At 69.2% G+C, this 45,267-nt stretch carries 42 protein-coding genes and 2 pseudogenes; 25 read left to right on the top strand and 19 right to left on the bottom strand.

Translation table 11 applies throughout. The features are described 5' to 3' along the window. Nucleotides 1–386 precede the first annotated feature (386 nt). Nucleotides 387–920: an AAA family ATPase gene (locus WAE60_RS22940; protein WP_029915529.1), complete on the top strand. Its 534-nt coding sequence runs from the start codon at nucleotides 387–389 to the stop codon at nucleotides 918–920. An 83-nt stretch (nucleotides 921–1,003) separates the two neighbouring features. Here the strand turns inward: WAE60_RS22940 and WAE60_RS22935 are convergent, their stop codons facing one another. Further along, nucleotides 1,004–3,220 (bottom strand): S9 family peptidase, encoded by a 2,217-nt coding sequence (locus WAE60_RS22935; protein ID WP_337689056.1) that lies wholly within the window; start codon nucleotides 3,218–3,220, stop codon nucleotides 1,004–1,006. Nucleotides 3,221–3,427: 207 nt separating this feature from the next. On the opposite strand from WAE60_RS22935, the gene WAE60_RS22930 reads away from it, so the two are divergent. After that, the gene (locus WAE60_RS22930; protein WP_337689055.1) at nucleotides 3,428–5,437 is read left to right on the top strand and encodes an SPFH domain-containing protein; all 2,010 of its coding nucleotides are present in this window, start codon (nucleotides 3,428–3,430) and stop codon (nucleotides 5,435–5,437) included. A 237-nt stretch (nucleotides 5,438–5,674) separates the two neighbouring features. Next, complete coding sequence (locus WAE60_RS22925; protein WP_337689052.1) at nucleotides 5,675–6,010, top strand: EF-hand domain-containing protein; 336 nt, start codon at nucleotides 5,675–5,677, stop codon at nucleotides 6,008–6,010. Between the two features lie 85 nt (nucleotides 6,011–6,095). On the opposite strand, the gene lepB is transcribed toward WAE60_RS22925, so the two are convergent. The 3 genes from lepB to WAE60_RS22910 all read right to left on the bottom strand — a co-directional run bounded on the left by lepB (nucleotide 6,096) and on the right by WAE60_RS22910 (nucleotide 11,002). Further along, nucleotides 6,096–6,863 (bottom strand): signal peptidase I, encoded by a 768-nt coding sequence (gene lepB / locus WAE60_RS22920; RefSeq protein ID WP_337689050.1) that lies wholly within the window; start codon nucleotides 6,861–6,863, stop codon nucleotides 6,096–6,098. Nucleotides 6,864–6,997: 134 nt separating this feature from the next. Next, nucleotides 6,998–9,376: a TonB-dependent receptor gene (locus WAE60_RS22915; RefSeq protein ID WP_337689048.1), complete on the bottom strand. Its 2,379-nt coding sequence runs from the start codon at nucleotides 9,374–9,376 to the stop codon at nucleotides 6,998–7,000. 141 nt (nucleotides 9,377–9,517) lie between these two features. Continuing rightward, the gene (locus WAE60_RS22910; protein WP_029915542.1) at nucleotides 9,518–11,002 is read right to left on the bottom strand and encodes an alpha/beta hydrolase; all 1,485 of its coding nucleotides are present in this window, start codon (nucleotides 11,000–11,002) and stop codon (nucleotides 9,518–9,520) included. Between the two features lie 183 nt (nucleotides 11,003–11,185). Here WAE60_RS22910 and ettA point away from each other — a divergent pair, with 183 nt between their 5' ends. Next, complete coding sequence (gene ettA / locus WAE60_RS22905; protein WP_029915544.1) at nucleotides 11,186–12,853, top strand: energy-dependent translational throttle protein EttA; 1,668 nt, start codon at nucleotides 11,186–11,188, stop codon at nucleotides 12,851–12,853. Nucleotides 12,854–12,920: 67 nt separating this feature from the next. Here the strand turns inward: ettA and WAE60_RS22900 are convergent, their stop codons facing one another. Further along, a complete protein-coding gene (locus WAE60_RS22900) occupies nucleotides 12,921–13,337 on the bottom strand; it encodes a hypothetical protein (protein WP_029915545.1) in 417 nt (138 codons plus the stop codon). 152 nt (nucleotides 13,338–13,489) lie between these two features. On the opposite strand from WAE60_RS22900, the gene WAE60_RS22895 reads away from it, so the two are divergent. The 3 genes from WAE60_RS22895 (at nucleotide 13,490) to WAE60_RS22885 (ending at nucleotide 15,818) form a co-directional block, all read left to right on the top strand. Further along, complete coding sequence (locus WAE60_RS22895; RefSeq protein WP_337689045.1) at nucleotides 13,490–14,041, top strand: type 1 glutamine amidotransferase domain-containing protein; 552 nt, start codon at nucleotides 13,490–13,492, stop codon at nucleotides 14,039–14,041. Between the two features lie 154 nt (nucleotides 14,042–14,195). Next, nucleotides 14,196–15,155 (top strand): 2-hydroxyacid dehydrogenase, encoded by a 960-nt coding sequence (locus WAE60_RS22890; protein ID WP_029915549.1) that lies wholly within the window; start codon nucleotides 14,196–14,198, stop codon nucleotides 15,153–15,155. 6 nt (nucleotides 15,156–15,161) lie between these two features. Further along, complete coding sequence (locus WAE60_RS22885) at nucleotides 15,162–15,818, top strand: hypothetical protein (RefSeq protein ID WP_029915551.1); 657 nt, start codon at nucleotides 15,162–15,164, stop codon at nucleotides 15,816–15,818. Here WAE60_RS22885 and WAE60_RS22880 read toward each other — a convergent pair. Then, nucleotides 15,815–16,021, bottom strand: a pseudogene (locus WAE60_RS22880) (carboxymuconolactone decarboxylase family protein); the annotation flags it as partial. The gene WAE60_RS22885 and the pseudogene WAE60_RS22880 sit on opposite strands and share 4 nt — an antisense overlap. Nucleotides 16,022–16,024: 3 nt before the next feature. Beyond that, nucleotides 16,025–16,357, bottom strand: a pseudogene (locus WAE60_RS22875) (carboxymuconolactone decarboxylase family protein); the annotation flags it as partial. A 31-nt stretch (nucleotides 16,358–16,388) separates the two neighbouring features. Between WAE60_RS22875 and WAE60_RS22870 the strand changes: the two are divergent. From WAE60_RS22870 to metH, 9 genes are all read left to right on the top strand, one after another. Continuing rightward, complete coding sequence (locus tag WAE60_RS22870) at nucleotides 16,389–16,754, top strand: transcriptional regulator (protein ID WP_337689042.1); 366 nt, start codon at nucleotides 16,389–16,391, stop codon at nucleotides 16,752–16,754. A 2-nt stretch (nucleotides 16,755–16,756) separates the two neighbouring features. Continuing rightward, entirely contained in the window at nucleotides 16,757–17,131 is a 375-nt protein-coding gene (locus WAE60_RS22865) for a VOC family protein (protein WP_337689040.1), read from the top strand. 97 nt (nucleotides 17,132–17,228) lie between these two features. After that, complete coding sequence (locus WAE60_RS22860) at nucleotides 17,229–18,218, top strand: metalloregulator ArsR/SmtB family transcription factor (RefSeq protein ID WP_029915560.1); 990 nt, start codon at nucleotides 17,229–17,231, stop codon at nucleotides 18,216–18,218. Next, nucleotides 18,215–19,159 carry a methylenetetrahydrofolate reductase [NAD(P)H] gene (gene metF / locus WAE60_RS22855; protein ID WP_029915562.1) on the top strand — a complete coding sequence of 315 codons (945 nt, stop codon included), beginning with the start codon at nucleotides 18,215–18,217 and terminating at the stop codon, nucleotides 19,157–19,159. The genes WAE60_RS22860 and metF overlap by 4 nt, the downstream gene beginning before the upstream one ends. Continuing rightward, nucleotides 19,156–20,031: a CAU/MBL1b family subclass B3 metallo-beta-lactamase gene (blaCAU, locus tag WAE60_RS22850; protein ID WP_337689035.1), complete on the top strand. Its 876-nt coding sequence runs from the start codon at nucleotides 19,156–19,158 to the stop codon at nucleotides 20,029–20,031. The genes metF and blaCAU overlap by 4 nt, the downstream gene beginning before the upstream one ends. 95 nt (nucleotides 20,032–20,126) lie before the next feature. Then, nucleotides 20,127–21,203: a homocysteine S-methyltransferase family protein gene (locus WAE60_RS22845; protein WP_029915566.1), complete on the top strand. Its 1,077-nt coding sequence runs from the start codon at nucleotides 20,127–20,129 to the stop codon at nucleotides 21,201–21,203. Nucleotides 21,204–21,206: 3 nt separating this feature from the next. Next, entirely contained in the window at nucleotides 21,207–22,211 is a 1,005-nt protein-coding gene (locus WAE60_RS22840; protein WP_337689032.1) for an ATP-grasp domain-containing protein, read from the top strand. A gap of 2 nt (nucleotides 22,212–22,213) precedes the next feature. Continuing rightward, nucleotides 22,214–22,615, top strand: a complete 402-nt coding sequence (locus tag WAE60_RS22835) for a DUF4259 domain-containing protein (RefSeq protein ID WP_337689030.1) — start codon at nucleotides 22,214–22,216, stop codon at nucleotides 22,613–22,615. After that, on the top strand, nucleotides 22,612–25,281 hold the full coding sequence (gene metH / locus WAE60_RS22830) for a methionine synthase (RefSeq protein WP_337689029.1): 2,670 nt from the start codon (nucleotides 22,612–22,614) through the stop codon (nucleotides 25,279–25,281). The genes WAE60_RS22835 and metH overlap by 4 nt, the downstream gene beginning before the upstream one ends. 109 nt (nucleotides 25,282–25,390) lie before the next feature. Here the strand turns inward: metH and WAE60_RS22825 are convergent, their stop codons facing one another. Then, nucleotides 25,391–26,302, bottom strand: coding sequence for a LysR family transcriptional regulator (locus tag WAE60_RS22825; RefSeq protein WP_337689028.1), 912 nt, complete (start codon nucleotides 26,300–26,302; stop codon nucleotides 25,391–25,393). Between the two features lie 121 nt (nucleotides 26,303–26,423). On the opposite strand from WAE60_RS22825, the gene WAE60_RS22820 reads away from it, so the two are divergent. Further along, nucleotides 26,424–27,032: an FMN-dependent NADH-azoreductase gene (locus WAE60_RS22820; RefSeq protein ID WP_337689026.1), complete on the top strand. Its 609-nt coding sequence runs from the start codon at nucleotides 26,424–26,426 to the stop codon at nucleotides 27,030–27,032. Nucleotides 27,033–27,056: 24 nt separating this feature from the next. On the opposite strand, the gene WAE60_RS22815 is transcribed toward WAE60_RS22820, so the two are convergent. Next, nucleotides 27,057–27,677, bottom strand: coding sequence for a TetR/AcrR family transcriptional regulator (locus WAE60_RS22815; protein ID WP_337689024.1), 621 nt, complete (start codon nucleotides 27,675–27,677; stop codon nucleotides 27,057–27,059). A gap of 111 nt (nucleotides 27,678–27,788) precedes the next feature. Here WAE60_RS22815 and WAE60_RS22810 point away from each other — a divergent pair, with 111 nt between their 5' ends. The 3 genes from WAE60_RS22810 (at nucleotide 27,789) to WAE60_RS22800 (ending at nucleotide 32,038) form a co-directional block, all read left to right on the top strand. After that, complete coding sequence (locus WAE60_RS22810; RefSeq protein WP_337689022.1) at nucleotides 27,789–28,529, top strand: SDR family oxidoreductase; 741 nt, start codon at nucleotides 27,789–27,791, stop codon at nucleotides 28,527–28,529. An 85-nt stretch (nucleotides 28,530–28,614) separates the two neighbouring features. Continuing rightward, nucleotides 28,615–30,447, top strand: coding sequence for a DUF885 family protein (locus WAE60_RS22805; protein ID WP_337689021.1), 1,833 nt, complete (start codon nucleotides 28,615–28,617; stop codon nucleotides 30,445–30,447). Nucleotides 30,448–30,589: 142 nt separating this feature from the next. Beyond that, nucleotides 30,590–32,038 (top strand): GH1 family beta-glucosidase, encoded by a 1,449-nt coding sequence (locus WAE60_RS22800; protein WP_337689019.1) that lies wholly within the window; start codon nucleotides 30,590–30,592, stop codon nucleotides 32,036–32,038. A 40-nt stretch (nucleotides 32,039–32,078) separates the two neighbouring features. Here the strand turns inward: WAE60_RS22800 and WAE60_RS22795 are convergent, their stop codons facing one another. Beyond that, nucleotides 32,079–32,984: a hypothetical protein gene (locus WAE60_RS22795; RefSeq protein ID WP_337689018.1), complete on the bottom strand. Its 906-nt coding sequence runs from the start codon at nucleotides 32,982–32,984 to the stop codon at nucleotides 32,079–32,081. A 371-nt stretch (nucleotides 32,985–33,355) separates the two neighbouring features. Here WAE60_RS22795 and WAE60_RS22790 point away from each other — a divergent pair, with 371 nt between their 5' ends. Both WAE60_RS22790 and WAE60_RS22785 read left to right on the top strand, forming a co-directional pair. Then, entirely contained in the window at nucleotides 33,356–34,051 is a 696-nt protein-coding gene (locus WAE60_RS22790; RefSeq protein WP_029915587.1) for a DnaJ family molecular chaperone, read from the top strand. Between the two features lie 141 nt (nucleotides 34,052–34,192). Beyond that, nucleotides 34,193–34,498: a hypothetical protein gene (locus WAE60_RS22785; RefSeq protein ID WP_337689015.1), complete on the top strand. Its 306-nt coding sequence runs from the start codon at nucleotides 34,193–34,195 to the stop codon at nucleotides 34,496–34,498. Nucleotides 34,499–34,505: 7 nt separating this feature from the next. On the opposite strand, the gene WAE60_RS22780 is transcribed toward WAE60_RS22785, so the two are convergent. Beyond that, the gene (locus tag WAE60_RS22780) at nucleotides 34,506–35,891 is read right to left on the bottom strand and encodes a serine hydrolase domain-containing protein (protein WP_337689013.1); all 1,386 of its coding nucleotides are present in this window, start codon (nucleotides 35,889–35,891) and stop codon (nucleotides 34,506–34,508) included. A 169-nt stretch (nucleotides 35,892–36,060) separates the two neighbouring features. On the opposite strand from WAE60_RS22780, the gene WAE60_RS22775 reads away from it, so the two are divergent. The 3 genes from WAE60_RS22775 (at nucleotide 36,061) to WAE60_RS22765 (ending at nucleotide 38,795) form a co-directional block, all read left to right on the top strand. After that, nucleotides 36,061–36,351: a putative quinol monooxygenase gene (locus WAE60_RS22775; RefSeq protein ID WP_029915593.1), complete on the top strand. Its 291-nt coding sequence runs from the start codon at nucleotides 36,061–36,063 to the stop codon at nucleotides 36,349–36,351. A gap of 5 nt (nucleotides 36,352–36,356) precedes the next feature. Beyond that, nucleotides 36,357–37,568, top strand: coding sequence for an acyl-CoA dehydrogenase family protein (locus tag WAE60_RS22770; protein WP_337689011.1), 1,212 nt, complete (start codon nucleotides 36,357–36,359; stop codon nucleotides 37,566–37,568). Nucleotides 37,569–37,703: 135 nt separating this feature from the next. After that, nucleotides 37,704–38,795, top strand: a complete 1,092-nt coding sequence (locus WAE60_RS22765; protein ID WP_337689009.1) for an NADH:flavin oxidoreductase — start codon at nucleotides 37,704–37,706, stop codon at nucleotides 38,793–38,795. A gap of 131 nt (nucleotides 38,796–38,926) precedes the next feature. Here WAE60_RS22765 and WAE60_RS22760 read toward each other — a convergent pair whose 3' ends face one another. From WAE60_RS22760 to WAE60_RS22725, 8 genes are all read right to left on the bottom strand, one after another. Further along, on the bottom strand, nucleotides 38,927–39,718 hold the full coding sequence (locus tag WAE60_RS22760; protein WP_337689007.1) for an SDR family oxidoreductase: 792 nt from the start codon (nucleotides 39,716–39,718) through the stop codon (nucleotides 38,927–38,929). A 105-nt stretch (nucleotides 39,719–39,823) separates the two neighbouring features. Beyond that, nucleotides 39,824–40,735, bottom strand: coding sequence for an SMP-30/gluconolactonase/LRE family protein (locus WAE60_RS22755; protein WP_337689005.1), 912 nt, complete (start codon nucleotides 40,733–40,735; stop codon nucleotides 39,824–39,826). A 181-nt stretch (nucleotides 40,736–40,916) separates the two neighbouring features. Next, entirely contained in the window at nucleotides 40,917–41,309 is a 393-nt protein-coding gene (locus WAE60_RS22750; RefSeq protein ID WP_337689003.1) for a hypothetical protein, read from the bottom strand. Further along, the gene (locus tag WAE60_RS22745; RefSeq protein WP_337689001.1) at nucleotides 41,309–41,824 is read right to left on the bottom strand and encodes a dihydrofolate reductase; all 516 of its coding nucleotides are present in this window, start codon (nucleotides 41,822–41,824) and stop codon (nucleotides 41,309–41,311) included. Before WAE60_RS22745 ends, WAE60_RS22750 begins: the two co-directional genes overlap by 1 nt. Before the next feature lie 47 nt (nucleotides 41,825–41,871). Further along, nucleotides 41,872–42,969, bottom strand: a complete 1,098-nt coding sequence (locus tag WAE60_RS22740) for a hypothetical protein (protein ID WP_337688999.1) — start codon at nucleotides 42,967–42,969, stop codon at nucleotides 41,872–41,874. Nucleotides 42,970–43,036: 67 nt separating this feature from the next. Continuing rightward, nucleotides 43,037–43,465 (bottom strand): PaaI family thioesterase, encoded by a 429-nt coding sequence (locus WAE60_RS22735; RefSeq protein ID WP_337688997.1) that lies wholly within the window; start codon nucleotides 43,463–43,465, stop codon nucleotides 43,037–43,039. Then, a complete protein-coding gene (locus tag WAE60_RS22730) occupies nucleotides 43,462–44,304 on the bottom strand; it encodes a thymidylate synthase (protein WP_337688994.1) in 843 nt (280 codons plus the stop codon). Before WAE60_RS22730 ends, WAE60_RS22735 begins: the two co-directional genes overlap by 4 nt. A gap of 204 nt (nucleotides 44,305–44,508) precedes the next feature. After that, the gene (locus tag WAE60_RS22725) at nucleotides 44,509–45,063 is read right to left on the bottom strand and encodes a DUF924 family protein (protein WP_337688992.1); all 555 of its coding nucleotides are present in this window, start codon (nucleotides 45,061–45,063) and stop codon (nucleotides 44,509–44,511) included. Between the last annotated feature and the right edge of the window lie 204 nt (nucleotides 45,064–45,267).

Genomic DNA, 45,267 nt, shown 5'->3' with positions numbered 1-45,267 from the left:
GGTGCGGCGAGGTGGGTACAGGATACGGCGGGTTTGGAAGGTGGGGACAGATCGGGGTCGAGAAAGTTCAGGACGTTGATTTCGCTCGGGTTCGTTCGCTATCCGCATAGGATAGGCGCTTCAGAATCCCTCTCTCTTTGAGAGAGGGAGGGGCCCGCCGCCGCAGGCGGTGGGAGGGTGAGTGGTTTCACCGCCGGCCGGCAAACCCGCAGCCGTCGAGCCCTTTCGAAACAATCCAGATGTCCACTGTCGGTACGGCCGTCGATCCAGATCCGTCTTCGTCACCGCTTCGTCCTGAGAGACTGTAACCACTCACCCTCCCACCGCTTCGCGGCGGGTCCCTCCCTCTCTCAAAGAGAGAGGGGGAATTGGAAGGAGGCTCGACCTTGAACCGTTTCGTCGTGATCTCCGGCTGTTCCGGCGGCGGCAAGTCGACCTTGCTGGAGGAACTCCGGCGGCGAGGCCATGTCATTGTGGAGGAACCCGGGCGGCGGATCGTGCTGGAGGAATTGGCCGGCGACGGGGCGGCCTTACCTTGGGTCGATCCGGCGGCTTTCGCGCGGCGGGCCGTCGCCATGGCCCTAGCGGATCGCGAGGTCGCGGCGGTGGCCGAAGGCTGGGTGTTCTTCGACCGGGGCCTGGTCGACGCCGCGGCGGCCCTGGAGCACGCGACGGGCGAAGCGGCTTTAGAGCCGCTGGGCCGGACCCATCGCTACCACCGCCAAGTGTTCTTGGCCCCACCCTGGCCGGAGATCTACGTCAACGACCCGGAGCGGCTCCACGGGTTCGAGGCGGCGTCGGCGGAGTATGGGCGGTTGCTGGAAGCCTATGAGCGGCTGGACTACGCGGTGACGATCCTGCCGAAGGCCGGCGTCGGCGCTCGAGCTGAGTTCGTGCTGGAGAGGCTCGGGACGGAGTAGGGGCGGGGACATGCCCTTGCGGCGTGTCCCCAACCGCCGTGCGAGCTCTGGGGACACGCCCAAGGGCGTGTCCCCCGCTTCGCCTACTGCCCCTTCAGCTGCCGATCGAAGAATTCCAGGTGCGTCTTCAGCACGTGGAGGCCCTTGGTCTTGCTGCCGGGCGCGCTGTGGCGCTCTCCCGGATAGAGCATCATCTCGAACGGGATGGCCTTGGTCTCCAGCGCCGCGATCAGGCGGGTGCTGTTCTCGAAGATGACGTTGTCGTCGGCCATGCCGTGCAGCAGCAGCAGGCTGCCGGGCTTGAGGTTCTTCAGGCGGTTGAGCACGTCGGAATTGGCGTAGCCGTCCTTGTTCTCGTCCGGCTTGCCCATGAACTGCTCGGTGTAGTGGGTGTCGTACAGACCCCATTCCGTGGGCGGAGCGCCGGCGGCGCCGGCCTTGAACGGGGTGTCCGGCGCGGTCATCAGCATCAGGGTCATGAAGCCGCCGTAAGACCAGCCCATGACGCCCAGCTTGTCGGCGTCGACATAGGGCAGGCCCGCCAGGAACTTGGCGCCGGCCAGCTGGTCCTCGACCTCGACCGTGCCCATGCGACGGTCCAGGGCCCGCTTGAACTTGGCCGAGCGGTTGGTGCTGCCGCGGTTGTCCAGCTTGAAGATGACGTAGCCGTCTTCCAGGTAAGGACGCTCCGACACCTTCTGCCAGCTGCGGCTGACGGTCTGGGCGTGCGGGCCGCCATAGACCGAGACGATGGCCGGATACTTCTTGGCCGGGTCGAAGCCGACCGGCTTGAGGATCTCGTAATGCAGCACCTCGCCGTCCGAAGCCTTCAGCGTGCCGTACTCGGGGACGGGCAGGGTGGCGGCGTAGGGCGCGTAGGGGTGGCTGGCGTCGAGCCTGTTCTCCTCGATCCAGCGCACGCGCTTGCCGGTGTTGTCATAGAGCGCGGTCTGCGGCGGGGTCTTGGGATCGCTGTAGCCGGCGGTGAAGGCGCCGCCGGTCTCGGCGACCTTGGCGGTCCACCAGCCGCCGGCCGGGGTCAGGGCCTTGGGCTTGCCGGGCTTGGCGTAGCTGACCTCGTAGATGCGGCGCTCCAGCGGGGTGTCGATCGAGGCCGAGAAGATCGCCGTCTTGCGGGCCTCGTCCACGCCCTCCAGGGCGTTCACCGGCCAGTCGCCCTGGGTGATCTGGGCGATCAGCTTGCCGCTGGCGGCGTAGTGGTAGAGGTGCTTGTAGCCCGACTTCTCGGACGACCACAGGAACGTGCCGTCCTTCAGCGGATGGAAGTCGTCGCCCAACTCGATCCAGTGGGCGTCGGTGTCGGTGACGATCGTCTTGCCCTGGCCGGTGGCCGGGTCATAGGCGATCAGCTCGACCGTCTTCTGGTCGCGGGTCTGGCGCTGGACGTACAGGGTCTTGCCGTCGGCCGACCAGTCGACGCGGGCGACATAGATGTCCTTGTTCGGGCCCAGGTCGATCTGGACGGTCTTGCCCGAAGCCAGGTCCTGGACGAACAGGTCGACCACGGCGTTGGGGCGGCCGGCGCGCGGATAGCGCTGCTCGACCACGGTGGCGCCGCCCGGGCCGATGTCGGCGCGCGGGATGATGTCGACCGTGCTCTCGTCGACGCGGGTGTAGGCGATGCTGGTCTCGCTGGGGTTCCACCAGTAGCCGGTGAAGCGGTCCATCTCCTCCTGGGCGACGAACTCGGCCGTGCCGAACGACAGGGCGTCCTTGCCCTCGGTGGTCAGGGCCTTCTCGGCCCCGCCCGCCACCGGCTTGATGTAGAGGTTCTGGTCGCGGACGTAGGAGACGAAGCCGCCCTTGGGCGAGACCTTGGCGTCGACCTCGTCGCCCGGGGTCTGGGTCAGGCGGGTGACCTTGCCGTCGGCGACGCTGTCCAGATAGAGGTCGCCGTCCAGCGGCACCAGGATGAAGCGGCCTTCCTCGTCCCAGCTGTATTCGACGATGCCGCGGGCCGAGACGCGGGCCCGTTCGCGGCGGGCCTTCTCGGCTTCCGACAGCTCCTTGCCGCCCGACGACAGGGCCGCGGAGTCGATCAGGCGATAGGGCTCGCCGCCCTTGACGTCGGCCGCCCACAGGTCCTGGACATTGGCCGCCTCGGCCTTGCCCTTCAGATAGGTCACCCGCTTGCCGTCCGGCGACAGGGCCACGCCCTTGGCCGTGGGGCCGTTCAGGGCCGGGTCGGCGAAGATCCGCTCGGGGGTCAGTTTTTCCGCCAGAACCGGCGACGAAAGGGCGAGGCAGGCCGCGATGGCCAGGAGCGAGGGTCTGATCATGGCGCGGGACGCTATGGGGAAGCGCCGCCGTTGTCAGCAGGGAATGTGGGGCCGGACCGGATGAACTTCCCGTAACGAAGTTCTCGCGTCCGTGATCCGATGTGATCGCCCCATGATTGCGCTGCGCTGCAGCATGCATACCTGAAGCGTGGCCGCTGTTTCATGGAGCGATGATCGCTTCCCAGGCGGCCATATGGGGCTACCTAAATGTCTAACGTCTTGGCGCTGGGACCGCTGGTCGGTTCGGCGCTTTTCGTCGTGCTCGCCGCGGCGGCGTTCGTCGCGCTGTCGGGCATGGTCCGCTACATCGGCAACAACCGCGTGGCGGTGGTTGAGAAGCTGTGGAGCCGGCGCGGTTCGATCGCCGGCGGCCTGATCGCGCTGAAGGAGGAGGCGGGTTTCCAGCCCGACGTCCTGCGCGGCGGCCTGCACTTCTTCTTCCCGTTCCAGTACCGGCTGCACGTCCAGACCCTGGTGACGATCCCGCAGGGGCGGATCGGCTACGTCTTCGCCCGCGACGGCGCGCCGCTGCAGGCCGACCAGGCCCTGGCGACGCACCCCGAGGGCGTCGACTTCCAGAACGCCCGCGCCTTCCTCGAGGCCGGCGGCCAGAAGGGCCCGCAGCGCAAGATCCTGCGCGAAGGCGCCTATGCGATAAACCTGGCCCAGTTCGTGGTGGTGACCAAGGACCGGACCTTCGCCCTCAGCCTGGACCGCGACGAGGCGGCCCTGCTGGCCCAGATGTCGGAGATCATCGAGGAGCGCGGCGGCTTCGAGCCGGTCGTGATCAAGGACGCCGACGACCAGATCGGGGTGATCACCGTGCATGACGGCCCAGGGCTGCCGTCGGGCGAGCTGATCGCGCCGCTGGTGGGCGGCGACCCGGACGATCCGGCGACCTTCCACAACAGCTTCCAGGAGGCCGGCAAGTTCCTGGCCGCCGGCGGCCGCAAGGGTCGCCAGCTGCAGGTGCTGGTCGAAGGCACCTATTACATCAACCGGCTGTTCGCGACCGTCGAGCGGATCAACAAGACCGTGGTCGAGGTCGGCCAGGTGGGCGTGGTGGTGTCCTATACGGGCGCGCTGGGCGCCGACACGTCGGGCGAGGGCTATCGCCACGGCGAGCTGGTGGCCAACGGCGAGCGCGGCGTGTGGCGCGATCCGCTGCTGCCGGGCAAGTACGCCTTCAACACCTATGCCGGCCGCGTGACCATGGTGCCGACCACCAACTTCATCCTGAAGTGGGAGACGATGGCCGTGGGCTCGCACAAGTTCGACGAGAACCTGGCCGAGGTGTCGCTGATCACCCGCGACGCGTTCGAGCCGACCCTGCCGGTCTCGGTCGTGGTGCACATCGACTACCGCAAGGCGCCGCTGGTCATCCAACGGTTCGGCGATATCAAGAAGCTGGTCGAGCAGACCCTGGACCCGATGGTCAGCGCCTACTTCAAGAACATCGGCCAGACCCGCACCCTGATTGAGCTCTTGCAGGACCGCAGCGCGATCCAGGGCCAGTCCAGCGAGGAGATGAAGGCCAAGTTCGGCCTCTATAACCTGGAGCTGCAGGAGGTTCTGATCGGCACGCCGCGTCCTTCGGCCAGCGGCGACGACCAGATCGAGAAGATCCTGACCCAGCTGCGCCAGCGGCAGATCGCCGACGAGCAGGTCGGCACCTACGAGCGGCAGAAGTTCGCCGCCCAGAAGGAGCGCGAGCTGCGCGAGGCCGAGGCCTTGGCCAAGCAGCAGACGGCGATCACCGAGAGCCAGCTGTCGATCCAGGTGCAGCAGAACGCCGGTAAGGCCAACCTGGCCCGCTCGGAGCAGGAGGCCCAGCAGCGCCGGACCCTGGCCAAGGCCGAGGCCGACGCCACCCGCCTGCTCGGCGAGGGCGAGGCCGGCAAGGTCGTGGCCCTGGCGCGGGCCGAGGCCGAGAAGGTGACCAAGGTCGGTCTCGCCACCGCCGAGGCCATCGCCAGCCAGGTCGAGGCCTCGGGCGGCGCCCGCTACCAGCTGGCCCGCCAGGTGGCCGAGCGCTTCGCCGAGGCCCTGGAGACCAGCGGCGTCGACGTGGTGCCCAAGGTCCAGATCACCGGCGCGGGCGGCGAGGGCGCTTCGGGCGGCGTCATGCAGGCCCTGCTGACTCTGCTGATGTCCGAGAAGCTGGGCCTGGCGGTCGAGGCCGCCCCGGTCCAGTACGAGGAGGAGGCGGCCGTGTAGGGCGGGGGAAGCGGCGAGCGACGGGTGCGTCAGCTCGCCGCGCCTTCCGTGTTGGGAATCGCTTGCAATCGCACGCTGTTAGCGGTACCAGCAGCCCCGTGAGGCGCCGAGCGCCTCTGCCCTTCCTGGGCGTTTCCTCCCTAACGACTTCAAAAGCCCGGTCCGTTTGGTCCGGGCTTTCTTTTTGGCCGCTTGGAAAGATGCTAGCTCTCGGGCCTAGGCCGAGAGGATGTTCCCATGAGCGCTGGCAAGCCGCCCAAGAAGAGCGAGATGCTCGAGGTCCGTCTGCCGTACGAGACCAAGGTCGCCTTCATGACGCGGTGCCGCGAGACGCGGCGCACGGCCAGCGAGGCGGTCCGCGTCTTCATCGATCAGGAACTGCAAGGCCGGACGGCCAGGCCCGGCCGGTCCAACCTGGTGTGGCGGGTCGTGGCCGCCGCCGTGGCGGGCCTGGCCGTCGGCGCGGTCGCCGCCCCCTCGCTGGCCCGACCGCTCGCCGCCCACGCGGCCTTCGAGCACCTGGACGCCAACCACGACGGCGTGCTGAGCCGCGAGGAGTTCAACGCGCGCTAGCCGGGGACATGCCCTTGGGCGTGTCCCCAAGTCCTGGCTCGGTGCATGCTGATGGGGACACGCCGCGAGGGCATGTCCCCAGCCGTTACCGGATCGGCTTCAGGAACCGGTCCCACTGCAGGTCCAGCCACGTCCAGGGTTTGAGGATCGACGCGCCCGGTCGCCACGACAGCAGCACGACCTTCGCCCGGCCCACCAGGTTCTCGGCCGGCAGCAGGCCCACGCCCAGCTCGCGCGGAAAGCGGCTGTCCAGCGAGTTGTCGCGGTTGTCGCCCATCACGAAATACTGGCCCGGCGGCACGGCATAAACGTCGGTGTCGTCGCCCGGTTGGCCAGGTCCGCCGTCATAGGTGACGTAGCGGCGGCCGTCGGGCGCGCGCTCCTCGGCGGCCAGCACCCGCCGGTCCGGCGCATCGTGGTCCCAGGTCAGGCCGATGGGGGCCTGGGCCAGGGCCTGGCCGTTGACGAAGACCTGGCCGTTTCGGACCTGGACCCGGTCGCCGGGCAGGCCGATCACGCGCTTGATCCAGGTCTGGGACGGATCGCGCGGCAGCCGGAACACCACCACGTCGCCGCGTCGAGCCGTGCGCTCCGCCAGGCGTCCCTCGAAGAGCGGCGGGTTCAGGGGCAGCGACGCGCGGCTCCAGCCGTAGGCCAGCTTGGAGACCACGATGTAGTCGCCGGTGACGAGGCCCGGCTCCATCGAGGACGAGGGGATGGTGAAGGGCTGGAAGAGCACGATCCGCAAGGCCAGGGCGATGGTCAGGGCCAGGCCGACGGTGCGGGCGATGTCGAGGATCTCGCGGCCGAGGCCGGCGGCGGATCGGGCGGGGGAGGGATGTGTCTCGGTCATGTCCGCAGAACGGCCCGCCCCGCCGCGAAAGACCAGCAAAGCCCTGTCGGGACAGCGGCGGAATCCTGTCCGGACACGAGAAAGGGGCCGGAAGACGTGCTTCCGACCCCCTCTCGATGCTTTGACGCCGAAGCCTAGAACTGCTTGCGGATCGTCACGTAGTACTGGCGCGGGGCGCCCGGCAGCAGGGTCATGGCCGTGCCGGCCGGGTCGGCCTTGGCCGCGCCGCCCGAACCCACCGTCGAGATGTAGTCCTCGTCGGTCAGGTTGGTGATGTTGGCCTGGACTTCGAGGCCGCGCAGCCAGGCGTTGGTTTCGCCGTTGAAGCGGTAGCCCACGGTGAGGTCGGCGACGGTGAAGCCGTCGACCTTCCCGCCGTTGTTCTCGAACGTGTACCAGCGCGAGCTGGTGTAGCTGACGCCGAGATTGGCGAAGAGACCGAGGCCGGCGTCGTAGCCCAGCGTGCCCTTGAGCAGGTGCTTGGGCGTGAACACCACGTCCTTGCCCTCGGTGTGCATGGCCACCGCGCCGTTCGCGCCCGGGACGTCGTCCTTGTACTGGGAGTCGTTGTAGGCGTAGGAGCCGTACAGCGACCAGGCGTCGGTCAGGCGGTATTGGCCGGCCAGCTCGATCCCCTTGGTCTCGACCGCGCCGACGTTCGACAGCACCGCGGGCAGGCCCAGGATCGGCGGGGCCGTGCTGGCGCTGTCCAGGCGGTTCTCGAAGTCGACGTGGTAGAGCGCGGCCACGCCCTGGAAGCGGTCGTTGTGGTAGCGCACGCCGCCTTCGAAGGTCTTGGACGTCTCGGGCTCGAGGTTGTCGCGGATGTAGTCGACCACGGCCTGGTTCTGCGAGGCAAACGGACCCGAGGTGGCGGCCGAGACGAAGGCGGCCATGTTCTCGGTGTAGCCGCCGAACAGCTCCACGCCGTTGTCCAGATCATAGACGACGCCGATCTGGGGCAGGAAGCTGTCCTTGCTCTCGATCTTGCCGTTCAGGCTGCCGACGATCGACTTGACCTCGTTCTCGACCTTCAGGGCCTTGAAGCCGAAGTTGACCTTCAGGGCGTCGGTCACCGACCAGACGTCCTGGATGTAGCCGGTCGTGGTCTTGGTGTTGAACTTGTATTCCCACGAGGTCAGGAACGGGTTGGACTGGAAGTCCAGCGGGTCGCGCGACGGGTGGTCCAGGGTCTCGGCGTAGAACCGGCGGGCCTGGTGGAAGTCGTTGTCCTCGGTCCAGAAGCCGGCGCTGATCGCATGGCTGCCCAGGTCGACATAGACGTTGCCGATCAGGCCCTTGCGGTCGATGTCGTACTCGGTGGTGCGGATCGACAGCGGGGCGGCGTTGGAGCCCACCGTGCCGTAGCCGGGGCTGACGGTGTAGGGCGTGTACCACAGGCCCTGGCCCTGGTTCTTGTGACCGTAGCCCGTCAGGTCGAAGCGGGCCTTGTCGCCCAGGTCGTGCTTGAGGGTGACGGCGTAGATGTCGTCGTCACGGATGCCGGCGCCGGCGTAGTAGGCGTCGTCGGGCGTGGCCACGCCGTACTGGGCGTAGGGGTTGGTCCCCGCGCCGGTCCAGTAGCCGCCGTTCAGGATCGGGGTCGGGCCGGCGTAGTAGGCCGGGTTGTTCAGCACGGTGGCGACGCCGATGGCCTTGGCCCAGTCGGGTTGGAAGTTGTCCCAGTCGCGGCCCAGGCGCTTGATCATGTCGAACGACATGTCCTGGTAGTCCTGCTCGCGGCGTTCGGAGTGGTTATAGAACGCGGTCAGCGAGCCGGCCTCGCCCAGGGGCAGCACGATCTTGGCGTCGTACTGGCGTTGCTTCTGCTCGCTGCCGCCCTTCCACTTGTCGGCCTTCTGGTCGACGGCCGAGACGTAGGCGCGCAGGCCGCCCAGGCTTTCGATGGCGCCGGTGTCGACGCGGCCGAACACCCGGTACATCGAGTCCGAGCCCAGGGTGGCGTTGGTCTGGACGTGGAACTCCTGCGACGGGTCGCGGGTGAAGAACTGCAGCGTGCCGCCCAGGTTCGAGGTCGAGGCGGTCGACAGCGAGCCGGCGCCCTGGGCCAGCTCGACCTTGCCCAGGTCCTCGCTGGTGACGGCGCGGCTGATGTGCAGGCCGTTGTAGTTGCCGTAGCTCATGTCGCCCAGCGGCACGCCGTCCAGGGTGAAGCCCAGGCGGCTCTGGTCGAAGCCGCGGATGGCGACGCGGGTCGACCACTCGTAGGCGCCGAAGGCGTCGGCCGACTGGAAGCTGACGCCCGGCAGCTTCTCGATGGCGCGCAGCGGGCTGGAGCCGGCGGCCAGGACTTCGATCTGGGTGGTGTTGATGGTCTGGACCTGGCGGCTCTGGCCTTGGCCCAGGACGATGACGGCGTCGACTTCGTTGGCGTCGGCCGGAGCGGCGTCGGCGGGAGCCGCGGCCGCGGCGGGTTCGGCGGCCAGGGCCAGGAGCGGCGTGGCCGACAGCAGGGCGCACAAGGCCCCGCCCAGCATCAGGTGTCGTTTCATCGATTGGATCCCCACGCCGGCGCTCAGGGGAGCGGCGCCGGCTTGGAGAGCTGCGGTAACAGTGCTCGGTGACGCCTCGGCGACGGCCGTGTGTCGACTGTTCGACAGTCCGGCGAACAAACGATGACGACGTTGAAAGCCTTACGGGCTCGGGGGCGGGGCTTCGGGCCGGGCGAAGGTCACCGGATCCAGGTCCGCCTGGCTGGGCAGATCTTCCAGGGAACCAGAGCGCAGGAACTCGTAGGCCTTGGCGGCCAGCTCGGGACGTGTCCGCAGCCACTGGAAGGTCCCGCCGTGCTGGGCCCGGTGAAGGATCATCATCCGGGCGTTGGGGAACCAGGGCAGCATGGCCAGGGTGTTCTCGATCGGCGTCGAGGGGTCCCAGTCGCCTTGCACGAACAGGATCGGCGTCGTGTCGCGCACCGGCCGCCGGAAGGCGTCGCCCGCGTCGGGCGTGGGCCATTCGCCCTTGGTCTGTATGTAGGACTCGAAGTCCCATCGGCCGATGACCGGCAAGGCCGGATCGGTCCGCAGCAGGGCCTTCCGCTCAGCCGTCATGTCCAGGCCGATGTTGATCAGGGGATTGATCAGCGAGCGCTCGCCGGCGGCGCGTTCGGCGATCGCGTCGCGGGCCCAGGCGTCATAGCGGCCGTGATAGGCATCCAGCACGAAGCGTGGGAAGCCGGCCGCGTGCTGGGCGGCGTCCAGCAGGGCGTACTGATAGTCCTCGACGCCCAGGACGACCGTTCCGTCCGGCGTGGCCACCGTCACCGGCGCGGTCTCGAGTCGCGCGCGCGTGGCCTCGATCGCCGCCAGCAGCCCGCCGGGCGGCATCCAAGGTTTCAGGCCGGGATCCCGATCTGCCTCCCAGGCGATGCGCTGGTAGACGGCGTAGACTTGGGACGGCATGTCATAGCCGTAGTCCAGGGGCTCGGCCGACGTGATCACCGCCCGCGCCACCAGGCCCGGATGACGCTTCATCACCGCGAAGCCCCACTGTGACCCGAAGCTGGCGGCGACCAGGCTGATCTTCGGATAGTCCAGGGCGTGGGCCAGGTCGGCCACGTCGTCGGCGATCTGGCCGATGCTGTAGCCGGACAGGTCCGCCCGGGGGTAGGCAGCCTGGGCGCGGCGGGCCATGTCGCGCACCATGGCCACGTCGTCGGCCGTCGCGCCCGGCCGATCCAGAGGCAGGGGCGGGGTCTTCAGGGTCATCAGGTCGCCCCGCAGGGTGTAGCCCCGCTGTTCGATGACGACCAAGTCGGCGACCTCGGCGTAGGCCTGCCAGACCTTGACCCTGCGCCGGGCGGCTTCGTCGTGGTCCAGCACGATGTCGAGCATGGTGGCGCCGGGCCCGCCTGCCAGCAGCACGATCGGCGGCGCGCCGGTGGGCCGGGTCGCCTTCACCCGGGCGAAGCCCACCCCGATCAGCCGGCTCCCGGGCTTGTCGCGGTTTTCGGGCACGTAGAGTGTGCCGATCTCGTAGGGCATGGACGAGCCGTCGATCGCCGTCGCTGCGCCGGTCGCGACCGCGAGCTCGCCCGCGTGGCGGCCGCCCTTGATCTCCTGCGCGGTCACGGGGGCCGCCAAGGCCAGCGACAGGAGCAGGGCGAGGCGCTTGATCATGGCGGCGAAATCCCCCAGGCGAGCCGCGGCTCGTCCCACTTGGTATCAACAGACCCGCCGTCGAGACAATTCGCCATCGGCGAGGCGGAGTCCGGGAGCGGCCGAGATTGCGTAAACCCGCCCCGAAGGCTATCTGAGCGCCCGACCCCCGATCCGAAAATACCGAAGAGGCCGACGCCCCCCATGGCTCAGCAATATATTTTCCAGATGCAAGGCCTGACCAAGGCCTATCCCGGCGGCAAGAAGGTCTTCGAGAACATCTGGCTGTCGTTCTACTCCGACGCCAAGATCGGCGTCGTGGGCGTCAACGGCTCGGGTAAGTCGACCCTGCTGAAGGTGATGGCCGGCCTCGACAAGGAATTCTCGGGCGAGGCCAAGGCCGCCGACGGCATCAAGCGCGGCTACCTCCCGCAGGAGCCGGTGCTGGACCCGACCCTGGATGTCTGGGGCAACGTCATCGCCGACTGCGAGGACAAGAAGGTCTTCGACAAATACAACGAGCTGGCGAACAAGCTGGGCGAGGAATACTCCGACGAACTCATGGAGGAGATGACCAAGCTTCAGGAGATCATTGACGCCCGCGACCTGTGGGATATCGACTCCAAGGTCGAGATGGCCATCGACGCCCTGCGCTGCCCGCCCAACGACGCCAACATCGAAAGCCTGTCGGGCGGTGAGAAGCGCCGCATCGCCCTGGCCCGCCTGCTGCTCAGCAAGCCGGACATGCTGCTGCTCGACGAACCGACCAACCACCTGGACGCCGAGTCGGTGGCCTGGCTGCAGCACCACCTGGAAGAGTTCCCGGGCTGCGTGATCCTGGTCACCCACGACCGCTACTTCCTGGACCAGGTCACCAAGTGGACCCTGGAGCTGGATCGCGGCAAGGGCATCCCCTACGAGGGCAACTACTCCGGCTGGCTGGAGCAGAAGCAGAAGCGCGTCGTCCAGGAGCAGTCGGAATCGGAAGCCCGCCAGCGCGCGCTCACCCGCGAACTGGAATGGGTCCGCAGCTCGCCCAAGGCCCGTCAGTCCAAGTCGAAGGCCCGCCTGGCGTCGTACGAGGAGATGGTCGCCGCGCAGGAGAACGCCCGCGCCGCCCAGACCCAGGCCCACATCCAGATCCCGCCCGGTCCGCGCCTCGGCAACGTCGTGCTCGAGGTCACCGGCCTGGAGAAGGAATACGGCGACAAGGTGCTGTTCAAGGACCTGTCGTTCAAGCTGCCGCCGAACGGCATCGTCGGCGTCATCGGCCCGAACGGCGCGGGTAAGTCCACGCTGTTCAAGCTGATCACCGGCCGCGAGCAGCCCGACCAGGGCACGGTCAAGGTCGGCGAGACCGTCAAGCTGTCCTATGTCGACCAGTCGCGCGACGCGCTGGACCCGAACAAGACCATCTGGGAAGAGATCAGCGGCGGCACCGACGTGATGATCGTCGGCAAGCGCGAAATCAACAGCCGCGCCTATGTCGGCAGCTTCAACTTCAAGGGCGGCGACCAGCAGAAGAAGGTCGGCCTGCTGTCGGGCGGTGAGCGCAACCGCGTCCACCTGGCCAAGACCCTGGCCACCGGCGGCAACCTGCTGCTGCTCGACGAACCGACCAACGACCTGGACATCGAGACCCTGCAGGCCCTGGAAGAGGCCCTGGAAGAGTTCGCCGGCTGCGCCGTGGTCATCAGCCACGATCGCTGGTTCCTGGACCGCCTGGCGACCCACATCCTGGCCTTCGAGGGCGACAGCCACGTCGAATGGTTCGAAGGCAACTTCGAGATGTACGAGGAAGACAAGAAGCGCCGCCTGGGCGCCGACAGCCTGATCCCCAAGCGCATCAAGTTCCAGAAGTTCGCCCGCTAGGCGCGGACGGATCGTCGGACTTCGGACGGGGCGGCCTGAAAGGGTCGCCCCGTCTTCGTTCCGGAGCCTACTTCGGTTCGGTCGGCGCGCCGGGCGTCGTGGTCGAGCCGGGCAGGTTCGAGCCGGGCGCGGGCGTGGCCGAGTCCGGCATGGTCGGCGGCGTGGACGGCATGCTGGTCGAGGAGTCCGACGGCATGCTGGTCGAAGCCGACGGGTTCACCGAGGTGTCGGTGGTCGTCGAGGTCGAGGCGGGCGGGGCCGTGGCGGCGGTGTCGGTGGACATGCCGGTCGAGGCCGAGCCGCTCCACCAGTCCTTGCTGGCCCGGACCTTGGGCGAGGCCTTCAGATAGGCGTCCAGCTGGGCGTAGGGGATCGGCTGCGACGGACCGATGGCCGCGGCCGCCTTGGCTTGCGGCGCGGCCACGGCGGCGCCCGAGACGAGCGCGGCCAGCGCGACGCCTGCGGCGAGCGTTCTGATCATCATGGGAGTTTTCTCCAGGCCTGGCGCGCCGAAAGGACGCGTCGGCAAATGAAACCCTTCGGCGCGGCGACGGTTCACAGCTTGGCCTTTCGCGGGGAACCCATCGCCGCGCGGCCGGGTTTCGCTGGCCAGTTCCTCGCCAGCCCGGAGGCCCCATGCCCGATCAGACCCTCGCCGGCCGCAAGGTCGCCGTCCTCGCCACCGACGGCTTCGAGCAGTCGGAACTGGAGACGCCCGTCGAGGCCCTGAAGGCCGCCGGGGCGAGCGTCGAGGTGGTCTCGCCCAAGGCCGGCCAGATCAAGGGCTGGAAGAGCCATGACTGGGGTTCCGCCGTGCCGGTGGACCGCGAACTGGCCTCTGCCGATGCGGCCGCCTACGACGCCCTCGTCCTGCCGGGCGGGGTGATGAACCCCGACGCCTTGCGGCTGGAGCCCAAGGCCATCGCCTTCATCCGCCACTTCGTCACCCAGAAGAAGCCGATCGCGGCGATCTGCCATGGCCCCTGGACCCTGATCAACGCGGGCGGGGTTGAGAGCAAGCACATGACCTCGTGGCCGTCGCTGGAGCTGGACCTGCGCAACGCCGGCGCGCACTGGACGGATCGCGAGGTCGTGGTCGACCAGGGTCTGGTCACCTCGCGCAAGCCGGACGACCTGCCGGCCTTCTGCGCCAAGATGATCGAGGAATTCGCCGAGGGGCGTCATTAGGATTCGCGTGATCACATCTCCGGGATCGGGGCGCCGATGGCGTTCGCGGGGAACTGGAGTAGCTTGATCCCGCGAACTGGATTCCGATCTTCAGGTACAGATCGCGAAGGCGTGGGCCGCGTTGGTCCAACGTCGTTCGGGATGGAGAACAGGCATGCCCCAAACGCCCGCCGAAAAGCCCCACATCGTCCTTTCCCACGAGATGCTGATGCCGCTGCAGCCGCTTCTCGAGGGGGCGTACCAGGTGCACAGGCTGTGGGACTATCCGGATCGGCTGGCGTTCCTCGACGGGCCGGGTCGCCAGGTGCGGGCCATCGTCCACGCCGGCGAGATGGTGCTGGCCAAGGACCTGCTGTCGGAGATGCCCCGGCTGGGCCTGATCGCCTGCGTCAGCGTCGGCTATGACGGCGTCGATGTGCCGTGGTGCAAGCAGCACGGCATCGCCGTGACCCATTCGACGGGCCTGAACGCCGCCGATGTCGCCGACCACGCGGTGGGGCTGGTGCTGGCCGCCTGGCGTGGCATCGTCGAGGGCGACCAGAAGCTGCGCAGCGGCCACTGGACCAGCATGGAGCGGATGAGCCCCCGCCACGGCCTGCGCGGCCGCAAGGCCGGCATCGTCGGCCTGGGCCATATCGGCGAGGCGGTGGCCCAGCGGCTGGAGGCCTTCGAGCTGAAGGTCTCGTGGTGGGCGCCGCGCCCCAAGGAGACCGAGCGCCCGCGCGCCAAGAGCCTGCTGGACCTGGCCCGCGACAGCGACATCCTGGTGGTGTGCGCCCGGCCGGACGCCACCAACCGGCACATGATCAACGAGGCCGTGCTCAACGCCCTGGGGCCGCAGGGGCTGCTGGTCAACGTGGCGCGCGGTTCGCTGGTCGACGAGGACGCCCTGATCGCCGCCCTCAAGGACGGCCGCCTGGGCATGGCGGGGCTGGACGTGTTCGACCACGAGCCGACCCCGGCCGCGCGCTGGGCCGGCGTGCCCCACACCGTGCTGACGCCGCACACGGCCGGCGCGACCCTGGACAGCATCCCGGCCATGGTCGGGCTGACGGTCGAGAACCTGCGTCGGTTCTTCAAGGGCGAGGCCCTGGCCTCGCCGGTGGACGGCTAGGCGCGGATGAAAGCCCTCGGCCTGGGCGGCGCGATCGCCCTGGTGTCGGCCGTCGCCGTGCTGGCGGCCGACGCGACCCATCCGTCGCCGGGCGAGTACCGGATCGACTCCGAGACGACCACTCTCTCGCACGCGGGGCCGATGGTCCTGAAATCCGTGCAGCGGGTCGACGGCGCGACGGGGAACGTCACGGTCGAGCAGTCCGCCCCCGACGGGACCACGACGCGGCAGGACTATCCGGGGCAGGGGCCCAACCGCTTCTGCTCGGGATCGGGTCCCCCGCCGCCGGGCGCGGCGGCCTGCGTCAACCGGGCGTACAGCGCCCTTCCGGGCGGCGGCTCGAGCCAGCAGGCGGTCTGCGCCGGCGGCCAGACCCTGTCGTCCAACTGGCGGCGGCTGGCGGACGGGCGCTGGGAGCACACGTTCGAGACCCGGATCGTCACGGCGCCGGCGGCCGGGACGGACCCGCGCACGACGGCGGCCATGGCCCCGGTCATCGCCCAGATCGAGGAGACCATCCGCTCGGGTCCGCCCGAAGAGGCCGAGGCCGCCAAGCAGCAGCTGGCGGCGCTCAAGGCCAGCCTGGGCGGTGCCGCCGCGTCCAACGGTCCGACCGTGACGGTTCGCGAGGTCTGGACCAAGGTCGCCGACCGCTGCGGCTAGGCCGGGAAGGGCGCCGCGAAGGCCTCCGGTTCCAGCCGCAGGCCGTTCGCCAGAAGGCTGACCGTCCGGTAGAAGCCGGCCAACATCATCAGCTCGATCAGCGCCTCCTCAGAGAAGGCCTCGACCAGCCGCGCCCACAGCGCGTCGTCGATATCGGCCTGGACGTGGACCGCGTCGCAGAAGGCGATCAGCAGCGCCTCGCGCGGGGTCCAGCAGGCGGCGACGCCCGGCGTCGTGGTGGCGGCCAGCTGTTCGGCGTCGAGTCCGGCGGCCTCCGCGAAGAGGGTCGCGTGCACGCCCCATTCATAGCCGCAGCGGTTCAGGGCGCAGGTCCGGTGGATGACGATCTCGCGCTCGCGCAGGGGCAGGCGGCCGGGATCCAGCAGGCCGCCGCCGGTGAAGCGGGCGAACAGCCGCTCGTCCCGCGCCAGGGTGCGGAACAGCGACAGCGGTTCGTCGCCGGGGGTCTTCAGCCGGTCGAGCGTCTGGGCGACGGCGGGCGGGTAGGGCGGCGTGGCCGGGGCGATCCTGGGCGACATGCGAAATCCTCCATGCTACAAAATTTGTATCATGACGGATCGCGATATTGCTACAAAAAATGAAGCGCCCCTGGAGGCGCCTCTGCCGGGGCGCGCCGTTCGCGGCTCGACGACCGGCAAGCCGATCATGGCGGCGCTGGACCTGCTGGGCCGGCGCGGGGCGCTGCGGATCGTCTGGGAGCTGCGCGAGGGGCGGGTCCTGACCTTCCGCGCCCTGCAGGCGGCGGCCGAGCTGCCGCCCGGCACGCTCAACACCCGTCTGGCGGAACTGCGCGCCGCTGATATCGTGTCGGCCGAGGACGGCTATCGTCTCAGCCCGCGCGGGGCGGCGCTGATCGAGGCCCTCTGGCCGCTGATGGCCTGGTCGCTGGCCTGGGCGGACGAACTGGGAGGCTGAGGATGGCGAAGGTCCTGGGACTGGGCGGGGTGTTCTTCAAGGCCGAGGATCCGGCCGCGCTGCGGGGCTGGTACGCCCGGGTGCTGGGCCTGGAGGTGTCGGATTGGGGCGCGATGTTCCAGCATCCCAAGGTGGGCGCGGTGACCTGGGCGCCGTTCGACGCCGCGACGCGCTACTTCGAGCCGTCTCAGGCCGGGTTCATGATCAACTTCATCGTCGACGACCTGGATGGGGTGCTGGCCCGCGCGGCGTCCGAGGGCGTGGAGCCGACCGGACGGCAGGACGACGAGGGCATGGGGAAGTTCGCCTGGCTGATCGATCCGGCCGGGGTCAAAATCGAGCTCTGGCAGCCGTCAAAGCCTTCCGCCGAGGCATAGTTTGCCGCGCCGGTCCGCTTGAGCCGCGTCGCGTCTCGCCGTCGCGGGATCGGATTTAGCTTGCCAAATCGGACATAAAGATATCTTTATATCCCCTATGAAGGTGTCGTCCGAACAGGTCGTGGATCTGCTGCGCGCGGCGGGGGAATCGACCCGCCTGCGCGTGCTGGCCCTGCTGGCGGCCGAGGAGTTGTCGGTGCTGGAGCTGTGCCGGATCCTCGACCAGAGCCAGCCCCGCGTCTCGCGTCACCTGAAGCTTTTGGCCGAGGCCGGGCTGGTCGAGCGGTTTCCCGACGGCGCCTGGGTCTTCTATCGCCTGGCCCTGAAGTCGCCCGGCCGCGCCGTGATCGACCAGGCCCTCGACCTGATCGATCCGCACGACCCCGTCGTCCAGGGCGACGCCGAACGTCTGGCCCTGGTGCGCGCCGAGCGCACGGCCGGCGCCCAGGCCTATTTCGCCCGCAACGCCGCGCGCTGGAACGAGATCCGTTCGCTCTACGTCGACGAGGCCGAGGTCGAGGCCGCCATCCTGCAGGCGGCGGGCGAGGGGCCCTTCGACGAGATGGTCGACCTGGGCGCGGGCGCGGGCCGCATGCTGACCCTGTTCGGCAACCGCGCGGGGATGGCCCTGGGCCTGGACCTGTCGCAGCAGATGCTGAACATCGCCCGCGACGAGGTGGCCAAGGCGGGCCTGGCGCGGTGCGAACTGCGCCACGGTGACATCTTCGCCACCGGCCTGCCGGGCGGCTGCGCCGACCTGGTGACCGTCCACCAGGTGCTGCACTATCTGGGCGACCCCGCCGCGGCCGTGGCCGAGGCCGCGCGCCTGGTGGCCGACGGCGGCCTGCTGCTGATCGCCGACTTCGCGCCGCACGACCACGAATCCCTGCGCGAGAGCCACCAGCATCGCCGCCTGGGCTTCGCCGACGCCGAGATCATACCCTGGATCGAGGCCACCGGCCTGGTCCTGGACGCCAACATCGCCCTGCCGCCGACCTCCGCAGAGGGGTTGACCGTCAAGATCTGGACGGCCCGCCGTCCGGTGACCCGAACCGCCGCCAAGAACGCTGAAAGAAGCGCCGCATGACCGTTCCTACTCCCCGCCGCGTCCTGGGTCCGGTCGCCCGCGCCGGCGAGCGCACCGACCGCCCGCGCGTCTCGTTCGAGTTCTTCCCGCCGAAGACGGAAGCGATGGAGGAGAACCTGTGGGCGGCGATCAAGCGCCTGGCCCCGCTGGACCCGGCCTTCGTCTCGGTGACCTACGGGGCCGGCGGCTCGACGCGCGAGCGCACGCACCGCACCGTCAAGCGCATCCTCGAAGAGACGACCCTGAAGCCCGCCGCCCACCTGACCTGCGTCGGCGCCAGCCGTGACGAGGTCGACGAGGTGATCCGCGAGTATTGGGAGACGGGCGTGCGCCACATCGTGTCGCTGCGTGGCGACCCGCCTCCGGGCGAGGGCGGCATCGGCGGCGTCTATGTGCCCCGCGAGGACGGCTACAAGAACGCCACCGAGCTGACCTCGGCGATCAAGGGCATCGCGCCGTTCGACGTGCTGGTCGGGGTCTATCCCGAGAAGCATCCCGAGAGCCCGTCGCTGGATCACGACGTCGAGGTCCTGAAGGCCAAGGTCGACGCCGGGGCCACCCTGGCGATCAGCCAGTTCTTCTTCGACACCGACGCCTTCCTGCGGTTCGTGGACAAGGTCCGCAAGGCCGGGATCACCATCCCGATCGTGCCGGGCATCATGCCGGTGACCAACTTCAAGGGCCTGGTGAAGATGTCGGCCGCCTGCCAGACGGCGGTGCCGGGCTGGCTGGCCAACCTGTTCGACGGCCTGGACGAGGACGCCGACACCCGCCGCCTGATCGCCTGCTCGGTGGCCGCCGAGATGTGCGCCAAGCTGCAGGAGCAGGGCTTCAGCGACTTCCACTTCTACACCCTGAACCGGGCCGACCTGGTCTATGCGATCTGCCGCGTGCTGGGCGTGCGCGAGACCGCGCCCACGGCGTCGGAGGCCGCGGCGTGAAACGGGCGGCCTCGATCCTCCTGGCGGCCCTGACCCTGGCGACCTGCGTCGCCGGGACGACGGCGCACGCCGACGATCCGGCCAACTGGACCAAGCCGATCCGCCCCTACCGGGTGGTCGGCAACATCTACTATGTCGGTTCCGAAGGCCTGTCGGCCTGGCTGATCTCGTCGTCCGAGGGCCACGTGCTGCTCGACAGCGGGCCGTCGGCCGCCGGGGCCAAGCTGATCGAGGCCAACATCCAGGCCCTGGGCTTCAAGCTCTCGGACGTGAAGATCCTGATCAACACCCACGCCCACTACGACCACGCGGGCGGCCTGGCCCAGTTGAAGGCCGACACCGGCGCCAAGGTCTGGGCCTCGCGCCCCGACGAGCCGGCGCTCGAGAAGGGCCAGCACTTCGGCGACAACGACAACGGCCTGACGCCGTTCCCGGCCGTGAATGTCGATAAGGCGTTCGGCGACGGCCAGAAGCTGAAGCTGGGCGAGATCACCCTGATCGCCCACCTGACGCCCGGCCACACGATCGGCTGCACCACCTGGACCACCCAGGTGGTCGACCGCGACCGGCCGCTGAACGTGACCTTCAACTGCTCGACCTCGGTGGCCGGCAACGTGCTGGTGGGCAACAAGACCTACAAGACCATCGTCGCCGACTACCGCGCCACCTTCGCGGCGCTGAAGGCCCTGCCCACCGACGTGATGCTGCCCAGCCACGAGGAGCAGGGGAACCTGCTGGCCAAGCGCAGGAAGATGCTGAGCGGCGACGTCAACGCCTTCGTCGATCCCACCGAACTGGCCCGCTACGCCACCACCTCGGAGGCGGCCTTCGACAAGGCGCTGGCCGAGCAGCAGGCCGCCCGCAAACCGTGACGCCGGCCCCGCGCCGGCAGATTTGAGTTCCGCTTCCTCGCGAAGCGCTAGAAAGACCCCCGAACGCCGGACTCCCCCTCCGGCAGGAGCCGACCATGACCGATCTCACCACCCGAGCTGGACGCATCGCCGCGCTGAAGGCCGCCGCCAAGGACCGCATCCTGATCCTCGACGGCTCGTGGGGCGTGATGTTCCAGAAGAAGAAGCTGTCCGAGGCCGACTATCGCGCCGAGCGCTTCGCCGACTACGACGGCCAGATGAAGGGCAACAACGACATCCTGTGCCTGACCCGGCCAGACCTGGTGGCCGAGCTGCACGACGCCTATTTCGCCGCCGGCGCCGACATCTCCGAAACCAACACCTTCTCGGGCACCACCATCGCCCAGGCCGACTACGGCCTGGACGCCGTCACCGTACGCGACATCAACTTCGAGGGCGCGCGCATCGGCCGTTCGGTGGCCGACCGCTGGAACGCCGAGAACCCGGCCACGCCGAAGTTCATCGCCGGCTCGATCGGCCCGCTGAACGTGATGCTGTCGATGTCGTCGGACGTGAACGACCCCGGCGCGCGCAAGGTGACCTTCGACCAGGTCTACCAGGCCTATCGCGAGCAGGTGGCGGCGCTCTACGAGGGCGGGGTGGACCTCTTCCTGATCGAGACCATCACCGACACGCTGAACTGCAAGGCCGCGATCAAGGCGATCCTGGACCTGCGCGACGAGGGCCACGAGGAGCTGCCGATCTGGATCAGCGGCACCATCACCGACCGCTCGGGCCGCACCCTGTCGGGCCAGACGGCCGAGGCGTTCTGGAACTCGATCAAGCACTGCAAGCCGTTCGCCGTGGGCTTCAACTGCGCCCTGGGCGCCGACCTGATGCGCCCGCACATCGCCGAGATGGCCCGCATCGCCGACACCCTGGTCGCCGCCTATCCGAACGCCGGCCTGCCCAACGCCATGGGCGAGTACGACGAGGAGCCGCACCAGACCGGCCACCAGCTGCACGAGTGGGCCAAGGACGGCATCGTCAACATCCTGGGCGGCTGCTGCGGCACCACCCCCGACCACATCCGCCACGTGGCGGACGAGGTGCGCGGCGTGAAGCCCCGGGCCATCCCCGAGCGTCCCAAGGCCATGCGCCTGGCGGGCCTGGAACCGTTCGAGCTGGCTTAAGAGATGCGCACCACTCTTCTCTTCGGCGGCATGAGCCGCGAGCGCCTGGTCTCGGTGGCCAGCGCCAAGGCTCTGGCCAAGGCGCTGCCCGAGGCCGACCTGTGGTTCTGGGCGCCCGACGACCAGGTCTACGTCGCCAGCGACGCGGTGCTGCAGGGCCATGAGCGGCCGTTCGAGATCGACCTGCCGACCGAAGGCGCGCCGATCGGCGGCATCGAGGCCGCGCTCGACAAGGCCAAGGCCGAGGATCGGGTGCTGTTCCTGGGCATGCACGGCGGCGCGGCCGAGAACGGCGACCTGGCGGCCCTGTGCGAGGCGCGGGGCGTGGCCTTCACCGGCTCGGACAGCCAGTCCAGCCGCCTGGCTTTCGACAAGATCGCCACCAAGGCCGCCGTGGCCAAGGCCGGCGTCGTCGCCCCCTCGACGGTCGAGCTGGCCGATGCGGAAGCCGCGCTGGCCCAGTACGGCAAGCTGGTCGCCAAGCCGGTGGCCGACGGCTCCAGCTACGGCCTGATCTTCGTCAGCCAGGCCGCCGACCTGGACGCGCTTCGGGCCGCCGCCGCGCGCGAGGCCTATGTGATCGAGCCCTTCGTGACCGGCTTCGAGGCCACCTGCGGGGTGTTGGAGCAGGACGGCGAGGTCTTCGCCCTGCCGCCGGTCGAGATCCGCCCGGCCGACGGCGCCTTCGACTATGTCGGCAAGTACCTGGCCAAGACGACGGAAGAGATCTGCCCGGCCACCTTCGCGCCGCAGATCAACGCCGCCATGCAGGACGCCGCCCTGAAGGCCCACAAGACCGTGGGCGCCGGCGGCTATTCGCGCAGCGACTTCATCGTCAGCCCCAACGGCCCGATCTTCCTGGAGATCAACACCCTGCCGGGCATGACGGCCGCCTCGCTGTATCCCAAGTCGCTGAAGGCCCAGGGGATCGCGTTCCGCGACTTCCTGGACGGCCAGATCGCCCTGGCGGTCGCGCGCGCCAAACGCGTCGGCGAAGGGGCGGCCTGACCATGAGCGCCTGGGCCCACGGACCTTTCGACAACGACGACGCGCTGGACTTCATCGAAGACCTGGCCGAGGCGCCCGGCTGGCGCACGATCACGCAGGCGCTCGACCACGTCTCCAAGACGGCGAGCTATCTGGAGGCCCCCGAGGGCCAGATCGCCGTGGCCGCCGCTGCCATCGTCGCGGCCGCGGTCGGCGAGGCGACGATCCTTCCCGACAATCACCGCGAGCTGAAGGCCGCCCTCGGCGCGCCGCCGGAAGGCTCGGTCGCCCTGGCGCGGTCGGCCCTGGCCCGCGTGGTGGCCCCGGCCTCCGAACTCGACGAACTCTGGCAGGAGGGTGACGGCCACGACGCGTGGCTCACCCAGATCGCCGCCCTGCAATCGACCTTGAGCAAAGCCCAATGAGACCTGTCTTCGTCAATATCGGTGAGCGCACCAACGTCACCGGCTCGGCCAAGTTCAAGAAGCTGGTCGTCGAGGGCGACTACGCCGCCGCCCTGTCCGTGGCCCGCCAGCAGGTGGAAGCCGGCGCCCAGGTCATCGACGTCAACATGGACGAGGGCCTGCTGGACTCCAAGCAGGCCATGATCACCTTCCTGAACCTGATGGCGGCCGAGCCCGACATCGCGCGGGTGCCGGTGATGATCGACAGCTCCAAGTGGGAGGTGATCGAGGCCGGTCTGAAGTGCGTGCAGGGCAAGGCCATCGTCAACTCGATCTCGATGAAGGAGGGCGAGGCCAAGTTCATCGAACAGGCCCAGCTGTGCCTGCGCTACGGCGCGGCCGTGGTGGTCATGGCCTTCGACGAGGTCGGTCAGGCCGACACCGCCGCCCGCAAGATCGAGATCTGCGAGAAGGCCTACAACATCCTGGTCGACAAGGTGGGCTTCCCGCCGGAAGACATCATCTTCGACCCCAACATCTTCGCCGTGGCGACCGGGATCGAGGAGCATGACAACTACGCCGTCGACTTCATCGAGGGCACGCGCGAGATCAAGAAGCGCTGCCCCTACGCCCGCATCTCGGGCGGGGTGTCGAACGTGTCGTTCAGCTTCCGCGGCAACGAGCCGGTGCGTCGCGCGATCCACTCGGTGTTCCTGTACCACGCCATCGAGGCGGGCATGGACATGGGCATCGTCAACGCCGGCGACCTGCCGGTCTACGACACCCTGGACCCGGAGCTGCGCGAGGCCGTCGAGGACGTGATCCTCAACCGGCCGCAGCGCACCAACGTCTCCAACACCGAGCGCCTGGTCGACATGGCCCCGCGCTACAAGGGCGACAAGAGCCAGGTCCAGACCGCCAACCTGGAATGGCGCAACGGCACGGTGAATGAGCGCATCACCCACGCCCTGGTCAACGGCATCACCGACTATATCGATCAGGACACGGAGGAAGCCCGCCTGTCGGTCGAGCGTCCGCTGCACGTGATCGAAGGCCACCTGATGGACGGCATGAACGTGGTCGGCGACCTGTTCGGCTCGGGCAAGATGTTCCTGCCCCAGGTGGTGAAGTCGGCCCGCGTTATGAAGCAGGCCGTGGCCTGGCTCGAGCCGTTCATGGAGGCCGAGAAGGCCGGCAAGCCGCGCGAGCAGGCCGGCAAGGTGCTGATGGCCACCGTCAAGGGCGATGTCCACGACATCGGCAAGAACATCGTCGGCGTCGTGCTGCAGTGTAACAACTACGAGGTCATCGACCTGGGCGTGATGGTCCCGGCCGACCGCATCCTCGACGAGGCCCGGAAGCACAAGGTCGACATGATCGGCCTGTCGGGCCTGATCACCCCGTCGCTGGACGAGATGGTGTTCGTGGCCGCCGAGATGGAGCGCCAGGGCTTCACCATGCCGCTGCTGATCGGCGGCGCCACCACCAGCCGCACCCACACGGCGGTCAAGATCGAGCCGGCCTATCGCGCCGGTCCGACCACCTACGTGCTGGACGCCAGTCGGGCGGTGGGCGTGGTCTCCAACCTGCTGTCGGCGAACGAGCGCGACCGGGTGATCGCCGAGACCCGGGCCGAGTACGTGAAGGTGCGTGAGCAGTACGCCCGCGGCCAGACGGTCAAGGCCCGCACCGCGATCGACGAGGCCCGCAGGCGCAAGTACGCCATCGACTGGGCCGGCTACGTCCCGCCCAAGCCGGCCTTCATCGGCGCGCGGACCTTCGAGCCGTCGCTGGAGGAGCTGGTCCCGTTCATCGACTGGTCGCCGTTCTTCGCTAGCTGGGAGCTGATCGGCCGCTTCCCGCAGATCCTGGAGGACGACGTCGTCGGTCAGGCCGCCACCGACCTCTATCGCGACGCCCGCGCCATGCTCGACAAGGTGGTGGCCGAGAAGTGGTTCGGGGCCAAGGGCGTGGTCGGCTTCTGGCCGGCCCAGGCCGACGGCGACGACATCGTTCTCTATACAGATGAAACCCGCTCGACCGAGCTGACCCGCCTGTTCACCCTGCGCCAGCAGATGGACAAGTCCGAGGGCAAGGCCAACCTGGCCCTGGCCGACTTCGTCGCGCCGGTGGGACAGGGCGCCGACTACATGGGCGGCTTCGCCGTCACCGCCGGCCACGGCGAGGACGAGATCGTCAAGAAATTCAAGGACGCCGGCGACGACTACAGCGCCATCATGGCCTCGGCCCTGGCCGACCGCCTGGCCGAAGCCTTCGCCGAGTGGCTGCACTACAAGGCCCGCGTCGAGCTGTGGGGCTACGCCGCCGACGAGCGCGAGGACGTCGATGTGATGATCGCCGAAAAGTACCAGGGCATCCGCCCGGCGCCCGGCTATCCGGCCCAGCCCGACCACACCGAGAAGGGCACGCTGTTCAAGCTGCTGGACGCCGAGGCGGCCACCGGCATGATCCTGACCGAGAGCTACGCCATGAGCCCCGGCGCGGCGGTGTCGGGCTTCTATTTCAGCCATCCGCAGAGCCACTATTTCGGCGTCGGCAAGGTCGATCTCGACCAGGTCGCGGACTATGCCCGCCGCAAGGGCTGGGACCTGGCCCTGGCCGAGAAGTGGCTGTCGCCGATCCTCAATTATGACCCGGCCGCTCGGGCGCGAGGCGAGGCGGCGTAACCCCCTCAGTCGCTCCGCGACAGCTCCCCCAGAGGGGGAGCATCTGCTCGGCGTAGATCCTTCCCCTTTGGGGGAGGTGGCCCGAAGGGCCGGAGGGGGGCTGGGCCGCCTACGGCGCCGGACACCGTTCCGCCGTGTCCTTCAGCCGCTCGATCAGCCAGCGTCCCGCCGGACCCGGCGGCGTGTCGGCGCGGTGGGCGGCGTACATCGGCATGATGTAGCCGCCGGCCGGGGCGTCGCGCATCTTCAGCTCGACCAGGTCGCCGGCGGCGATGTCGTCCTCGACCCGATCCCAGGGCATGCCGCCCCAGCCCAGGCCCGCGCGCAGGAAGGCGTGCTTGGCGCCCATGTCGGCCAGCCGCCAGGTGCGGGCCGAGAACACCCCGAACTCCCGGCCTTCTGTCAGCTTCGAACGGTCGGTCAGCACCAGCTGGATGTGACCCGCCACGTCCTCGGGGCTCAGCGGGCCGGGCAGGGCGGCCAGGGGATGGCCTGCGGCGGCCACCTGCACCATGCGCAGCGAGATCAGCCGCTCGCGCGTCAGCTCCGGCGGCGCGTCGGGCAGCGAGCCCAGCACCCCGAAGGCGCAGCGGCCGTCCAGCACGGGCGCCAGCACCGCGCCCAGGGCCTCGACATGGATGCGCAGGGTGGTGTCCGGGAAATGATGCTGGAAGTCGCCGATGGCGTGGGTCAGCACCACCATCGGGAACAGCACGTCGACCACGATCGAGACCTCGGGCTCCAGCCCGCCGGCCAGGCTGGCGGCGCGGGCCTTGAAGGCGTCCATGCGCCCGGCCACCTCGCGCGCCTCGACCAGCAGCGCCCGGCCGGCCTCGGTCAGGACGGGCAGGCGGGCGGCGCGGTCGAACAGCCGCACGCCGATCTGGCCCTCGAGGTTGGCCAGGGTCTGGCTGACCACCGACTGGGCCCGGCCCAGCCTGCGACCGGCCGCCGAGAAGCTGCCCTCGTCGGCGGCGGCCAGGAAGGTGCGCATCTGGTCGAGGGTGACGCCGTCCAACATCGATCGATCCTCATCCATCGGTTCTGGCGATGGATATCATCCAATCATATAGGCTGCTGCGCTGGGTTCGAAAGGCCTAAATCACCCGTCGCGCCATAGGGCGCTTCGGAGTTCCAAGGTCATGAAACTGCTTCACATCGATTCCAGCATCCTGGGCGCCGGCTCGGTGAGCCGCACGCTGTCGGCCGCGATCGTCGCCGCCCAGACCGCCCAGCATACCGGTCTCGACATCGTCTATCGCGACCTGGCCGCCCAGCCGCTGGACCACCTGACGGGCGCCCACCTGGCCGCCGGCCAGGGCGCGACGCCGGAGAGCGCCGCGATCGCCGCCGACATCGCCTCGGGCCAGGCCGCCATCGACGAGTTCCTGGCCGCCGACATCGTGGTGATCGGCGCGCCGATGTACAATTTCTCGATCTCCAGCCAGCTGAAGGCCTGGATCGACCGCGTCGCCGTGGCCGGCCGCACCTTCCGCTATACCGAGAACGGCCCCGAGGGCCTGGCCGGCGGCAAGACGGTGATCATCGCCTCGTCGCGCGGCGGCTATTACGGCGAGGGCACGCCCGCCGCCGTCATGGACCACCAGGAGACCTATCTGAAGGGCCTGTTCGGCTTCCTGGGCGTCACCGACATCCGCTTCATCCGCGCCGAGGGCGTTGCCCTGGGCGAGGAAGCCCGCGGCAAGTCGCTGGAGACCGCCCAGGGCGAGATCCTCAAGCTGGCGGCCTAACCGCCGACGCTTGCCGGACCGATGCTAGGCGTCGGTCCGGAGGCTTTCCATCAGTCCGTCCCAACCCGCCATCGTGGCCCGGACGATCCCCTCGAGGGTCGCCCGGGTCGCGCCGTCCCGGGCCTGGATCGACATGCCCTGCTGGACGGTGGCCAGATAGGTGGCGACGGCCCGGACATCGGTTCCGGCCGGCACGTCGCCCTCGACCTGGCCCCGCCGGAGCCGGGCTTCCAGCAGATCGATCGCGCCGGCCCGGCCGCGCACCAGCGCCTCGCGCAGGGCCCCGTTGGCGTCGCCGCCGGGCAGGGCCGACAGCACCACCATGCAGCCCGGCGGCTTGTCGGGCCGGGTGAAGGCGCGGGCCGAGGCCGCCAGCATGCCTTCGCACGCCTCCCGCGCCGTGGCGGCCGTCTCCAGCCCGCCCCAGATCCCTTCGTTTTCGGTGGCCCCGTACAGGGCCAAGGCTTCGGCGAACAGCGCCTCCTTGCAGCCGAAGGCCGCGTAGAGGCTGGGCGAGGCGATGCCCATGGCGGTCGTCAGCTCGCTCATGGACGCGCCCTCGTAGCCGCGCGCCCAGAACACTTCCATCGCCTTGGCCAGGGCTGCGTCGCGGTCGAAACCCCGCGGTCGTCCTCGTTCCGCCATTGTGAGATCGCAACTTTCGTGAATTCTGTATCGATCGATAAATAAGGCCCTTGATCTGGGGCGACAAGGTCATAGGTATTTCTGTATCGATCGACACAGAAAGGAATCGATATGAGCGATCTCAGCGGGAAGCGCGCCCTGGTCACCGGCGCCAGTCGGGGCATCGGCGCGGCCATCGCCCTGCGCCTGGCCCAGGACGGCGCCGACGTGGCGATCACCTACGAACGGTCGGCCGACAAGGCCGCCGAAGTGGTCAAGAGCATCGAGGCCCTCGGCCGCAAGGCCGTCGCCCTGAAGGCGGACGCCGCCGATCCGGCCGCCGTGCGCCAGGCGGTGGACGACGCCGCCGCGGCGCTGGGCGGGCTGGACATCCTGGTCAACAACGCCGGCCTGGCGCGCGGCGGGCCGATCGAGAGCCTGACCCTGGACGACATCGACGCGATCCTGGCCGTCAACGTCCGCGCCGTGGTCGTGGCCTCGCAGGCCGCCGCCCGTTACCTGCCGCAGGGCGGCCGCATCATCTCGATCGGCAGCTGCCTGGCCGAGCGCGTCTTCACCCCCGGCATTTCCATGTACGCCATGAGCAAGTCGGCCCTGGTCGGCTGGACCAAGGGCCTGGCCCGCGACCTGGGTCCGCGCGGGATCACGGTCAATGTCGTGCATCCGGGGCCGACAGACACCGACATGAACCCCGCCAGCGGACCCCAGGCCGACGGTCTGCGCGCCCAGATGGCGATCCCGGAATACGGCAAGCCCGAGGACATCGCCGCCCTGGTGGCCTTCGTGGCCGGCCCGGAAGGCCGGTTCATCAACGGCGCGGGCCTGACCATCGACGGCGGCGTCAACGCCTAAACGACCGAAACGGGGACGCAGGCTCGGCGAGTGTGCGTCCCCGTCGAACTCGGCTAGGTTTCCCGGCGAATCCGGGAGACCCAGCATGAGCCAGTTCAATCGACGCGACGTTCTGGCGCTGGGCGCCGCCACCCTGGCCCTGGGGACGACGGGCAAGGCCCTCGCCGCCGCATCCGGCGACGCCGCCGCCGAGGCCCTGCTGTCCCAGGTCGCCGAGGACCTGATGCGGGAATATCCCGAGAACGCCTCGGCCCTGGGTCTGGACAAGGACAAGCGCGCCGCCCTGAAGTCCAGTCTGACCGACCGCTCGCTGGAGGGCCGGGCCAAGCTGGCCGCCGCCGCCAAGGCCCGGGTCGCGAAGATGAAGGCGGTCGACCGCAAGACCCTCAGCCCCGCCGCCGCGCTCGACCTGGGCGTCGTCCAGACAGCCCACGAGCTGGCCGTCGAGGGCTTCGACTTCCCCTATGGCGACGCCATCGGCCTGTCGTCGCAGTGGTCGTACCGCAACGCGCCGTATGTGGTGGCCCAGAACACCGGGGCGTTCGTCGAGACGCCGGACTTCCTGGACAGCCTGCACGGCGTGGCCAATGCGGCCGACGTCGAGTCCTACCTGCATCGCCTGGAGCTCTACGCCGCCCAGCTGGACGGCGAGACGGCGCGGCTGAAGCACGACGGCGCCTTGGGCGTGATCGCGCCGGACTTCCTGCTGGACAAGACGCTGAAGCAGCAGAAGGGCGCCCGCGCCCAGCCGATCGCCGACTGGGGTCTGGTCGCCGGCCTGGCCAAGAAGGCCAAGGACATCCCGGGCGACCACGCCCGCCGCGCCGCCGCCATCGTCGAGGGCAAGATCGCCCCGGCCATGGACCGCCAGATCGCCGAGCTGCTGGCCCACCGCGCCAAGGCCACGTCGGACGCCGGCGCCTGGAAGCTGCCGAACGGCGAGGCCTACTACGCCTGGGCGCTGCGGGCCGGCACCACCAGCCGCATGACGCCCGACGAGGTCCACCAGATGGGCCAGGAGCAGCTGAAGGCGTTGTTCGCCCGTATGGACGGCCTGCTGAAGGCGCAGGGCCTGACCCAGGGCAGCGTCGGCGCGCGGATGAAGGCGCTGGGCGAGAAGCCCGAGAACCTGTTCCCCAACACCGACGAGGGTCGGGCCCAGATCCTGGCCTATCTGAACGGCCGGGTGGCCGACATCCGCACGCGCCTGCCCAAGGCCTTCGCGACGCTGGTGCCGGGCAACCTGCTGATCAAGCGCGTGCCGGTCGAGATCCAGGACGGCGCGCCGGGCGGCTATGCGGCGGCCGGTTCGATCGACGGGACCGTGCCCGGCAACTACTACATCAACCTGCGCGACACGGGCATGTGGCCGCGCTACGGCCTGCCGACCCTGACCTATCACGAGGGCCTGCCGGGCCACATCTGGCAGGGCGAGTACACCTACAAGCTGCCGCTGGTCCGCTCGCTGCTGGCCTTCAACGCCTATTCGGAAGGCTGGGCGCTGTACGCCGAGCAGCTGGCCGACGAGCTGGGCGTCTACGAGGGCGATCCGCTGGGCCAGCTTGGCTACCTGCAATCCATCGCCTTCCGCGCCTGCCGCCTGGTGGTCGATACGGGCATCCACGCCAAGCGCTGGACCCGCGACCAGGCCATCGACTGGTTCGTCACCACCAACGGCTCGACCCGCGAGGAGGTGCAGGGCGAGGTGGACCGCTACTGCGCCTGGCCGGGCCAGGCCTGCGGCTACAAGGTGGGTCACAGCGAGATCGTCCGCCTGCGGAGCAAGGCCCAGGCGGCGCTGGGCGGCCGCTTCGACCTGCGCACCTTCGACGACGCGGTGGTGATGGGCGGCAACGTCCCGCTGACCGAACTGGAGGGCGTGATCGACACGTACATCGCGGGTAGGCGCGCGGTTTAAGGCCCCATAAATCCGCTCATCCCGGCATTCGCCGGGATGAGCGGAGCAGGGGATGCCGGGGAGCTAGCCAAAGCTATCGATTTACCCCCATCCTCTTCCCGCACGGGGGCGTTCGATCCCCGGCGGGCACAAGGGGGCGAACGTGGGCGACAAGGGCATCAACCGCCGGGCGCTGGGCGCGCTCGCCGTGGGCGGGGCGGCCGCCGCGAGCCTGAGCGGCTGCGAGCGGGCCGGGCCGACCGAGGCGACCGTCAAGTCGCGGCAATTCCCCAGCGACTTCGTCTGGGGCGTGGCCACGGCGGCCTTCCAGACCGAGGGCTCGCCCACCGCCGACGGACGCGGCGCCACCATCTGGGACACGTTCGAGAAGCTGCCCGGCAAGATCAAGGACGGCTCGAACGCCGACGTCGCCACCGACAGCTACCGTCGTTACGCCGAGGACGTCGATCTGATCGCCGGGGCGGGGCTGAAGGCCTTCCGCTTCTCGATGGCCTGGTCGCGGGTGCTGCCGACCGGGTCGGGCACGGTCAACGCCGCGGGCCTGGACCACTACGAGCGGCTGGTCGACGCGTGCCTGGCCAAGGGGATCGCGCCCTACGCCACCCTGTTCCACTGGGACCTGCCCCAGGCCCTGCAGGACAAGGGCGGCTGGAGCGCGCGCGACACCGCCAAGAGCTTCGCCGACTACGCCGCCGCCGTGGCCGGGCGCATGGGCGTCCGCCTCAAGCACTTCATCACCCTCAACGAGCCGGCCGTGCACACGGTGTTCGGCCACGTGCTGGGCGAGCACGCGCCGGGGCTGAAGGACATCGCCCTGCTGGGTCCCACCACCCACCACATGAACCTGGGGCAGGGGCTGGCGATCCAGGCCCTGCGGGCGGCCCACGGCGACCTCAAGATCGGCACGACCCAGGCGCTGCAGCCCTGCCGGCCGGCGGGCGGGGCGGCGGCGTTCTGGAACCGCCCGGCGTCGAGCGGGCTGGACGCCCTGTGGAACCGCGCCTGGCTGGACCCGCTGCTGAAGGGGACCTATCCGGGGCTGATGGACGACTTCCTCAAGGGGCACGTCCGCGACGGCGACCTGAAGACCGTCCGGCAGCCGATCGACTTCCTGGGGGTCAACTACTACGCCCCGGCCTATGTGAAACTGGACCTGGCCAGCCCCAGCCATATCGCGCCCGCCGCTCCGCCCAAGGGCGCCGAGCTCGACGCTTTCGGACGCCAGATCGACCCGTCGGGCCTGGCCGAGGTGCTGAAGATGGTCCGCGACGACTACGGCAACCCGCCGGTGATGATCACCGAGAACGGCTGCTCGGACCCGTTCGGCAACGGCCCGGCCGTGATCGACGACGGCTTCCGCAGCCAGTACCTGCGCCGCCACCTGGAGGCGGTGAAGAGCGCCATGGAGTCCGGCTCGCGGATCGGCGGCTACTTCACCTGGACCCTGATCGACAATTGGGAGTGGGACATCGGCTACACGTCGAAATTCGGCCTGGTGGCGATGGACCGGACCACGGGCGTGCGCACGCCCAAGGCGTCTTACGCCTGGTTCAAGCAGGTGGCGACGACGGGGACGTTGCCGACGGGGTAGGCGCGGCCGGGGACACGCGCAGGCGCATGTCCCCGATCGTTCAGTCCGCCTTGCAGATCAGCACGTTCTTGCCGCCGCGCTTGGCGGGGGTCAGCGTGCCGGCGCAGGGCTTGGGATCGGCGGGGTCGATGATGATCTCGCCCTTGGCGGCGATCGGCATGGCGGCGGGCTTGGCGCCGATCGGCGGCAGGTCCGCGGCCGGCTTCTTGGCGGCGGGCTTGGTCGTGGCCGGCTTCGGGGCGGGCTTGGCCGTCGAAGCCTTGGTCGCGGCGGGCTTGGCCGGGGCTTCGGCCACGGGCGCGGGGGTCTCGGCGACCGGCGCCGGAGCCTCGGGCTCGGCCGCCTGAGTGGCTTCGGGCGGGGTCTCGGGCGCGGCTTCCGGAGCGGGGGCCGCTTCGGCGGGCGCGGCGCCTTTCTTGACGTTGTAGTTCAGGGCCTGGCCGAACAGGTTGGACTTGGTCTCCAGGGCCTTGGCGCGGGTCTCGCAGTCGCCGGGCGGGCTCCAGCTCATCCACACCTGGGCCAGGCGGGCCTTCTCGACCTGGTCGGCGCCGGCCCAGACCGAATGGCCCTTCTTGATCGCCGCCGCGCCGTATTCCGAGATCGGACGGGGGCTGGCCTTCTCGGCCGCGACGATGGCCGAGCGGTAGACCACCAGGTCCTTCTTGGCCTGGTCGCGCATGGCCGGATATTCCTTCATGGCCGCGGCGAAGCCGTCCGGGCCGGGGAAGGTCTTCTCGATGCGGGTCACTTCCGGCATCACCTTGTCGTACAGCTCGACATAGCCGCCCAGCGCGCCATAGCACCAGCCGACATAGCCGTAGTCGTCCGTCGGCGGCGTGGCGGCCGGGGTGGTGCGGGGCGGAGGAGCGGTCGGAGCCGGCGCGGTGGAGACGGGAGCGTCCTGGGCGATCAGGGCCAGGGCGAAAAGGAAGGCGGTCGCCATGCGGGCGGAAGTCCTCTTGTAGGGCGTCGCTCGAGAGAGTCGGTCGCGTTCGAATAGAGCATTTCCGGCCTCATTGGGACCGGAGCGTGGCGCCCGGATGTTTTGCACCGCGGTCGGCCAAGCGGCGCCATAACGAACGGATAAGCCAAAAAGCTCCCTCTTGCGGCAAAGATTCCTGTGTGCAGCCGAGCGTTGCGAAGATTGCCCGTTCTTCCACACGTTACAAAGTTTCAATGTGCGCCGCAGCAAGGACCGGGTGGGGGCGCGGCGTTTTTGTGCTAGAAGGCGAAAAGGGAGCGTGGTCCGTTGAGAGGCGGGGACGTGCCTCCGCCGTCATCACTCCGCCACGCTTCTGGACTGTCGTCGCTGCCATGACCTTCTGGCGTAACATCGCAACCCTCGCCGCGCGGCGGCTGGACCTGGCCGAGTGCCAGGAATGTCCGCCCGGCCTGCCGGGCCAGGACCCAGCCTTCTCGACGGCGGTCACGGCCCTGGGGGCCAAGCTGGCCAAGGCCGACGGCTCGGCCGACGGCGACGAGTACGCCGCCTTCGCCGAGGTGTTCCACCCCGACCCCGAGTCGGAGAACAACATCCATCGCCTGTACGACCTGGCGCGGCAGACGACGCACGGCTTCGAGAGCTACGCCAAGCGGCTGGCCAAGCGCTACCGCACGTGTCCGCAGATCCTCGAGGACGTGCTGGACGGCCTGTTCCACATCGCCAAGGCCGATGGGGCGGTGACCCAGGAGGAGCTGGCCTATCTGGAGCGGGTGGCCGACCTGTTCGGCATGTCGCCCCTGTCCTTCCGCCGCCTGACCGCCACCCACGTGGGGACCGAGCCGGACGACCCGTACCGGATCCTCGACGTGCCGGCCGACGCCGACGACGCGGTGGTGCACCAGGCCTGGCGCTCGGCCATGTCGGAAGCCCACCCCGACCGGGCCCGGGCCCGCGGCCTGCCGCTGGAGTTCATCGAGGTGGCCGAGGCCAAGTCGGCCGCGATCAACGCCGCCTTCTCGACGGTGATGCGCGAGCGCCGCGAACTGGCCGGGCTCCCCGCGAACTAGTTGGCCGCGAACTAAGCCGTCATTTCGCCGTGGTTAGAGCGGAATTCATTTTGCGGAACGATCCGCTGGGTGTTCAGTTGACGTTCACGAGTGTCGCCCCATCTTGATTTGCGAGGGCGGGGCACGCCTGCGAGGACGACGATGGAGACGGTTGGCACTTCTTCAGGCAAGGCTACCGGTATCGCTTGGCGCAGCCTGGCCACTGTGGCCGGCGCCGTGGCCACCTCGATCGCCGTCGCCGTCGCGGCCGTGATCGCGGTGGTGTTCGCCGCCACTCTGGTGGTCATCGGCTTCATGGCCACCGCGCTCCTGGGCCTGGCCGCCTTCGCCTTCCGCGGCCGCTCCTCCGCCCGCGCCGCCGCTCCCAGCGGCGATCCCGGCCTGATCGAAGCTCGCCACATGGGCGGCCACTCCTGGGTGGCCTACGGCTGGAACGAGCGGCGCTGAGACCCGCCTAGGCCCGGCTCAGCCGAGCCGCCTCCAACGCCTGCTGCATCACCGACTGCGCCTCCGGCGTGACGGCGTTCTGGACGCCCGCGAACACCATGCCCGCCGGCCGGTCGATGAAGACGTGCGCCCACCACAGGCCGTTCGACCCCACGTGACCCAGGCTGCCGTTGGCGTCGACGCCCCAGCCCAGGGCGGAGTAGCCGCCGAAGGGCGGGGTCTGCAGGCGTTCCCACGACGCCCGGCTCAGGAAGGCCTCGGGGCGATCACGATGGGCCTTCAGATAGGTCAGCAGGTCGCCGAGACCGACGTGCGCCAGCCCGGCCGGGCCGAGGACGACGGGCAGGTCGGCCTTGTCGCGCCGGGTCTCGGGATGCAGGGCGCCGTCCAGGCCTCGGGCGTGACCCAGGGGCTGCCGAGGCGGGCGGCCGGCCTGGGGCGGGCCGAAGCCGGCGCTCTTCATGCCCAGGGGCGAGAAGACCCGCTCGCGCATCAACTGCTCCCAGGATCGGCCCGTCACCGTCTCGAGCATGGTCGCCGCGACCACGAACCCGGCGTTGCTGTAGCTCTCGACCTGGCCGACCGCCGCCAGGGGCGGTTGCTTCAGGGCCGCCTGCGCATAGGCCAACCGTTCGGCGCGCGGATCGGCCAGCGGCAGCCGGCTGAACCGGGCGTCGGGATCGGGCGCGTCGTGCGCCAGGCCGGAACGGTGCGACAGCAGGTGCAGCAGGTTGGCCTGGCCGTAGGCCGGGTCGAAACCGATGCGGGGACCCAGGATCTGGGCGATGGTGGCGGTCCAGTCGATCTGTCCCGCCTCGACCAGCCGCGCGGCCAGGGTGGCGGTCATCGATTTGGTGTCCGAGCCGATATGCCACTGGTCCGAGGCGGCGACCGGGATCGCCGCTTCCGTCGAGCGCCGGCCTTCGACCAGCACGTTGTCCGGGCCGCCCTTGAACGCCCAGCCCGCTCCGAAGGCCGGGGCGCCGGAGATCGCGTGCAGTTGCGTCAGCCGGGCCGCCGTGAGCGGCCCCGGCGCCAGCACCGTCCGGTCCACCTTGAACAGGTCGCCGCGCCTGAACGTGATCGGATAGGATTGGCCGTCCTGGGTGACGACGCCCTCGAGCGCGTCAGGACCCGAAAGGCGGCCCTCGAAGGCGATGTCGTTGGTCTTCCATTCGAGGGACAGGGTCGGGGCGGACCACTGGAACCGGCTGGCCTCGATCGTGAGCTCGCCCATGTCGATGATGGTCAGGCTCGCCCGCCCGTCGGCCACCGTCACCTTCGAACGATAGGGGCGGCCTTCGGCGATCATCGTCCCGGACCAGACGCCGATCGGCGGGGCGTCGGCCGCGAACGCGGCGACCGGAATGGCCGTCGCGGCGGCCAGCGCCAAGGCTCCGCGGAGGTGGTCTCGGCGCGTCGATGTCATGGGGCCCCCTGGTTTCTCCATTTTCGATAGGCGCGACCTTGGGTTGTCAAGCGGCGCCGCGCGGGGAGCGCCCCTTGCCCTCGGCGGCGTCTTGCTGGACAGTGGTTCAAACAACTGTTCGCGGGAGGACGACATGATCGGCGTGGTGGCGGTGCTGAAGGTGCAACCGGACAAGGCGGCGGACTTCGAGAAGGTGTTCCTGGACCTGCAGAGCAAGGTGAAGGCCAACGAGCCGGGCTGCCTCGTCTATCAGCTGACCCGCAGCCGGGCCGAGGCCGGCGTCTACAAGGTGCTGGAGCTCTACGCCTCGAAGGACGCGCTCAAGCATCACGGCGGGACCGACTATTTCAAGGCCGCCGGCGCGGCCATGGGGCCGTTCATGGCCGGCGCTCCCGAGATCGAATATCTGGACGCGGTGGAGTAGGGACCTTGGATCTCGCCTTCTCGCCCGAGGACCTGGCCTTCCAGCAGGAGGTCCGCGACTGGATCGCCACCGCCTTCGACGACGACCTGCGCCGCAAGGTGGCGCAGTCGAAGAACGGCTATCTCGACAAGGCCGGCCAGGTGAAGTGGCAGAAGAAGCTATACGAACGGGGCTGGGCCGCGCCCGACTGGCCGGTCGAGCTGGGCGGGGCGGGCTTCACGCCGTCGCAGCGCTACATCTTCAACATGGAGCTGTCGCTGGCCGGCACGCCCAACCCCTCGCCGATGGGGCTGAAGATGTGCGCGCCGGTGATCATGGCGTTCGGCACGCCCGAACAGAAGGCCCAGCACCTGCCGCCGATCCTGTCGTCCGACATCTGGTGGTGCCAGGGCTATTCCGAACCTGGCTCGGGCTCGGACCTGGCCAGCCTGCAGATGAAGGCCGAGCGAGACGGCGACGACTACGTGCTGAACGGCTCGAAGATCTGGACCACCCACGCCCAGTGGGCCGACTGGATGTTCTGCCTGGTGCGCACCTCGACCGAGGGCAAGCCGCAGGAGGGCATCTCGTTCCTGCTGCTGCCGATGACCCTGCCCGGCATCCAGATCAAGCCGCTGCCCACCCTGGACGGCCCGGCTGAGGGCGAGCAGGAGATCAACCAGGTCTTCTTCGACAATGTCCGCGTGCCGGTCGCCAACCGGATCGGCGAGGAGAACAAGGGCTGGACCTACGCCAAGTACCTGCTGGAGTTCGAGCGCGGCAACGCCTACGCGCCGGGCCTGATGCACATGCTGCGCAAGGTCAAGAAGATGGCCGCCCTGGAGCGCGCCGACGACGGCGGGGCGCTGATCGACGATCCGGAGTTCCGCCGCAAGGTCGCCGAGCTGGAGATCGCGGTGGAGTCGCTGAACGCCACCGAGCTGCGGATCTTCTCCGGGCGCGGGGCGGGCAAGACGGTGGGCTCGGCCTCGTCGATGCTGAAGCTGGCCGGTTCGGAAACCCAGCAGGCGATCACCGAACTGGCCCTGGAGGCGGTGGGAAGCTACGCCGCGCCGTTCGTCCGCGACACCTGGGCCCCGACCAACGACGGCCGCGCGGGTCCCGACTACGCCGGCCCCGTCGCCCCGGCCTATTTCAGCTACCGCAAGACCACGATCTATGCGGGCTCCAGCGAGATCCAGAAGAACATCATCACCAAGCTGGTGCTGGGGATCTGACGCTGCGGGAGGTGGCGGCGAAGCCGACGGAGGGGGCGTCTTGCCGGTCCAAACTTGGTTTCAGTTTTTCTGCATGGTCTTGAAACGAAACCCACCGCATAAGCTTTCAAACAACTGTTTTCTCCGGAGCCGCCCATGGCCCTCGACGCCCTGTTCAAGCCGTTCGAATTCAAGTCGCTGAAGCTGCCCAACCGGGTGGTGATGGCCCCGATGACGCGGTCGTTCTCGCCCGGCGGCGTGGCCACCGACGACGTGGCCGCCTACTACCGCCGGCGCGCCGAGAACCAGGTCGGGCTGATCGTCACCGAGGGCACGGGCGTGGCCCGGCCGGCCTCGCTGAACGACGCCAACATCCCGCGCTTCCATGGCGAGAAGGAGCTGGCGGCCTGGAAGAAGGTGGTCGACGAGGTGCACGCGGCCGGCGGCCTGATCGCGCCGCAGCTGTGGCACGTGGGCTCGGCCAAGGGCAAGGACGTGCTGGGCAAGATCGACAGCCCCTCGGGCCTCTCCAAGGCGGGCGGCAATCCGTTCACCGAGCCGATGACCGACGAGGACGTGGCCGACACCATCGCCGCCTTCGCCGACGCCGCGCGTAACGCCAAGGCCCTGGGCTTCGACGCCATCGAGCTGCACGGCGCCCACGGCTACCTGATCGATCAGTTCTTCTGGAACGGCACCAACGTCCGCGACGACGTGTTCGGCGGGCCCACCATCGGCGAGCGCAGCAAGTTCGCCGCCGAGATCCTGAAGGCCGTCCGCGCCGCCGTCGGCCCGGACTATCCGGTGATCATCCGCCTGTCGCAGTGGAAGCAGCAGGACTACGCGGTCAAGAACGCCGAGACGCCCCAGCTGCTGGAGGCCTGGCTGCAGCCCCTGGCCGACGCCGGGGCCGATATCTTCCATTGCAGCCAGCGCCGCTTCTGGGAGCCGGAGTTCGAGGGCAGCGACCTGAACTTCGCCGGCTGGGCCAAGAAGCTGACCGGCGCCCCGACCATCACGGTGGGCTCGGTGGGCCTGTCGGGCGAATTCATCGCCGCCTTCGGCGGCGAAGGCAGCCAGCCGGCCTCGCTGGACGGCCTGCTGGAACGCCTGGAGCGCGACGAGTTCGACCTAGTGGGCGTCGGCCGCGCGATCCTGCAGGACCCCGAATGGGTGGTGAAGGTCCACGAGGGCCGGACGGACGAGCTGCAGAACTTCGAGCGCTCGGCGCTGGGGGTGCTGTACTGATCTGAGCTTTCCCTCCCCCTCGTGGGGAGGGGGGCCCTGGCGGAGCCAGGGTCGGGTGGGGCTTGATGAGTCAGCAGGCCCCACCCGTCCGCTTCGCGTCCACCCTCCCCATGAAGGGGAGGGAGCAATCGTCAAGCGATCGTCGTCACCAGCCCGCCTTCCGCTTTCAGCGAGGCGCCGTTGGTCGCCGCCGACAGGGGGCTGGCGACATAGGCCACCAGGCTGGCGATCTCCTGCGGCTCGATCATCCGCTGCAGCAGCGACGACGAGCGGTGCTTGGAGAAGAACTCGGCCTCGTGCTCCGCCGTCGAGGCGTCCGGGTTGCTGGACACGCTTTTCAGGAAGTCGGCGATGGCCGCCGCGCGGGTCGGGCCGGGCAGGACGGAATTGACCGTCACGCCGGTGCCCTTGGTCTGCTGGGCCATGCCGCGGGCGACGGCCAGCTGGGCGCTCTTGGTCATGCCGTAGTGGACCATCTCGCCCGGGATCGCGAGGCCGCTTTCGCTGGAGATGAAGATCACCCGGCCCCAGTCGCGCTCCAGCATGCCGGGGAAATAGCCGCGCGACAGGCGCACGCCGCTCATCACGTTGACCTCGAACAGGTGCAGCCAGTCCTCGTCCGGGATGTCGGCGAACGCCTTCATCTCGTAGATGCCCAGGTTGTTGACCAGGATGTCGACGCTGGGGACGGCCTTCAGGATGGCGGCGGCGCCGTCGGCCGTGCCGGCGTCGGCGAGCACGCCCTCGACCTTGTCTCCGCCCGAGGCGCGGATGTCGGCCAGCGCCTCGTCCAGCTTGGCCTGGCTGCGGCCGGTGACGAACACCTTGGCGCCTTCCACGGCCAGGGTGCGGGCGATCTCCAGGCCGATGCCGGCGGTCGAGCCGGTCACCAGGGCGGTCTTGTCTTGCAGTTTGAGGTCCATGGCTGGGCTCCGTTGTCTGACGAGGCCTCAGATGGTCCCGCGACGACGCCAAACTACGCCGCCGCGGCGACCTGGACTTGTGAATTCAAGTCACGATCAGGACGATCACGCGTTGAAATTCAGCTTCAGGCCCGGCCTGGGCCAACGGGCCTTGTAGAGCTTGCCCGTGCCCGACGCCGTGATCCAGGCGTCGCGCATGTCGGCCCCGCCGAAGCAGATGTTGGTGACGATCACGTCCGGGAAGGCGAAGTGCTCGGTGGTCCCGTCGGGCGAGAAGGCGGTGATCCCGCCGTTGATGATCGTGGCCACGCAAACCATGCCGTCGGCCTCGACCGCCAGGCTGTCCAGCAGCTGGTAGCCCGGCAGGTTGCAGACCACGTTGCCGGGCTGCAGGGGCGCGGGGTCGGCCAGGACGCCGGGCGAGGCCACGTCGAACGACCACAGCCGCCCCAGCATGGTGTCGGCCATGTAGACCGTCTTCTCGTCGGGCGAGAGGCCCACGCCGTTGGGCGAGACGAAGTGGTCGCGCCAGCGGGTGATCTTCGAGCCGTCGGCCAGGGCGTAGTACAGCGCCCCGTACTTGCGGCCCTCGGGCGTCGAGCAGCCGTGGTCGGTGAACCAGAGGCCGCCTTGCTTGTCGAACACCAGGTCGTTGGGCCCGACCAGCCGCTTGCCGTCGCATTCGGTGTAGAGCGTGGTGATCGCCCCGGTGGCGATGTCGACCCGCTGGATCGAGCCGCCCGTGTGCGTCGGCGGCGTGGGGCCGGGGATGTTCAGGCCGTTGGCCTCGAAGAACTGGAAGGCGCCGCCGTTGTTGGTGACGTAGATCGCCCCGTCCGGGCCGATGGCCGCGCCGTTGGGGCCGCCGGGGACCTCGGCGACGGTCTCCTTGCGGCCGTCGGGATGCACCCGGGTCAGGACCTGGCCCTGGATCTCGGTGAGGATCACCGAGCCGTCGGCCATGGCGATCGGGCCTTCCGGAAACCGCAGACCCTCGGCGACGAGTTCCAGCTGCATGCGTCTCTCCCTGGGACGGCGCCTCTGACGGGCGCGCCCAGGGAGTAAACGGGCGTTTGAAGGTGGCGGCAAGTTTCCGGTGGGGCAGCGTCCGGGACGGGGACATGCCCTTGCGGCGTGTCCCCATCGGCAGTCACGGAGCCAAGACTTGGGGACACGCCCCAAGGGCGTGTCCCCGGCTCTAGTTCAGATCATAAAGCTCATAGGCGATCAGGCCGCCGTCGCCGCCCAGGAAGGCGCGGCCGTGGGCCGAGCGGACCAGGGCCTCGCGGTCCACCCACTTGGGCGTGGCGTCCGAGGCGTCGGCGCCCTCCATGGCGCAGGGCACGGTCAGGCGGACGGACTGGCGGGGCTTGAAGCGCTTGCCGCGCTCGGCCCGGATCGCCCGGCCGAACACCCGGCAGCTGGCGACCTCGCCGCCGTCCAGCAGCCGCACCTTGACCACGTTGAAGATCACCACGTCGGTGGCCGCGGCCCGCGCCAGGCTGTCGCTCTGGCCCAGGCTGACGTCGGCGGATGCGGCTCCGGCCGCGCCCAGGGCCAGCACGCAGAGCAGGGCGGTCAGCTGACGCATCATCGGCGCTCCAGCACACGAAAGACGAAGGCGTGGTCGTCGTCCGGACCGGCAGGATGCGCCTCGCGGCGCACTTCCGTCCAGGCCGCTTCGTCGAAGGCGGGGAAGCTGACGTCGCCCTCGACCTTCGCCTGGACCTCGGTCAGGTAGAGGCGCTTGGCCTTGGGCAGGGCGGTCTCGAACAGGGCCCGGCCGCCGATCACGCAGACCTCGTCGACGCCGTCCTCGGCCGCCTGTTCCTTGGCCATCTGCACGGCCTCCAGGAAGCTCTCGCAGACCACGGCCTGGCTAGGGTCGAACGAGCCGTCGCGCGACAGCACGATGTTCATCCGGCCGGGCAGGGGCTTGCGGGGCAGGCTGTCCCAGGTCTTGCGGCCCATGATCACCGGCTTGCCCATCGTGCAGGCCTTGAAGATCTGGAGATCGGACTTCAACCGCCAGGGCAGGTCGTTGTCGCGGCCGATGACGCCGTTGAGCGAACGGGCTACAGGGCCGACGGTAAGGATAACGGACATGGGGCCTGTCTTAGCCCCCAACCCCGCAGGATGTCGATGAGTCGACGCTAGCGGGCGGGAGCGGTCAGCACCAAATGCTCGCGTTCGGGCGTCACGCCGGCCCGCCAGACGAGTCGGGAAAGCATGACCACATAGGCCTGCATCCGCCCCCGGGTGGCCAGATCGGCCTTCGCCCCGTGATCGACCGCCGACAGGGTCCCGCCGCCCGACCGCGCGCCCGCCAGCGGCTGGGCCAGGGCGGCGGCGAGACCGGCGCCGCTCGACCAGTCGTGATCGGTCAGGGAGATCGCCTGCAGGGTCTCGAACGGCTTGTCCGCCGAGCCGTCCTTGACGGCGGCCAGGGTCTGTTTGGCGATCTCGCTGACCGGCTTGCCGTCAGCGCCCGTCATGGTCTGGCGCATGGTCAGTTCGTTCGTGCCGTCGATGTGCAGCATGGCGATCGTGGGCGCGGCGATCTCCGGCGGCGCGCGCAGCGAGGGGCAGATCTCGCCGGCCGAAAGATTGCAGATCTCGGTCTTGGCCAGTTCGCCGTACAAGCTGGCGGCCAAGCCGGGGTCGGCCTTGTCCAGCCCGGTCTCGTCGAAGCGCCAGGCGCCTTCGCGCTGGACCGTGATCGGTGCGCTCGAGGCTTGGCGCGCCTTGATGAAGGCGGCCATCTTGGCCACGGGTTCGCGCCGGGCGCGCCAGGTCGAGAACAGGTAGTCGTCGCGGACTTGGAAGGCCATGGCGCTGATTTCCAGCACGGTGTCGCCGTCCTTGGGCGACAGGCAGTAGACCATGATCTGGCCCCAGCCCGGGAGGGCGGGATCGACGACCACGCGCTTGCTCTGCTCGGCGCAGCGCGCGTTCTTGGACTGGCGGACGCCCTCCATCACCTGCGCCAAGGTGGCGCCCGGCGGCACGGGCGTGACGCTGAAGCCGATCAGATCGACATAGGCGGCGCCGCCTTGATCCTTGGGCGTGATCTCGCCCAGCTCCGAGCGGCCGTCGGCCGAATAGGTCCCGACGAACCAGCCCTGCGGGATGACCGGGACGATGATGGTCGAGCGCAGGCTGACCGGCGGCGGCGCGGCGGCCTGGGCCGACGAGACGGTCAGCGCCGCGACAAGCGCGCCGGCCAGTGCGCGAAAGACCTGAAACCGCATGAGCATCCCCCACTTGAGGTGGAAAGCTCTACCACAGGTTCATGACACGGGAAGACGGCGGTCGCCGTCAGGCGCCGAACGGGACCACGATCTGTTGGGCCGAGGCCCGGGCGATCAGTTCGCCGTCGGGGCGGCGGAAGTCGGCCTCGACATGGATCATGCCCTTGGTCCGGGCGACCACGCGGCCTTCGATCGTCAGGACCTCGGCCTTGCCCACCCGGATGAAGTCGACCTTCAGGTTGCTGGTGCGGAACATGGCGTCGGCGGGCGCGGCGGTCATGGCCGCGAAGGCCAGGATCTGGTCGGCCAGGGCGGCGACGTAACCGCCGAACAGCGAGCCGTCGACGTTCAGCAGTTCCGGGGCCGGCGTCCAGGTCTTGCGGACCCAGCCCTCGCCCCAGTCGTCCAGGCCGCCCAGCTTCAGGGTCTGGACGACGGGCGGCAGGACGACGTCGCCGCCCTTGATCTGGTCGAGCCGGTCGGTGGCCCAGGTCAAACGGCGACCGCCGCCTTGATGTGCGGGTGGGCCTCGTAGCCTTCCAGCTGGAAGTCCTCGTATTCGAAGGCGAACAGGTCGCGCTTGTCGGCCATCTTCAGGGTGGGGAAGGGCTTGGGCTCGCGCTGGATCTGCTCGCGGGCCTGGTCCAGGTGGTTCAGGTAGAGATGCGCGTCGCCGAAGGTGTGGACGAACTCGCCTGGCTCAAGGCCGACGACCTGGGCGACCATGATCGTCAGCAGGGCGTAGGAGGCGATGTTGAACGGCACGCCCAGGAAGACGTCGGCGCTGCGTTGGTAGAGCTGGCAGCTCAGCTTGCCGTCGGCCACGAAGAACTGGAACAGGCAGTGGCAGGGCGGCAGGGCCATGTCCTCGACGTCGGCCGGGTTCCAGGCGCTGACGATGTGGCGTCGGCTGTTGGGATTGGTCTTCAGGCCTTCGACCAGATTGGCGATCTGGTCGATCGACTGACCGTTGGGCGCGGCCCACGAGCGCCACTGCTTGCCGTAGACCGGACCCAGGTCGCCGTTCTCGTCGGCCCACTCGTCCCAGATCTTGCAGCCGTTGTCCTGCAGGTAGCGCACGTTGGTGTCGCCCTTCAGGAACCACAGCAGCTCGACGATGATCGAGCGCAGGTGCAGCTTCTTGGTGGTCAGCACCGGGAAGCCCTGTGCCAGGTCGAAACGAATCTGCCGGCCGAACACCCCCAGGGTGCCGGTACCCGTGCGGTCGCCGCGCTGGACGCCGTTCTCCAGGATGTCGGCGAGCAGGTTCAGGTACTGCCGCTCGGGATGGTCGGCGGGAGCCTGTTCGGCGTGGATCGGCGCGATGGCGTTCATGGTCCCCAAGGTGGGACAGAATCAGCCTTCCATCCAGTGCGGCACAGGCACTCATCCACATCCGATGGAGACTTGTCCCTCCCCCTTGAGGGGAGGGTGGCCCTGGCGGAGCCAGGGTCGGGTGGGGTTTGATGAGTCAGAAGACCCCACCCACCAGCTTCGCTGGTCCCCCCTCCCCACAAGGGGGAGGGAAGGCGTGTTCCTTCAACCCGCGAAGCCGCCCTCGTCGAGGAACGCCTGTTCCGCCGCCGTGGTCGTGCGGCCCAGGGCGGCGTTGCGGTGCGGGAACCGGCCGAAGCGGGCGATGATGTCGCGGTGGGCGATGGCCCATTTCAGGCTGTCGGCGTCGCCGGTGTCCTTCAGCAGCCCCTCGAACAGGCCGATGCTGGTCTCCTGGTCGGCCAGGGATTCGGAATGCTCGTAGGGCAGGTAGAAGAACGGCCGCAGCGTGGGTTCGACGGCCTTGTCGTGGCCGGCGGCGATGGCGGCGGCCGCGATCGCCCGGGCCTTGCCGTCGGTGGCGAAGGCGTGGCCGCCGCCCCGGTAGAGGTTGCGGGGGAACTGGTCGAGCAGGATCAGCAGGGCCAGGGCGCCCTCGGCCTGATCCGCCCAGGCGTCGTACTTGCCCCGCGCGGCGGCCAGGTGGACGGGTTCGAACTTCAGCCGGATGGCCTCGTCGAAGGCGTCGGACTTGGCGAACCACTTGTCGGGTCCGGCGGCGGTCCAGAAGCCCAGCACGTCCTGTGGTTTGGCGGTCATCAAGTCTCTCCCGGCGGCGGCGTTCGACGGATCGCGTCGTTCAAACGCGGTTCATCGAGCAAGGACGACACTGCTTACAAGGGATGAGCGACAGGGCCGATGCAAGGCCCCTTGGAGCACTTGGAAAGCAATGAAACGTCTGATCACGACGGCTGTGGTTCTGTCCTTACTGGGCGGGGTCTCGGCGCACGCCGCCGGCGCGGG

This window comes from Caulobacter sp. CCG-8 (genome assembly GCF_037402475.1).
In the GTDB taxonomy this organism is placed as follows: Bacteria; Pseudomonadota; Alphaproteobacteria; order Caulobacterales; family Caulobacteraceae; genus Caulobacter.
The sequence above is the reverse complement of the archived record's forward strand: the minus strand, read 5'-3'. Positions and strand labels throughout refer to the sequence as shown.

Coding starts and splice junctions, on each gene's coding strand:
- WAE60_RS22935 (WP_337689056.1), bottom strand. CDS start 3,220: ATGATCAGACCCTCGCTCCTGGCCATCGCGGCCTGCCTCGCCCTTTCG.
- WAE60_RS22930 (WP_337689055.1), top strand. CDS start 3,428: ATGTCTAACGTCTTGGCGCTGGGACCGCTGGTCGGTTCGGCGCTTTTC.
- WAE60_RS22925 (WP_337689052.1), top strand. CDS start 5,675: ATGAGCGCTGGCAAGCCGCCCAAGAAGAGCGAGATGCTCGAGGTCCGT.
- lepB (WP_337689050.1), bottom strand. CDS start 6,863: ATGACCGAGACACATCCCTCCCCCGCCCGATCCGCCGCCGGCCTCGGC.
- WAE60_RS22915 (WP_337689048.1), bottom strand. CDS start 9,376: ATGAAACGACACCTGATGCTGGGCGGGGCCTTGTGCGCCCTGCTGTCG.
- WAE60_RS22910 (WP_029915542.1), bottom strand. CDS start 11,002: ATGATCAAGCGCCTCGCCCTGCTCCTGTCGCTGGCCTTGGCGGCCCCC.
- ettA (WP_029915544.1), top strand. CDS start 11,186: ATGGCTCAGCAATATATTTTCCAGATGCAAGGCCTGACCAAGGCCTAT.
- WAE60_RS22900 (WP_029915545.1), bottom strand. CDS start 13,337: ATGATGATCAGAACGCTCGCCGCAGGCGTCGCGCTGGCCGCGCTCGTC.
- WAE60_RS22895 (WP_337689045.1), top strand. CDS start 13,490: ATGCCCGATCAGACCCTCGCCGGCCGCAAGGTCGCCGTCCTCGCCACC.
- WAE60_RS22890 (WP_029915549.1), top strand. CDS start 14,196: ATGCCCCAAACGCCCGCCGAAAAGCCCCACATCGTCCTTTCCCACGAG.
- WAE60_RS22885 (WP_029915551.1), top strand. CDS start 15,162: ATGAAAGCCCTCGGCCTGGGCGGCGCGATCGCCCTGGTGTCGGCCGTC.
- WAE60_RS22870 (WP_337689042.1), top strand. CDS start 16,389: ATGACGGATCGCGATATTGCTACAAAAAATGAAGCGCCCCTGGAGGCG.
- WAE60_RS22865 (WP_337689040.1), top strand. CDS start 16,757: ATGGCGAAGGTCCTGGGACTGGGCGGGGTGTTCTTCAAGGCCGAGGAT.
- WAE60_RS22860 (WP_029915560.1), top strand. CDS start 17,229: ATGAAGGTGTCGTCCGAACAGGTCGTGGATCTGCTGCGCGCGGCGGGG.
- metF (WP_029915562.1), top strand. CDS start 18,215: ATGACCGTTCCTACTCCCCGCCGCGTCCTGGGTCCGGTCGCCCGCGCC.
- WAE60_RS22845 (WP_029915566.1), top strand. CDS start 20,127: ATGACCGATCTCACCACCCGAGCTGGACGCATCGCCGCGCTGAAGGCC.
- WAE60_RS22840 (WP_337689032.1), top strand. CDS start 21,207: ATGCGCACCACTCTTCTCTTCGGCGGCATGAGCCGCGAGCGCCTGGTC.
- WAE60_RS22835 (WP_337689030.1), top strand. CDS start 22,214: ATGAGCGCCTGGGCCCACGGACCTTTCGACAACGACGACGCGCTGGAC.
- metH (WP_337689029.1), top strand. CDS start 22,612: ATGAGACCTGTCTTCGTCAATATCGGTGAGCGCACCAACGTCACCGGC.
- WAE60_RS22825 (WP_337689028.1), bottom strand. CDS start 26,302: ATGTTGGACGGCGTCACCCTCGACCAGATGCGCACCTTCCTGGCCGCC.
- WAE60_RS22820 (WP_337689026.1), top strand. CDS start 26,424: ATGAAACTGCTTCACATCGATTCCAGCATCCTGGGCGCCGGCTCGGTG.
- WAE60_RS22815 (WP_337689024.1), bottom strand. CDS start 27,677: ATGGCGGAACGAGGACGACCGCGGGGTTTCGACCGCGACGCAGCCCTG.
- WAE60_RS22810 (WP_337689022.1), top strand. CDS start 27,789: ATGAGCGATCTCAGCGGGAAGCGCGCCCTGGTCACCGGCGCCAGTCGG.
- WAE60_RS22805 (WP_337689021.1), top strand. CDS start 28,615: ATGAGCCAGTTCAATCGACGCGACGTTCTGGCGCTGGGCGCCGCCACC.
- WAE60_RS22795 (WP_337689018.1), bottom strand. CDS start 32,984: ATGGCGACCGCCTTCCTTTTCGCCCTGGCCCTGATCGCCCAGGACGCT.
- WAE60_RS22790 (WP_029915587.1), top strand. CDS start 33,356: ATGACCTTCTGGCGTAACATCGCAACCCTCGCCGCGCGGCGGCTGGAC.
- WAE60_RS22785 (WP_337689015.1), top strand. CDS start 34,193: ATGGAGACGGTTGGCACTTCTTCAGGCAAGGCTACCGGTATCGCTTGG.
- WAE60_RS22775 (WP_029915593.1), top strand. CDS start 36,061: ATGATCGGCGTGGTGGCGGTGCTGAAGGTGCAACCGGACAAGGCGGCG.
- WAE60_RS22765 (WP_337689009.1), top strand. CDS start 37,704: ATGGCCCTCGACGCCCTGTTCAAGCCGTTCGAATTCAAGTCGCTGAAG.
- WAE60_RS22760 (WP_337689007.1), bottom strand. CDS start 39,718: ATGGACCTCAAACTGCAAGACAAGACCGCCCTGGTGACCGGCTCGACC.
- WAE60_RS22755 (WP_337689005.1), bottom strand. CDS start 40,735: ATGCAGCTGGAACTCGTCGCCGAGGGTCTGCGGTTTCCGGAAGGCCCG.
- WAE60_RS22750 (WP_337689003.1), bottom strand. CDS start 41,309: ATGCGTCAGCTGACCGCCCTGCTCTGCGTGCTGGCCCTGGGCGCGGCC.
- WAE60_RS22745 (WP_337689001.1), bottom strand. CDS start 41,824: ATGTCCGTTATCCTTACCGTCGGCCCTGTAGCCCGTTCGCTCAACGGC.
- WAE60_RS22740 (WP_337688999.1), bottom strand. CDS start 42,969: ATGCGGTTTCAGGTCTTTCGCGCACTGGCCGGCGCGCTTGTCGCGGCG.
- WAE60_RS22730 (WP_337688994.1), bottom strand. CDS start 44,304: ATGAACGCCATCGCGCCGATCCACGCCGAACAGGCTCCCGCCGACCAT.
- WAE60_RS22725 (WP_337688992.1), bottom strand. CDS start 45,063: ATGACCGCCAAACCACAGGACGTGCTGGGCTTCTGGACCGCCGCCGGA.